General features: G+C 53.1%; 61 protein-coding genes, 4 tRNA genes and 3 pseudogenes (1 of these 68 only partly in view). 27 read left to right on the top strand and 41 right to left on the bottom strand.

The window, feature by feature from the left end; translation table 11 throughout:
- The 7 genes and pseudogenes from HJG40_RS15070 to HJG40_RS07415 all read right to left on the bottom strand — a co-directional run.
- Positions 1-138, bottom strand: a pseudogene (locus HJG40_RS15070) (MotA/TolQ/ExbB proton channel family protein); the annotation flags it as partial.
- 67 nt (positions 139-205) lie between these two features.
- On the bottom strand, positions 206-1,015 hold the full coding sequence (locus tag HJG40_RS07390; RefSeq protein ID WP_226857286.1) for a winged helix-turn-helix domain-containing protein: 810 nt from the start codon (positions 1,013-1,015) through the stop codon (positions 206-208).
- Positions 1,016-1,166: 151 nt separating this feature from the next.
- The gene (locus HJG40_RS07395; RefSeq protein WP_215863594.1) at positions 1,167-2,573 is read right to left on the bottom strand and encodes an MFS transporter; all 1,407 of its coding nucleotides are present in this window, start codon (positions 2,571-2,573) and stop codon (positions 1,167-1,169) included.
- A 101-nt stretch (positions 2,574-2,674) separates the two neighbouring features.
- Positions 2,675-3,190 carry a DUF3568 family protein gene (locus HJG40_RS07400; RefSeq protein ID WP_215863595.1) on the bottom strand — a complete coding sequence of 172 codons (516 nt, stop codon included), beginning with the start codon at positions 3,188-3,190 and terminating at the stop codon, positions 2,675-2,677.
- A gap of 74 nt (positions 3,191-3,264) precedes the next feature.
- Positions 3,265-3,351: transfer RNA gene (locus HJG40_RS07405), tRNA-Leu, on the bottom strand.
- A 255-nt stretch (positions 3,352-3,606) separates the two neighbouring features.
- Positions 3,607-4,902: a sensor histidine kinase gene (locus tag HJG40_RS07410; RefSeq protein ID WP_215863596.1), complete on the bottom strand. Its 1,296-nt coding sequence runs from the start codon at positions 4,900-4,902 to the stop codon at positions 3,607-3,609.
- The gene (locus HJG40_RS07415) at positions 4,899-5,615 is read right to left on the bottom strand and encodes a response regulator (protein WP_368355923.1); all 717 of its coding nucleotides are present in this window, start codon (positions 5,613-5,615) and stop codon (positions 4,899-4,901) included. Before HJG40_RS07415 ends, HJG40_RS07410 begins: the two co-directional genes overlap by 4 nt.
- Before the next feature lie 499 nt (positions 5,616-6,114).
- On the opposite strand from HJG40_RS07415, the gene orn reads away from it, so the two are divergent.
- Positions 6,115-6,678, top strand: coding sequence for an oligoribonuclease (orn, locus tag HJG40_RS07420; protein ID WP_215863597.1), 564 nt, complete (start codon positions 6,115-6,117; stop codon positions 6,676-6,678).
- Between the two features lie 6 nt (positions 6,679-6,684).
- Here orn and HJG40_RS07425 read toward each other — a convergent pair whose 3' ends face one another.
- Positions 6,685-6,933, bottom strand: coding sequence for a hypothetical protein (locus HJG40_RS07425; RefSeq protein WP_215863598.1), 249 nt, complete (start codon positions 6,931-6,933; stop codon positions 6,685-6,687).
- Positions 6,934-6,948: 15 nt separating this feature from the next.
- Between HJG40_RS07425 and HJG40_RS07430 the strand changes: the two genes are divergently transcribed.
- From HJG40_RS07430 to HJG40_RS07460, 7 genes are all read left to right on the top strand, one after another.
- Positions 6,949-8,034: an LLM class flavin-dependent oxidoreductase gene (locus HJG40_RS07430; RefSeq protein WP_215863599.1), complete on the top strand. Its 1,086-nt coding sequence runs from the start codon at positions 6,949-6,951 to the stop codon at positions 8,032-8,034.
- On the top strand, positions 8,034-8,999 hold the full coding sequence (locus HJG40_RS07435) for an NAD-dependent epimerase/dehydratase family protein (protein WP_215863600.1): 966 nt from the start codon (positions 8,034-8,036) through the stop codon (positions 8,997-8,999). Before HJG40_RS07430 ends, HJG40_RS07435 begins: the two co-directional genes overlap by 1 nt.
- 18 nt (positions 9,000-9,017) lie before the next feature.
- Entirely contained in the window at positions 9,018-9,908 is an 891-nt protein-coding gene (locus HJG40_RS07440; RefSeq protein ID WP_215863601.1) for a diiron oxygenase, read from the top strand.
- 30 nt (positions 9,909-9,938) lie between these two features.
- On the top strand, positions 9,939-10,220 hold the full coding sequence (locus tag HJG40_RS07445) for a hypothetical protein (protein WP_215863602.1): 282 nt from the start codon (positions 9,939-9,941) through the stop codon (positions 10,218-10,220).
- A gap of 8 nt (positions 10,221-10,228) precedes the next feature.
- On the top strand, positions 10,229-11,860 hold the full coding sequence (locus HJG40_RS07450) for an alpha-D-glucose phosphate-specific phosphoglucomutase (RefSeq protein ID WP_215863603.1): 1,632 nt from the start codon (positions 10,229-10,231) through the stop codon (positions 11,858-11,860).
- Positions 11,861-11,875: 15 nt separating this feature from the next.
- The gene (locus HJG40_RS07455; protein ID WP_215863604.1) at positions 11,876-12,235 is read left to right on the top strand and encodes a YtxH domain-containing protein; all 360 of its coding nucleotides are present in this window, start codon (positions 11,876-11,878) and stop codon (positions 12,233-12,235) included.
- A 34-nt stretch (positions 12,236-12,269) separates the two neighbouring features.
- Positions 12,270-12,346: transfer RNA gene (locus HJG40_RS07460), tRNA-Pro, on the top strand.
- Positions 12,347-12,712: 366 nt separating this feature from the next.
- Here the strand turns inward: HJG40_RS07460 and HJG40_RS07465 are convergent.
- From HJG40_RS07465 to dapA, 8 genes are all read right to left on the bottom strand, one after another.
- Positions 12,713-13,027 carry a type II toxin-antitoxin system RelB family anti-toxin transcriptional regulator gene (locus HJG40_RS07465; RefSeq protein ID WP_226857287.1) on the bottom strand — a complete coding sequence of 105 codons (315 nt, stop codon included), beginning with the start codon at positions 13,025-13,027 and terminating at the stop codon, positions 12,713-12,715.
- Positions 13,011-13,166 carry a type II toxin-antitoxin system RelE/ParE family toxin gene (locus HJG40_RS07470; protein ID WP_215863605.1) on the bottom strand — a complete coding sequence of 52 codons (156 nt, stop codon included), beginning with the start codon at positions 13,164-13,166 and terminating at the stop codon, positions 13,011-13,013. The genes HJG40_RS07465 and HJG40_RS07470 overlap by 17 nt, the downstream gene beginning before the upstream one ends.
- A 264-nt stretch (positions 13,167-13,430) precedes the next feature.
- Complete coding sequence (locus HJG40_RS07475; RefSeq protein ID WP_215863606.1) at positions 13,431-14,954, bottom strand: SulP family inorganic anion transporter; 1,524 nt, start codon at positions 14,952-14,954, stop codon at positions 13,431-13,433.
- Between the two features lie 157 nt (positions 14,955-15,111).
- Positions 15,112-18,972, bottom strand: coding sequence for a phosphoribosylformylglycinamidine synthase (gene purL / locus HJG40_RS07480; RefSeq protein WP_215863607.1), 3,861 nt, complete (start codon positions 18,970-18,972; stop codon positions 15,112-15,114).
- Positions 18,973-19,018: 46 nt separating this feature from the next.
- Complete coding sequence (gene purC / locus HJG40_RS07485) at positions 19,019-19,729, bottom strand: phosphoribosylaminoimidazolesuccinocarboxamide synthase (protein ID WP_215863608.1); 711 nt, start codon at positions 19,727-19,729, stop codon at positions 19,019-19,021.
- Positions 19,726-21,033, bottom strand: coding sequence for an adenylosuccinate lyase (gene purB / locus HJG40_RS07490; protein WP_215863609.1), 1,308 nt, complete (start codon positions 21,031-21,033; stop codon positions 19,726-19,728). Before purB ends, purC begins: the two co-directional genes overlap by 4 nt.
- Positions 21,030-22,154, bottom strand: a complete 1,125-nt coding sequence (locus HJG40_RS07495; RefSeq protein WP_215863610.1) for an outer membrane protein assembly factor BamC — start codon at positions 22,152-22,154, stop codon at positions 21,030-21,032. The genes purB and HJG40_RS07495 overlap by 4 nt, the downstream gene beginning before the upstream one ends.
- Positions 22,155-22,191: 37 nt before the next feature.
- Entirely contained in the window at positions 22,192-23,067 is an 876-nt protein-coding gene (gene dapA / locus HJG40_RS07500; RefSeq protein WP_215863611.1) for a 4-hydroxy-tetrahydrodipicolinate synthase, read from the bottom strand.
- Positions 23,068-23,543: 476 nt separating this feature from the next.
- Here dapA and HJG40_RS07505 point away from each other — a divergent pair, with 476 nt between their 5' ends.
- Positions 23,544-23,720 carry a hypothetical protein gene (locus HJG40_RS07505; RefSeq protein ID WP_215863612.1) on the top strand — a complete coding sequence of 59 codons (177 nt, stop codon included), beginning with the start codon at positions 23,544-23,546 and terminating at the stop codon, positions 23,718-23,720.
- A 58-nt stretch (positions 23,721-23,778) separates the two neighbouring features.
- On the opposite strand, the gene HJG40_RS07510 is transcribed toward HJG40_RS07505, so the two are convergent.
- Positions 23,779-24,204, bottom strand: a complete 426-nt coding sequence (locus HJG40_RS07510; RefSeq protein ID WP_215863613.1) for a type II toxin-antitoxin system VapC family toxin — start codon at positions 24,202-24,204, stop codon at positions 23,779-23,781.
- Positions 24,201-24,455 (bottom strand): type II toxin-antitoxin system Phd/YefM family antitoxin, encoded by a 255-nt coding sequence (locus HJG40_RS07515; RefSeq protein WP_215863614.1) that lies wholly within the window; start codon positions 24,453-24,455, stop codon positions 24,201-24,203. The genes HJG40_RS07510 and HJG40_RS07515 overlap by 4 nt, the downstream gene beginning before the upstream one ends.
- Positions 24,456-24,724: 269 nt before the next feature.
- On the opposite strand from HJG40_RS07515, the gene HJG40_RS07520 reads away from it, so the two are divergent.
- The 7 genes and pseudogenes from HJG40_RS07520 to HJG40_RS15080 all read left to right on the top strand — a co-directional run bounded on the left by HJG40_RS07520 (position 24,725) and on the right by HJG40_RS15080 (position 29,582).
- On the top strand, positions 24,725-24,877 hold the full coding sequence (locus HJG40_RS07520) for a type II toxin-antitoxin system RelE/ParE family toxin (protein ID WP_368355937.1): 153 nt from the start codon (positions 24,725-24,727) through the stop codon (positions 24,875-24,877).
- An 84-nt stretch (positions 24,878-24,961) separates the two neighbouring features.
- Complete coding sequence (locus HJG40_RS15075) at positions 24,962-25,114, top strand: helix-turn-helix domain-containing protein (RefSeq protein WP_226857288.1); 153 nt, start codon at positions 24,962-24,964, stop codon at positions 25,112-25,114.
- Positions 25,115-25,264: a helix-turn-helix domain-containing protein gene (locus HJG40_RS15385; RefSeq protein WP_368355938.1), complete on the top strand. Its 150-nt coding sequence runs from the start codon at positions 25,115-25,117 to the stop codon at positions 25,262-25,264.
- Positions 25,265-25,342: 78 nt separating this feature from the next.
- On the top strand, positions 25,343-25,570 hold the full coding sequence (locus HJG40_RS07530; RefSeq protein WP_368355927.1) for a BrnT family toxin: 228 nt from the start codon (positions 25,343-25,345) through the stop codon (positions 25,568-25,570).
- Positions 25,567-25,809, top strand: a complete 243-nt coding sequence (locus HJG40_RS07535) for a BrnA antitoxin family protein (RefSeq protein ID WP_215863616.1) — start codon at positions 25,567-25,569, stop codon at positions 25,807-25,809. The genes HJG40_RS07530 and HJG40_RS07535 overlap by 4 nt, the downstream gene beginning before the upstream one ends.
- A 230-nt stretch (positions 25,810-26,039) precedes the next feature.
- Positions 26,040-27,716, top strand: coding sequence for a restriction endonuclease (locus HJG40_RS07540; protein ID WP_215863617.1), 1,677 nt, complete (start codon positions 26,040-26,042; stop codon positions 27,714-27,716).
- Positions 27,717-28,264: 548 nt separating this feature from the next.
- Positions 28,265-29,582 (top strand): annotated as a pseudogene (locus HJG40_RS15080) (IS701 family transposase).
- Between the two features lie 195 nt (positions 29,583-29,777).
- On the opposite strand, the gene HJG40_RS07555 reads toward HJG40_RS15080, so the two are convergent.
- Together HJG40_RS07555 and HJG40_RS07560 are read right to left on the bottom strand one after the other, a co-directional pair.
- Positions 29,778-30,104, bottom strand: coding sequence for a type II toxin-antitoxin system PemK/MazF family toxin (locus HJG40_RS07555; RefSeq protein ID WP_215863618.1), 327 nt, complete (start codon positions 30,102-30,104; stop codon positions 29,778-29,780).
- A complete protein-coding gene (locus tag HJG40_RS07560; RefSeq protein ID WP_215863619.1) occupies positions 30,101-30,325 on the bottom strand; it encodes an antitoxin MazE family protein in 225 nt (74 codons plus the stop codon). The genes HJG40_RS07555 and HJG40_RS07560 overlap by 4 nt, the downstream gene beginning before the upstream one ends.
- Before the next feature lie 308 nt (positions 30,326-30,633).
- Here HJG40_RS07560 and HJG40_RS15390 point away from each other — a divergent pair.
- Positions 30,634-30,732: pseudogene (locus HJG40_RS15390) on the top strand (DUF2442 domain-containing protein); the annotation flags it as partial.
- A gap of 2 nt (positions 30,733-30,734) precedes the next feature.
- Here the strand turns inward: HJG40_RS15390 and HJG40_RS07565 are convergent.
- The 11 genes from HJG40_RS07565 to HJG40_RS07615 form a co-directional block, all read right to left on the bottom strand.
- Positions 30,735-30,810 (bottom strand) — tRNA-Glu (locus HJG40_RS07565).
- 49 nt (positions 30,811-30,859) lie between these two features.
- Positions 30,860-31,519 (bottom strand): PAQR family membrane homeostasis protein TrhA, encoded by a 660-nt coding sequence (gene trhA, locus HJG40_RS07570; protein ID WP_215863620.1) that lies wholly within the window; start codon positions 31,517-31,519, stop codon positions 30,860-30,862.
- Between the two features lie 72 nt (positions 31,520-31,591).
- Complete coding sequence (locus HJG40_RS07575; RefSeq protein ID WP_368355930.1) at positions 31,592-32,578, bottom strand: N-acetylmuramoyl-L-alanine amidase; 987 nt, start codon at positions 32,576-32,578, stop codon at positions 31,592-31,594.
- Positions 32,579-32,692: 114 nt separating this feature from the next.
- The gene (gene trxC, locus HJG40_RS07580; RefSeq protein ID WP_215863621.1) at positions 32,693-33,127 is read right to left on the bottom strand and encodes a thioredoxin TrxC; all 435 of its coding nucleotides are present in this window, start codon (positions 33,125-33,127) and stop codon (positions 32,693-32,695) included.
- A gap of 26 nt (positions 33,128-33,153) precedes the next feature.
- On the bottom strand, positions 33,154-33,432 hold the full coding sequence (gene grxC, locus HJG40_RS07585) for a glutaredoxin 3 (protein ID WP_215863622.1): 279 nt from the start codon (positions 33,430-33,432) through the stop codon (positions 33,154-33,156).
- Positions 33,429-33,854, bottom strand: a complete 426-nt coding sequence (locus HJG40_RS07590) for a rhodanese-like domain-containing protein (protein WP_215863623.1) — start codon at positions 33,852-33,854, stop codon at positions 33,429-33,431. The genes grxC and HJG40_RS07590 overlap by 4 nt, the downstream gene beginning before the upstream one ends.
- Before the next feature lie 3 nt (positions 33,855-33,857).
- Entirely contained in the window at positions 33,858-34,079 is a 222-nt protein-coding gene (locus HJG40_RS07595) for a YgaP family membrane protein (RefSeq protein WP_010637351.1), read from the bottom strand.
- A gap of 6 nt (positions 34,080-34,085) precedes the next feature.
- Positions 34,086-37,388: an efflux RND transporter permease subunit gene (locus HJG40_RS07600; RefSeq protein WP_215863624.1), complete on the bottom strand. Its 3,303-nt coding sequence runs from the start codon at positions 37,386-37,388 to the stop codon at positions 34,086-34,088.
- Positions 37,381-38,460 (bottom strand): efflux RND transporter periplasmic adaptor subunit, encoded by a 1,080-nt coding sequence (locus HJG40_RS07605; protein WP_215863625.1) that lies wholly within the window; start codon positions 38,458-38,460, stop codon positions 37,381-37,383. Before HJG40_RS07605 ends, HJG40_RS07600 begins: the two co-directional genes overlap by 8 nt.
- Positions 38,460-39,887, bottom strand: a complete 1,428-nt coding sequence (locus HJG40_RS07610; RefSeq protein WP_215863626.1) for a TolC family protein — start codon at positions 39,885-39,887, stop codon at positions 38,460-38,462. Before HJG40_RS07610 ends, HJG40_RS07605 begins: the two co-directional genes overlap by 1 nt.
- A gap of 198 nt (positions 39,888-40,085) precedes the next feature.
- Positions 40,086-40,388, bottom strand: coding sequence for an ArsR/SmtB family transcription factor (locus tag HJG40_RS07615; RefSeq protein ID WP_024893036.1), 303 nt, complete (start codon positions 40,386-40,388; stop codon positions 40,086-40,088).
- A 114-nt stretch (positions 40,389-40,502) separates the two neighbouring features.
- Here HJG40_RS07615 and HJG40_RS07620 point away from each other — a divergent pair.
- Positions 40,503-40,576, top strand: a tRNA-Gly gene (locus HJG40_RS07620).
- 58 nt (positions 40,577-40,634) lie between these two features.
- Here the strand turns inward: HJG40_RS07620 and ubiD are convergent.
- The 5 genes from ubiD to HJG40_RS07645 all read right to left on the bottom strand — a co-directional run bounded on the left by ubiD (position 40,635) and on the right by HJG40_RS07645 (position 45,057).
- Complete coding sequence (gene ubiD, locus HJG40_RS07625; RefSeq protein WP_215863627.1) at positions 40,635-42,107, bottom strand: 4-hydroxy-3-polyprenylbenzoate decarboxylase; 1,473 nt, start codon at positions 42,105-42,107, stop codon at positions 40,635-40,637.
- 24 nt (positions 42,108-42,131) lie between these two features.
- Complete coding sequence (locus HJG40_RS07630; RefSeq protein ID WP_215863628.1) at positions 42,132-43,004, bottom strand: phosphate/phosphite/phosphonate ABC transporter substrate-binding protein; 873 nt, start codon at positions 43,002-43,004, stop codon at positions 42,132-42,134.
- A 13-nt stretch (positions 43,005-43,017) separates the two neighbouring features.
- The gene (locus HJG40_RS07635; protein WP_226818872.1) at positions 43,018-43,395 is read right to left on the bottom strand and encodes an SCP2 sterol-binding domain-containing protein; all 378 of its coding nucleotides are present in this window, start codon (positions 43,393-43,395) and stop codon (positions 43,018-43,020) included.
- A 96-nt stretch (positions 43,396-43,491) separates the two neighbouring features.
- On the bottom strand, positions 43,492-44,238 hold the full coding sequence (locus HJG40_RS07640; protein ID WP_215863629.1) for a tRNA threonylcarbamoyladenosine dehydratase: 747 nt from the start codon (positions 44,236-44,238) through the stop codon (positions 43,492-43,494).
- Positions 44,239-45,057: a TatD family hydrolase gene (locus tag HJG40_RS07645; RefSeq protein ID WP_226857290.1), complete on the bottom strand. Its 819-nt coding sequence runs from the start codon at positions 45,055-45,057 to the stop codon at positions 44,239-44,241.
- Between the two features lie 131 nt (positions 45,058-45,188).
- Between HJG40_RS07645 and HJG40_RS07650 the strand changes: the two genes are divergently transcribed.
- The 9 genes from HJG40_RS07650 (at position 45,189) to HJG40_RS07690 (ending at position 52,400) form a co-directional block, all read left to right on the top strand.
- Positions 45,189-46,418, top strand: a complete 1,230-nt coding sequence (locus HJG40_RS07650; protein WP_215863630.1) for an FAD-dependent monooxygenase — start codon at positions 45,189-45,191, stop codon at positions 46,416-46,418.
- Positions 46,408-47,595, top strand: a complete 1,188-nt coding sequence (locus HJG40_RS07655) for an FAD-dependent monooxygenase (RefSeq protein WP_215863631.1) — start codon at positions 46,408-46,410, stop codon at positions 47,593-47,595. Before HJG40_RS07650 ends, HJG40_RS07655 begins: the two co-directional genes overlap by 11 nt.
- Before the next feature lie 10 nt (positions 47,596-47,605).
- Complete coding sequence (locus HJG40_RS07660; RefSeq protein WP_215863632.1) at positions 47,606-47,869, top strand: accessory factor UbiK family protein; 264 nt, start codon at positions 47,606-47,608, stop codon at positions 47,867-47,869.
- A gap of 3 nt (positions 47,870-47,872) precedes the next feature.
- Positions 47,873-49,396 (top strand): YifB family Mg chelatase-like AAA ATPase, encoded by a 1,524-nt coding sequence (locus tag HJG40_RS07665; protein WP_215863633.1) that lies wholly within the window; start codon positions 47,873-47,875, stop codon positions 49,394-49,396.
- A gap of 73 nt (positions 49,397-49,469) precedes the next feature.
- Entirely contained in the window at positions 49,470-49,970 is a 501-nt protein-coding gene (locus HJG40_RS07670; protein WP_215863634.1) for a hypothetical protein, read from the top strand.
- A complete protein-coding gene (locus HJG40_RS07675; protein WP_215863635.1) occupies positions 49,961-50,944 on the top strand; it encodes a type I restriction endonuclease subunit R in 984 nt (327 codons plus the stop codon). Before HJG40_RS07670 ends, HJG40_RS07675 begins: the two co-directional genes overlap by 10 nt.
- An 88-nt stretch (positions 50,945-51,032) precedes the next feature.
- Positions 51,033-51,848, top strand: a complete 816-nt coding sequence (locus HJG40_RS07680) for a KilA-N domain-containing protein (protein ID WP_215863636.1) — start codon at positions 51,033-51,035, stop codon at positions 51,846-51,848.
- Between the two features lie 149 nt (positions 51,849-51,997).
- The gene (locus tag HJG40_RS15395; RefSeq protein WP_368355940.1) at positions 51,998-52,138 is read left to right on the top strand and encodes an N-6 DNA methylase; all 141 of its coding nucleotides are present in this window, start codon (positions 51,998-52,000) and stop codon (positions 52,136-52,138) included.
- Positions 52,074-52,400, top strand: a complete 327-nt coding sequence (locus tag HJG40_RS07690) for a hypothetical protein (protein WP_215863638.1) — start codon at positions 52,074-52,076, stop codon at positions 52,398-52,400. The genes HJG40_RS15395 and HJG40_RS07690 overlap by 65 nt, the downstream gene beginning before the upstream one ends.
- 72 nt (positions 52,401-52,472) lie before the next feature.
- Here the strand turns inward: HJG40_RS07690 and HJG40_RS07695 are convergent, their stop codons facing one another.
- The 5 genes in view from HJG40_RS07695 to tsaB are tightly spaced (at most 27 nt apart) and all read right to left on the bottom strand, a layout consistent with a single transcriptional unit that may run on beyond the window.
- Positions 52,473-52,670 carry a hypothetical protein gene (locus HJG40_RS07695; protein ID WP_215863639.1) on the bottom strand — a complete coding sequence of 66 codons (198 nt, stop codon included), beginning with the start codon at positions 52,668-52,670 and terminating at the stop codon, positions 52,473-52,475.
- Positions 52,667-53,110, bottom strand: coding sequence for an SEL1-like repeat protein (locus tag HJG40_RS07700; RefSeq protein ID WP_215863640.1), 444 nt, complete (start codon positions 53,108-53,110; stop codon positions 52,667-52,669). Before HJG40_RS07700 ends, HJG40_RS07695 begins: the two co-directional genes overlap by 4 nt.
- A 27-nt stretch (positions 53,111-53,137) precedes the next feature.
- Positions 53,138-54,760 (bottom strand): peptide chain release factor 3, encoded by a 1,623-nt coding sequence (locus HJG40_RS07705; RefSeq protein ID WP_215863641.1) that lies wholly within the window; start codon positions 54,758-54,760, stop codon positions 53,138-53,140.
- Positions 54,761-54,768: 8 nt separating this feature from the next.
- Positions 54,769-55,239, bottom strand: a complete 471-nt coding sequence (gene rimI, locus HJG40_RS07710; RefSeq protein WP_031574019.1) for a ribosomal protein S18-alanine N-acetyltransferase — start codon at positions 55,237-55,239, stop codon at positions 54,769-54,771.
- On the bottom strand, positions 55,236-55,722 hold the 3' portion of the coding sequence (tsaB, locus tag HJG40_RS07715) for a tRNA (adenosine(37)-N6)-threonylcarbamoyltransferase complex dimerization subunit type 1 TsaB (RefSeq protein ID WP_215863642.1). Its footprint extends 191 nt past the window's final position; the window shows 487 of its 678 coding nt (coding positions 192-678); the start codon falls outside the window, past its right edge — the gene reads right to left on this strand; its stop codon occupies positions 55,236-55,238. The genes rimI and tsaB overlap by 4 nt, the downstream gene beginning before the upstream one ends.

The raw sequence follows: 55,722 nt of genomic DNA on the forward strand, positions 1-55,722 counted from the left end.
CAGACCGCGCAGAATGGTCCGCCGCAGGTACCAGAAACGATCCACCATCACCGCCAGTTCCACCAGCAGCATCAGGCCCAAAATGTATAGAACCCCGTCCGAGTAGTTGGCGAGGTGAATGAGATATTGCAGGTTCATCAGGAAAGCACCTTGTAACAATGAAGGTGCTACCTTAACAAACTAATGTGACAGTTTTATGAACCTTTTATGACAATTTCACATCAAATGATATTTTCTGAGGTAAAGTCAGCCGATAACCAAAACCATGCACCGTCTCCAGCCATTCCCCAGCACCGGCCACCTCCATGTATTTGCGTAAGCGATGAACCTGGGCTGCAACTGAGTTCTCCTGAATGAATTTTTGACCATCGCTTAGTACATTGGCTATTTCTGAGGCGGTAAATGTTCGATCCGGATGCAGGGCCAGATAGTGCAGAAATCGAAACAGTCTCCGGCTCAGACGGATTTCAAAACCGTTCAAGCGTATTCTACTGCTTTCAGGATTGATCCATATATAAGGGTCCTGACGAACTTCCGTAGACTCCCAATGATGTCCACTTTTTAATAGTGTTCCCACTTGCGCCCGTAAAATAGACTCCGCCACGGTATCCGCTAGATAAGCACTGGCACCGGCATCCAGTGCGGACATGGCATGGGCTTCATCATCGGCACCCAATGCCAATATGGATAAGTGCATGCAAACCGGCAGGGATAATAAATCATTCAGCCATGGCGCCATATCCACAGACCAATCCGTAATAATGAGCAAAACCGGATGCCAGCGTTTAATGAGCGGCAAAACATCGCGTTCCTGACCATTCAGGACTTTGACAAAAGCCCCTGATCGCTGTAACCGTAAAGCCATCTTATCTGCCGGCTTACCTGCAGAAAACACCAGGATTCTGGAACCAACCAGCGTGCTGATGTTTTCCACTTTAGCAGCCGTCATTAATAACAGGGCATCTGTCAGATGCATCGCATGATGAAGCACCCCACCGACCAGGGTATAAAACATATTCGCTCCTGATTTCTATTTTTTCGATTAATAGATGATAAAAACCGCACAATTTCCGGAAAAAAATTTAAGTGTATCATTTTCCGCAAAGAGCATTCATTTATCACATCAGGCAGGTGAAATACCTGCCTGATGGTTCATCAGAAAAACCTCAAGAAGGCGTCATGCCTGCAGGGGTATTTTTGCGTATCGGCACCACAACATCTTCACCACTGGCTTCTTCAAGCGATTTACCAGCAGGCTCCTTGATGCAGAAAGCCGTGAGCAGCAAACCTGCCAGAGCAAAAAAGAAAGTGATCATCAAGGTTCCATGCAAACCATAATCATGCAGCAAAATCGGGAATACCAGAGCGCCCAAAAAAGCACCCACTTTGGCTGTTCCTGCAGACAGGCCATGTCCAGTAGTCCGCAAATTGACCGGGAAAAGCTCTGCCGCCAGAACAAAGGTGGTGGTATTGGGGCCGTATTCCGCAAAAAAGTAGGAAACACCGTAAAGTACCAGAAATACACCCATAGATTGAGTCAGCAACGGGAAAGCACCAATCAGCAGGAACATTAATCCCATCAGAAAAAATCCAAGCATCTGCAGGGTTTTATGACCGACACGATCAATCGTAAACGCCGCCAGAAAATAGCCAGGGACAGCAGCAATAGCAAATACCATCAAACTCAATGCCGTACTGGTCACCACATCGGCATGCGGAGCAATATGGGACATGATCATGGGGGTAGAAATGGTATTTCCATAATAAGCATAGTCAAACATGAACCAGCCACCCGCTGTACCCAACAGTGTCAACCAATAACGGCTCAAAGGCTGCTTGACAATTTTGTCCTGAACCGTAGCCGTTGCCGTTCCCAAGCTGAATGAAGCCAGTTGCTTACCGGCTGCTACGGCATCACCTTTGACCCGGGCCAGCCAGCGCGGAGATTCAGGTAGGGTACGACGAATATAAATGACGGCCGCTGCCGGTAAAGCACCCAGTCCCAGCATCAGACGCCAGGCCAAATCATGATTCACACCCGCTGCCAGAAGCGTTAATGCCACTACCGGACCCGTTACCAAACCAATAGCCTGGGCGGAAAAAACCAGGCTGACCATGCGACCACGGGATTTAACATTCGCATATTCGCTCATCAGTACAGCAGAGAGCGGATAATCTCCACCAATCCCCAAGCCCAAAATAACGCGGGCGATGAGTAGCACTGTCACATCTGGCGCAAAGGCGGACAATAATGCACCGACGGTCATCAACAGTGCCTCAAGACCGTAAATGGCCTTGCGGCCCATGCGATCCGCCAGGGTACCAAATACGTAGGCACCCACAAAAGTGGCGATGAGTGAAATGGAACCAATCAGCCCGACTTCGGCTGCGCCCAGGTGCCACTCACCCTTGATCAGCACCAGGGCGGTACCAATAATGAAAAGATCATAAGCGGAAGTGAAAAAGCCCATTGCGGACGCAAACATGGCTTTAAGATGAAACGGACTGAAACTGGCAGAGTTGAGCGCCTCTGCCACATTGTTTTGGGTTGAACTGCCTTGCGGTGTTGCCATCGTGGTCTCCTTTCTAGTCTGGACCTTACGACAGGCTACACCCCAATTATGACCGTATTGTGAACTTTTTATGACACTTTTATGACAGTTTCCCCAAACCCCTATTGTAGGGGGATGGTTTCCTGGGCTGGTTGCGGCGGTGCCGCTTCTGCAGGAACATCGTTTTGCGCCGGTGGAAGACTCGTAGGTGCTGTCGCGCTGGCAGCCAAACCCAGATGCTGGGAAAGCAGCTTCTGGAAATGCAAAGACATCGGCTTGTTACCCAAGGTACCAATACGAATGTTGGCTTTGGTAACATCCGTGGCCATAGAGGTCAAAGTTACCCGCACCGTATCTCCTTCCGAACTCATCCCTTCTAACAGATATTTGGAGGGGCTTTTGCGGATTTCACCATTATAGCGTATGCCCATGTCTGCAAATGCCGCCTGAGACGCGGCGCTTACCCGATTCATGGAAGCCGGGTAGTAAGCATAAAAATTGGCGACTCCGCCATTTTGCACATAGGCCACCGCCCCGCCACCGGCACCAGCAGCGACGAGGGCAACGCAGCCCCCCAAGGGCAATGCGGAGACCGCAGCAGCTAAGGCCAAAAAGGTAAAACGTTTTTGAATCAACATGTACCCGCTCCTCCATACCACCTGAAAGCCAAATACAGAAAAGCCCGGATCAACCGGGCCGTTCAAATCAAATTTGGTACCGAGAGTCGGACTCGAACCGACACGATGTCACCACCACCGGATTTTGAGTCCGGCGCGTCTACCAGTTCCGCCATCCCGGCAAAATAGCTGATGCAGTATACCCCCTTGCCATTCATGCATCAAGACCAAGACCAAAACCACCCTATGCTCCCTACTCTCTAACCAGTCCTGAAGAGTTCAAACATCTGTTACAAAAGGTTCACAAAACTGTTGAGTCCAAAGGGCGAGTTCTCTCCTGACAGCAGGATGAACCTTAGAACAACAGGCAAGGGACGTTGACGCAAAAAGGCTGCAGGCCCAATGCCGTTGATACGCTCATCCAGAATTTCACAGCTTCAAACGGGCCAGGATAATTCTGCGCACAAGCCGCCCCCGGCCCCATTCATCAAGCGCAAGCGCATGCCTTGTGCTTCGGCCAACTGGCGGGCAATGGCCAGGCCTAATCCACTTCCTTCACCATGCCCTCTGGCATCATCCAGACGAATAAATGGCTCAAAAACCTTTTCCAACTCGATTTCTGGAATCCCCGGTCCGGCATCACAAAGCCGGATCAGAACCTGGTTTGCCATTTTTCTAAACTCGATGCGGACCTCTCCGCCGCCGTAACGTATGGCATTATCCAGCAAGTTGGATAATAAGCGTCGCAAAGCCTCTCGATCACCCCGAAAAGCATAACGGCGAGGTAATTGGGCAAGCCATTGCCCCCCTGCCCGCTCAAAATCGGCACCGACTTCTTGCAATAAAACCATCAAATCGAAATCTGCCACCTTGGCTGCCATACCGCGCCCCAAATCCAGCGATTGTGCAAGCAGCGCGTCCATGCGCTCAATATCCTGCAACATGCCATCGTGCAAATGCCGGGGGGTATTTTCGGGAAGCAGTTCCCAAGCCATGCGTAATCGGGCCAAAGGCGAACGTAAATCATGGGAAATACCCGTCAATAAAAGCGATTGATGATTAATCATTGCCTGCAAACGGGTGCGTAATTCAGCAAAAATATCGAGAATATTCTGAAATTCATAGGCTCCGCTGGGCGGCAAGCTTGGCAATGGTGCCTTGAGCGAGCTTCTGAGTGCTGTCGAAATGACATCCAATGGTTTTAAAACCCTGCGCACCAGAATCATGGTCAAAACCACCAGCGCTAAGGTCGAAAATGCCAAAACAAAAATCATGGCGATGGGCAATGAGGAAGCGAGGCGCCCCCGATCAAAATGCACCCAGACGGTTTGTCCGGAAATGTTTACCGGTACCCAGAAAGTTCGCACCGCACCACCCAACACATCTACGGGAACCGGTTTTCCCAGACGTTTACTTAATGCCTGGCTCAAAAGCCAACCATAAATATGACCATGCGTATGTTTGATTGAGCGGTCGAGTTGCGCTGAGATTTCTACCCCATTATCCGCACGCAGGCTTTCCAGAAAAGCAGGTCGTTTTTCGGGCGAGAGCTCTGTATAGGTTTTGGCGCTGATCACAATCAGACCAGCCAGATCTTCCGCCGATCGTTCTGCTAAAGGATAAAGCACAGTCAGAACAACTATCACCAAGGTAAGAATCTGTAAAATGACAATACCCGGCCCCAGCGTCCAGGCCGTCTGCGAAAATAAATTTCTGCCTCGTCGCAAACTCATGGGCCCGGCACAAAACGATAACCCAAGCCACGCTCCGTCTGCAAAAAACGCGGTTGGCGGGGATTTTCTTCCAGTATTTTTCGTAAGCGGGTTACGCGTACATCAATACTGCGATCAAAGCGTCCATCTTCTTCGCCGCCCAATAGCTGCAACAGCAAATCCCGGCTCAAAATACGTTTTGGTCGTTGTGCGAAAACCAGCAATAAATCCATTTCCGCCGGGTTAATGTCCACTTCAGCATCGCCACGATACAGCCGACGCTCCGAAATTTGCAGATGAAATCCGCCAATCTCTACTTTGTCGGCACCTTCATCCTTACCGCTACGCCGCAGCAGTACGCGCAAGCGCGCCAACAATTCCCTGGCATTAAAAGGCTTGGCCAAATAATCATCAACCCCACTTTCCAGACCAAGAATGCGCTCGTCATCCTCCCCCCGGGCCGAAAGCATCAAAATGGGTGGACCACCGTCCTTACTGCGTAACTCTTTGGCCAGGCTAATACCATCCTGTCCTGGTAACATCCAGTCCAAGACGATGACATCTATTGGCCCGGCAAGCAGGTGTTGGCGCATCTGTTTGCCATTGGCTGCCAGCAACACCGCAAATCCCTGCGCTTCCAGATACTCCCGTAGCATGTCTGCAAGCCTTTGATCATCATCCACTATCAACACCACCGCCATAACCTGCCTCGCTTGTTCTTCCCAGTGAAGCACAGTGCCGCATCAGGAAATATTCCCGAAATATTTACCACTTACTATAACACCATAGGCAGCAGCGGTACCCAAACCAAAAGATAGAGTGGAGCGCGTTTTTCAGCAAGCCGGAAAATGATAAAAACGGTTATGCTTTCAGGTTTGTAGCGGTTGTTTTGCGGCTATTAGACGGATCTTTAGATCCGTCTTTTTTTATGGGTGTCAAGAACGACCAAGCGGCCCTTCAAAAATTTCAAACAGGGTATTTTGCGGAAATATTCCAGAAACAAATCGCCCGTAATATACAGTCCATGGCGAGGGCACAACGTACCCAAACCTCACAGAAAGAGGGAGCGCTTTAAGAATTTTATGCACCGTCGGCCCGAAGGCCGCAGTGCTTTAGGTATGAAACAGTTTTGTAGCGGTTGTTTTGCGGCTATTAGACGGATCTTTGATCCGTCTTTTTTTATATCGTGGTTATCATGCTACACTATTGTTGCTTGTTCAACAAGGATGTCGTATGGACCCCAAAAACCAACGCTTAGTCTGGGTGGATCTTGAAATGACAGGCCTGCATCCCGAGCAGGATGAAATTCTTGAAATCGCCAGTATTGTCACCGACAATCAGCTTCGCATTATTTGCGAAGGGCCGGTGCTGGCCGTGCATCATCCCGACACCGTGCTGGCCAAAATGGACGACTGGAATCAGCGTACCCATGGTCAATCCGGGCTGATTCAGCGGGTGCGAGACAGCCGCCTGGATACCCAGGCCGTGGAAACCCAAACCCTGGATTTTCTCAACGCACATGTCGCTGCCGGTACTTCACCCATTTGCGGGAATAGCGTTTGCCAGGATCGGCGTTTCCTGGCACGACTGATGCCGCGACTGGAACGCTTTTTTCATTATCGGATGATTGATGTCAGTACGCTCAAAGAGCTGACTTCCCGCTGGTATCCCGGCTTCCCGAAATTTCCCAAGGCAGAAAAACATGAGGCCCTGGCGGATATCCGTGAATCCATTGATGAACTGGCTTACTATCGAGAGAAAATCTTTCCACAGCTTCTGGAGCTTCCTGAAAAGTAGATCCCGTTACTTTACTGGGGCGGGAAGGTTCTGGATCAAATCTACCCGTACCCGCACTTCCAGATTTTCTGCCAGAACCCTGCAAAGCAGATAGTCTCCCTCCGAGCTTTCCAGCCATTCCAGTGGCATGACGACTTCCATATAATGGATTCCCGTACTTTCATCCGCCCAGTGCAGGCGCATTTGTTCTGATGTTAGTATGGCAATTTGCAAACGTTCGGCAATCTGGCGCGGAGTAGATGCAATCTGGGTCACGGAGGCTCCTCAATAGTGAAAATTGATCTTTTCTACGAACTTGCTGTTCCCGAACATCAGGGCCGCAGCGAAGCCCAAGTTTATCACGAAACGCTCGACGAACTCAGCCTGGCGGACCAGCTGGGTTTTCATGGCGCCTGGATGGTAGAACATCACTTCATGCGCGAGTATTCGCATTCCAGTGCCCCCGAAATATTTCTGGCCGCCGCCAGTCAGCGCACCAGCAAATTGCGGTTGGGACATGCGGTTGTGGTGCTGCCTTATAATCACATAGTCAGGGTTGCCGAACGGGTTGCCGCCCTGGATATTCTTAGCAACGGCCGCCTGGAGCTCGGCGTTGGTCGCGGCTTTTCTCCCAAGGAATATCAACTTTTTGGTAGTCAAATGGCCGATAGTCGTCAACATATGAAAGAAGGTTTGCAAATTCTTCGCCAGGCTGGAGGACCTGCTTTCAGCCACACGGACAAACTTTATCAGTTTGAAAATCTGGACATATTACCCAAGCCCATCCAGAGGCCTCACCCCCCCCTGTGGACAGCAGCAGTCAGTCCCGCCACCTTTCAGTGGGCCGCACAGGAAGGCATCGGAGTGCTCTCCGGACCGTTCAAGCCCTGGTTCATGATCAAACAGGATTTGCGCGCTTATAAAAAGAGCTGGCAACAGCAACATGGTCAAGGCCCTTTGCAGGCTGGACAAAATAATGGATTTGCCATGACCATTGGTTGCCTTTGCCTGGAAGATGCGGCTGAAGCCAGACGCCTGGCTGAGGGATTTACCTGGTACTATCAACGCTTGCTGGATCAGACTCGTCCGGTTCTCGCGCAGTTGCGGGAAAGCTATGAATATTATCACCGGCTCGGCTTCCTTGAGCCCCTGCTACGGCGCGGCCTGAATTTACGTATTCTCGAAAGTATGGGCATGGTGGTGGTCGGTGATCCTGAAACCTGCCGAAAGAAGCTTTCCAGATATGCACGTGCCGGAGTTGATCGCCTGATTCTGGCCGTCGGCGCGGGCATGGTGCCCAGCGCGGTTACCCGGCGTTCCATGCAACTTCTGGCGGAAGAAGTCATTCCTTTTCTGAACCAGCCGGAAACCCGCTGATGCGGATCATGATTACTGGTGCTGCCGGTCATACGGCGGCAGCCTTACTTCCGGTTCTCGTGCAACGGCCGGATATTCAGCAGGTGATCGCCGTTGATATGCGTCGGCCCGCATTTACCTCTGCCAAAATGCGCTATTTAAGCATGGATATTCGCGACCCGCATTTTGCAAACCAACTGGCGGACATAGACCAGATCATTCACCTGGCTTTTGTGGTTCTCAGCCCCCGTCTGGGGCCGCACAACCGTTGGCGCAGTGAGATGCGCGACATCAACCTACGCGGCAGCCAGTTTCTTTTTCAAGCAGCGGCCAGCGCCGGCGTGCGACATGTCATTTACACCAGCAGTGTTGCCGCTTACGGTGCCTGGCCCGATAATCCTATTCCTCTGGATGAAAATTGGCCCTGCCGACCGGTACCCGGTTTTGCCTATAGTGAAGACAAGGCAGCTCTGGAATCCTGGCTGGACACTTTCTCCGCCCAGGAACCGGCATTGGCAGTTACCCGATTGCGTCTTCATGCCATCATCGGCCCCCATGGGCAAAAACTGGTAAACGCCATTGCAACCAGCCCCTTTAATGTACGCATGAAGAACTCGGATCTACCCATCCAATGTCTGCATGAAGACGATGCGACCCGCGCCATTGTTGCTGCCCTGGATCATGCCCATGGGGGAGTATTTAATATTGCCGCACCAGAACCTGTCCCGTGGTCCAGTATTCCGCGACGCTGGCTTTTACCATTAAGTCCAGAACAATTACATCGCGTCCATAGCAAGTTACGGCCCTTTAATCGGGCTTTGGGAGACCCGGGCTGGCTTCAGGCTCTGGAAAATCCGCTCATTGTGGACACCCACCGCGCTCAAGAGGCGCTGGGCTGGCACGCACGCTATTCCGTCAGCGAAGCGCTGTCTTCTCTGCGTCAGGCCCAGGGTCTCAGCCCGCTTAAAGCTTGGAGGGTCTCCTAGACCGTGGCACAATAGCGTATGACTTTTGCGTCCAATATTCCCGTACAAGCCCGGATCCAGCGCCATCATGATGCACTGGTCAAACGCTTGTCTGCTCATAGCAGTCAATATCGGGATCCAGTCAGCACCATCCCCTGGGAAAGCCTGGATGCTGACAGTGCCTGGCTACCAGAGTCCCTGGTTTCTCTTTATGGATTACCAGAATACGAGCAGCTCAGTGCAGATGAACGCACCCGGCTTTCGCAGGTGGAATTTGTCTCTTTTTGTGAGCTGGGGCTCTGGCTCGAAGCACTGTTCATCCAGCGACTCAGTGCCAATTCCCTGCATGAGATGTATCGCGACCCCCAAGGCTATCATTACCAGCTCCACGAACTGCGTGAAGAAGTCGGGCATAGTCTCATGTTTCTGGAGCTCCAGCAGCGTTCCCATCTGCCGTTTATGACCCCTCTTGGGGAGCGTCCGCCCTTGGCACGTCTGTTTGCCCGCTACGCTCCAGAGGGTTCTGCGGCTTTTTGGGCAACCATTCTCATCGGCGAAGACGTACCCGATCGCATGAATCGCCTGATTTTCGCCCGTAAAGATCTCCCTTCTGCCGTGCTCGCCATTACCCATGTGCACATGCGCGAAGAAGCGCGGCATATGGCTTTTGCCCGGACGACCATCCAGATGCGTAGCCAGGCCATGCATAGCCTGAAAAAAAAGGCCATCAGCCCAGTGTTGCGCGAAGTATTCCGACAGTTTTTACGCACCTGCTTTTTTCCCTCAGAACAAGTATATGCTGCGGCCGGCCTGAGCCATCCCAGGGTCTGGGCGCGTCGCGCCCGTCACAATCCGCACCGGATTGCCTTGATGAACCAGTGTGCAAACCCCAGTCGTGACTTTCTGCGCACCCAAGGCTTTGCCTTGTGATTTTTTTCCTCCTGCTATAATTTGAGAACCATGAAAAAAACCATGCTGTTTGAACTCGGATCCATCTATGTTTCACCGGATGCTCAGGCTATTTTTGAGTCTGGCGAGCTGGACCCACAGGAATTGCTCCGGCGTCATGTTACTGCCGATTGGGACGAAGCCAGTGACCCGGACGTTGTGCGTGCCAGCGAAAAGGCCATCCAGAGTGAAGGGGCTGTAGTCAGTTCCTGGCAGATCAGTGGTTATACGGTATGGATTCGAACCGATTCCAGTAGAAAAACGACCATCATCGACTTACCACTTGAACCCTGAGGTGTACCATGGCGGTACTGACGATTGCTACACAGGCTTTTCCCGATCAACGCCCCGGCACCTCGGGTCTGCGTAAAAAAGTCTCGGTTTTCCAGCAGCCTCATTACCTCGAAAATTTTGTCCAATCCATTTTTGAAGCAATTCCTGACCGCAAGGGCAAAACGCTGGTACTGGGTGGAGATGGACGCTTTTTCAATCGCGAAGCCGTCCAGATCATTTTGCGGATGGCCGCCGCCAACGGCTGGGGCAAAGTCATGGTTGGTCGAGGGGGCCTTTTTTCTACTCCGGCTGTTTCTGCAGTCATTCGCGCCCACCATGCTCATGGCGGCATTATCCTCAGTGCCTCCCACAATCCGGCTGGCCCCCATCATGACTTCGGCATCAAATATAACATCAGCAACGGAGGTCCAGCTCCTGAAAAAATTACGGATGCCATCTGGGCCAGCAGTAAAAGCATCCAGAGCTATCAAATCCTGGATACCGCTGATGTCGATTTGGATCACGATGGGGCTTTTCAACTCGGCGATATGACCGTTGAAATTTGCAATCCGGTCTGGGACTATGCCGAGCTGATGGCCCGCATTTTTGATTTCGAGGCGCTGCGTCGTCTTTTTAATGGCAATTTCCGCATGCGTTTTGACGCCATGCACGCCATCACCGGTCCTTATGCCCTGGAAATTCTTGAAAACCAACTGGGTGCAGCTGCGGGTACGGTCGTCAACGGCATCCCCCTGACTGATTTTGGTGGTGGTCATCCCGATCCTAATCTGGTCTATGCCAAGTCTCTTGCTGATTATCTGTTCGGCGAGGAGGCTCCCGACTTTGGCGCAGCATCCGACGGCGATGGTGACCGCAACATGATTCTGGGTCGCCAGTTTTTTGTCACACCCAGCGACTCTCTGGCGGTATTGGCTGCCAACGCTACGCATATTCCCGGCTACCACGGAGGATTGAAGGGAGTAGCACGCTCCATGCCCACCAGTCAGGCCGTTGATGTGGTAGCACAAAAACTGGGCATACCGCATTATGAAACGCCGACCGGCTGGAAATTTTTCGGAAATCTTCTGGATGCCGGTAAAATTACCTTTTGTGGCGAAGAAAGTTTCGGCACCGGTTCTGATCATGTCCGCGAAAAAGATGGGCTCTGGGCAGTCCTTGCCTGGTTGTCGGTGATCGCCGCGACCGGCAAATCCGTGGCTGAAATCGTGACCCGGCACTGGCAGGAATTTGGCCGCCATTACTACACCCGCCATGACTACGAGGGAATACCTGCCAGCGCCGGTGAAGAAATTATGGCGACACTCACTGCTCAGCTTCCAGTGCTGGCAGGGCAAACCCTGGCGGGAAGAATCGTACAAACCGCTGATGATTTTGCTTATACGGATCCCATAGATGGAAGCATTAGCAGCCATCAGGGATTACGCCTGCTATTCAGCGATGGTGCGCGCCTGGTTTTTCGTCTTTCCGGAACCGGTACCGAGGGTGCCACTCTGCGGATTTATCATGAACATCTGGAGCAGGATGCTGCGCGCCAGCAACTGGATCCACAACGGGTTCTGCGTGAACTGATTGCCTTGGGCAAGGATTTGACCCGTATTGAAAAGCTTACGGGCCGCAAGGCCCCCACTGTCATCACCTGATGAAGGAGTCTGACTATGATGGATTACGACAACGATAGTAATGGTCTTGGATATAGTGCTTTGGGCATTGCCCTGCTGGCAGGTGCCGCTGCCGGTGCAGTAACCGCTTTGCTTTTTGCCCCTCAGACAGGCGATCGCACCCGCGAACAAATCCGCCATCAGGCTAATCGCGCCTGGGATAAAGTGGTCGCATCCCGTGAACGGATGAATGAGCGCGTGGAAGAGTTGCTGGATACCATCGCCATTTACAGTGAAGAGCTGGTCCAAAAAGGTAAAGATCTGAGCGACCGGGAACGGCAACGCCTCAATGATGGCATCGCCCTGGCTCGTAGCGAGCTGGACCGCCTGCGTCGGAAACTGTCCCGTTTAGATTGACCACGGAGCAGCAAGCGGCTATTCTCTGCCGCGACGGGGCGTAGCGCAGCTTGGTAGCGCGCCTGCTTTGGGAGCAGGATGTCGTAGGTTCGAATCCTATCGCCCCGACCAATTAAAACAAAGGCTTGAGCGTTACGCTTGGGTCTTTATTTTTTTTGTCTGATGCTCACCGTGTAGGCGTGGTGTAGGCTATGGTGGGTGCCTGGGTGCGTGCTGGTGGTGCTGCAGATGACGCCAATGGCAACGATGCGCCCACTGCGTGAACTTGATCGGGCTGGCCAGAACAAGATACAGGACAAAAAAATATGCTGACTCAAGACAACCTGTCAGTCTAGATGCCATATTCATTTCTAATCGGCACACTAGTGGTGCCGACATGGGTGTGGAGGGCGCTTCTTTCAATGAATAGGTGTCCATGCCCTAATCCTGAAGGTTTACGGCTTTTCGGGAGCCACTCTAGAGCATGGCGGTATAAGTTCATGCCACCTGTGCCTCCCGGATCACGTCCGGGTGCTTGGCTGCGATGCGTAGTAGCGTCATCGCCGCACCGGACGGATTGCGCCGCCCCTGTTCCCAATCCTGAAGGGTACGAACAGACACCCCCATCAGCGCGGCAAACTGTGACTGTGACAATCCGGCACTGATACGGGCCTGTACTACCTCCGGCACGTCGAGCTTGTGGACAGCGCCTTTTTTCCCGGCCTTCATCTGCCGGACGGATTCCAGAAGTTCCGCGCCAATATCGCGCTTGGCGTCCCGTTCCATGAGTTCCTTTTCAGTCATCGGCATCATCAATCTCCTTGCGTAATTGTTGCAGCACATGCGCCGGTACATTCTCCTGCACGTTCTTGGCGTAGATCAGCAGTAGCCATATCTCGCCGTCCTCATGTTGCAGGTAGTAGATCAGCCGAACGCCACCACGCTTCCCCATCCCGCCCGGCTCCATCGGACTTTCCGGCACCCGCTACTGCGGGGGATCACGTCGCCTGCGTCCGGTTGCCGCGCCAACCATGAACAGAACTGGCCAAGTTCTTCTTCGGTCCAGTAATCCGGCCATAGGCTCGTAAATAGCGGTGTCTCAATCAGGGTAAGCATACAAGCTTATCATACGGCATAGCCGGACTTTTGGAAAGCGTGAAGATGGCCCCGATCAACTTAATGAACTTTGAGAGCGTCAAATTGACCGGTTTGATGATCAGCTCAGCTTGTCGTCCGCAATATGATAATGCGGATCTTCGGTAATATTGAGTTCTACAATATCCTTGGCTTTATCGAGAAGCTCCAGACAATCTGCGCACAAGTGCCTTAAATAGAGCTTTTTACCTCTTTCCGTATAGCGCCCGGCCAGGCTATCTATAGCCTCTACGGCAGAATGATCGACAATGCGTGCACCGGCAAAATCAATCACGACTTGTTCGGGGTCGTCGGCGGGATCAAACAGATTTCGGAATTGCGTTACGGAGGCGAAAAACAGGGTGCCGCGCAATTTATAAATTTTGACGCCCCGTTCATCTACCGTACTGCTCACATCAATCTGCTTGGCATGTTCCCAGGCAAAAACCAGGGCGGCCAAGATAACACCCACCACGACTGCCAAGGTAATGTTGACCATCACAGTTAACACGGCAACCAGAATGCCTATGAAAACATCCGTATGTGGAATTTTCCCGAAAAAGCGAAAGCTACTCCATTCAAAGGTTTTTTCAACGATGACAAACATCACTCCGACCAGCGCAGCAATAGGAACCTGTTGAATATAATGTGAAGCGAGCACAATAAATGATAACAAAAATATGGCCGTCGTAATGCCCGATAATCTTTTAATAGCACCGTTATTGACGTTGATGATACTTTCACCCAGCATCGCACAACCACCCATTGCCCCGAAAAAACCACTCACCACATTGGCGATTCCCTGGGCCATAGATTCACGGTTGGGCTTCCCGCGCGTATCGGTCATTTCATCAATTAAATTAAGCGTCAGCAAAGTTTCTACCAAGCCGTTAGCGGCCATGATCAGCGCATAGGGAAAAATAACTTCCAGGGTATGCCAGTTCCAGGGAACCTGCGGCACATGAAAGCTGGGTAATCCACCGGAAAGCGAAGCAACATCGCCCACGGTCACGGTCGGAATCTGAAATACCATAACCACAATCGTCGTAATTAAAGCGCCAGCCAGCGTCGCAGGAATCGCCTTGGTCAAGCGCGGCATCAGATAAATGGCAACCATGGTTAAGGCCACCAAAGCAATCATGGTGTATAAATCCGTGCCCTGCATCCAGACCAGATGTCCACTGGCATTTTTAATTTTAAAATGGTCCAGCTGGGCCAGAAAAATGACCACCGCCAGGCCATTGATAAAGCCCAGCATGACGGTGTGGGGAATCAAGCGCACGAATTTGCTAAGGCGTGCTGCAGCAAAAATAAGTTGCAACAATCCCATCAGTACGACTGCAGCAAAAAGGTATTCCACACCATGGGAAACAACCAGGCCGAGCATGACCACTGCTGTAGCCCCACTGGCACCGGAGACCATGCCGGGCCGCCCACCCCAGGCGGAGGTTATAAACACCAGAATCACGGCGGCATATAATCCGGTCAGTGGCGAAACGTGGGCCACAAAGGCAAAGGCAATAGCTTCGGGAACCAATGCCAGAGCCACAGTAATTCCACTCAGAATATTGAGCTTTTTCTCCTGAAAGGAGGAGATTGCTTCCATAAGTAACTCCGGGAAATATTGAGCATCCTGAGCCACAGAATGCCAGATTTGAAAAGAAAATAAATTTACAAGTTACTGAAACGACAAGCGCATCGAAAATCATCCAGGAAAGATGATCTCGCCCGACACGAATCAGATTGGCGGCAATATATTTACATCAGGATCCCAGCACGTTGCGGGCATTGGTGAATATCTGCATCCATGGGGTCAATTCGTCCCAATCTGCCGGAGCCCAGCTCATTTGCAGGCTACGCACGACCCGCTCGGGATGCGGCATCAAGATAGAAACCCGACCATCTTCATTGCAGAGCCCGGTGATCCCTTCCGGCGATCCGTTGGGGTTGGCCGGATAATGGCGTGCCACTTGCCCCATGGCGTCTACGTAGCGCATGGTGACCGGTGCAGGAGACCCTTCGGTGGTACTGTCAAAGTGGGCACGGCCTTCGCCATGGGCGATGACAATCGGTGCATAAGTTCCGGCCATCCCGCTAAACCACAGAGAAGGAGAGTCCAGCACTTCCACCATGGCCAGGCGGGCTTCAAATTGCTCAGAGCGATTGCGGGTAAATAATGGCCAATGCCCGGCACCGGGAATGATTTCCCGCAATTCAGCCATCATCTGACAGCCATTGCAGACACCCAGGGCCAGACGCGATTCATCTGCAAAAAACGCCGCAAACTGGTCCAGTAATGCCGAATGAAAAAGGATGGACTTAGCCCAGCCAGCCCCGGCACCCAACACATCACCATAGGAAAAGCCACCACAGGCGGCCAATGCCTGAAAATCTTTGAGGTGATAACGTCCGTTAGCCAGATCACTCATGTGGACATCCACAGCCGTGAATCCGGCACGGTGAAAAGCTGCCGCCATCTCGGTCTGACCATTGACGCCCTGCTCCCGCAAAATGGCCACTTTGGGCTGCACACCCTGCTGAATCATAGGAGTCTGCGGGCGAAAAGGAACGCGGGCGAAAAGCGGTGCTTCCGTTGCGGTCGACACTGCGAATGCTTCTTTTGCACATTGCGGATCGTCACGCAACGCCGCCATCTGATAACTATTTTCAGTCCACGCCTGCAGCAATTCCGCAACGGGTTCGTCCAGTAAAACCTGTTCACCCTGCAGTACCCGCAACTGCCAATGCCCGACATGCACAGCACCAAAACACTGAGCCTGAGTGTCCAGACCCTCTTCCTCAAAAATACCACGCACGGTTTCCCGATCTTGGGCTGCCACCTGAAGCACTGCGCCCGGCTCCTCCGCAAACAGGAAAGACCAGACATCAGCCCCGGCAGGCAGCACAATATCCGCCCCGCAACGACTCGCAAACGACATTTCACAGAGCGTCGCCCACAATCCGCCATCAGCACGGTCATGATAGGCGAGCACGAGTTCCTGTTCACGCAATCTGCACAGCGCCGCAAAAAGTTTACGCAACCGTTCGGGCTGATCCATATCCGGCGTTTCCGCGCCCATTTGCCCCATTGTCTGAGCAAGGATAGAAGCCCCCAGCCGACCTTGCCCTAAATCGACCAACCATAAATCCGTCTCTTCCTGAGCCGCCCACTGCGGCGTCCAGGTCTTGCGCAGATCCTGCACTGGCGCAAAAGCCGTAATAATCAGGGAAAGAGGCGAGACGACCGCTTTTTCGTGCCCTTCGTCTTGCCAGAGCGTGCGCATGGACAAGGAGTCTTTTCCTACTGGAATGGCCAGATCCAGGGCAGGACAGACCTCCAGAGCTGCCGCCTTGACGGCATCAAAGAGGGCGGCATCTTCGCCGGGATGATCCACTGCAGCCATCCAGTTGGCCGAGAGCTTGATGTTATCCAGAGCCCGCACATCTGCCGCCCAAAGATTGGTCAGTGCTTCAGCAATGGCGAGGCGCGCACTGGCTACAGGGTTCAGAACCGCCACTGGTGCCCTTTCGCCAATTGCCATCGCCTCACCGTGGGTATTCCAGAAATCCGCTGCAGTCACCCCACAGTCAGCAACCGGCACCTGCCAGGGACCTACCATCTGATCGCGGTGAATCAGGCCGCCCACGCTCCGATCACCAATGGTAATCAGAAATTCCTTACTGGCTACTGAGGGATGACGGAGCACCGCATAGGCAGCATCGCGCAGAACGGCTCCAGACAGGTCCAGAGATTGGGTCTGAACCTTCTGATGCTGGCTATTTCTTTCCATTCGCGGTGGGCAACCCAACAGCGCGCTGAGTGCCATCTCTACAGGGGTATCCTGCAGGAGTGCATCTTCGACCAGAAGGATATCTGCTTCTACGGCCTCACCCAGTACAGCGTAGGGGCAACGCTCACGCTGACAAATGGCCTCGAAGCGCGGCAAATCCTCTGGACTAACCGCCAACACATAGCGTTCCTGCGCTTCATTACTCCAGATTTGCATGGGCGACATGGCGGGTTCTTCATTCGGTATTGTGCGCAACTGCAGGCGCCCGCCCCGCCCCCCATCGTGAAGCAACTCGGGAACGGCGTTGGATAATCCGCCAGCACCCACATCATGAATGGAGAGGATGGGGGAATCCTGGCCCAGAGCCACACAGCGTTCAATCACTTCCTGAGCCCGTCGTTGCATTTCGGGATTGCCTCGCTGCACTGAGGCAAAATCCAGTTGTTCATCGCCCGATCCGCTGGCCACACTGGAGGCAGCACCACCACCCAGACCGATGAGCATGGCCGGGCCACCAATCACCAACACTTTCGCGCCTACCGGCAAAGGCTGTTTTTCTACCATCTGCGGGCGGATTTGCCCCAACCCGCCAGCCAGCATGATGGGCTTGTGGTAACCACGATGCACCCCATTATGATCACATTCAAAAACCCGGAAGTAGCCGGCAATGGCTGGCCGTCCAAATTCATTGTTGAAAGCAGCCGCACCCAGCGGCCCATCGCGCATGATTTCCAGAGCGGAACGAATACGCGCTGGCTTGCCATAAAAAGATTGTTCCCAGGACTGGGTATAACCCGGAATACGCAGATGAGATACTGAGAACCCCGTCAGACCTGCCTTGGGCTTTCCGCCCCGCCCTGTGGCTCCTTCATCCCGAATTTCTCCACCACTGCCCGTGGCCGCGCCCGGGAAAGGAGAAATGGCCGTTGGATGATTATGGGTTTCGACCTTCATCAAAATGGCGGTATTTTCTTCCGTTAGCCGATATTGACCATCGGCGGCCACGGCTAAGGGCTGACTGGCCATGATACTCGCCATGACTGCTGCATTGTCCTTGTAGGCAGATAAAGTGCCTTGCGGATTCAGGCGATGGGTCTCACGAATCATGCCAAATAGGCTCTGGGACTGATTTTCGCCATCCAGACGGTAGTGAGCGTTAAATACCTTATGTCGACAATGCTCGGAATTCGCCTGGGCAAACATCATCAGTTCAGCATCACTGGGATCTCTGCCCAGATCTGAAAAATAATCCTTTAAGTAATCCAGTTCAGCGGGAGACAAAGCCAGTCCCATGCTGCGATTGGCTTCAGTCAAGGCCGTCATGCCCTCTGCCTGCAAAGACACCCGTCGCAAATGCGCAGGCTCGGGGTGCTTGAAAATAGCCTCGGCTGCATCCCAGTCAGAAAGCACAGATTCGGTCATGGGATCATGAAGCTGTCGGCGGATTTGCGCTATTTCTGTCGCACTGAAAGTACCCGCTCCTGCCCGCATCAGCGTGTAGGACACGCCCCGCTCAACCCTGCGGACATTGCCAAGACCACAATGCCGGAAAATTTCACTGGCTTTGCTCGACCAGGGGGAAATGGTACCCATGCGGGGCAACACACAAATCTCCTGAATTCCATCTTGGGGTTCTTCGGTAAATGGCGTTCCATAATGCAGCAGGGCGGTGACAACACTCATTTGCTCGGCGTTGAGGGCTTCACTCAAGTCAAGAAGATGTACAAAGCGCGCATTCAGATAAGTAACCGGAATGCCTGCTTCTTGCAGGAGTTTCAGCAGACGTTGCAAACGAAAGGCAGATAGGGCCGCAGAGCCGCGCAGCAGCAGCATGAAGTGTTTCCTCGCTCAAAAATCAGACCTGGAACTGATAATAAACTTAAAGGGGCACACCCAGACGTTGTGCTACTTCCAGATAGGCTTCCACCACCCCGCCGAGATTACGCCGGAAGCGATCTTTATCCATTTTTTCCAGACTTTGGGCATCCCACAGGCGACAACCGTCGGGGCTGAATTCATCACCCAAATATAATTCGCCGTGGTAACGTCCAAATTCCAGTTTGAAATCCACCAGAATCAGGTTGGCCTTGGCAAACACAGCCTTCAACAGCGTATTGACGCGCATGGTCCAACGCCGCATGGCTTCCACCTCTTCTGCACTGGCCCAGCCAAAGGTACGAATATGTGAGGTGTTGATCATGGGATCATGCAAGGCATCATTTTTCAGGAAAAATTCCAGGGTCGGGGGCTCCAGTATCCGCCCTTCCTCAATACCCAGTCGCTTCGTTAAAGAGCCTGCGGCACGATTGCGAACCACGCATTCTACCGGAATCATTTCCAGACGACGCACCAGACTTTCGCGTGCATCCAGACGCCGAATAAAATGGGTCGGTACGCCCTCGGATTGCAGATACTCCATGATGAACGCATTGAAAGCATTGTTGACTTCGCCCTTGCGGGCAAGCTGCTCCACTTTTTCACCATCAAAAGCCGAAGTGTCATCCTTGAAGTGCAAGATCAGCTCATCTTCCGCGCTACTGGCATAAACAATTTTAGCCTTGCCTTCGTACAATGCCTGACGTTCACTCATTGCGGCTGTCCCTTCGGGAAGACCCGCGCAAAGATGCGATCTATGTTGCGGGTGTGGTAAGCAAGATCAAACAATTCCGCCAGATCCTTTTCCTGCAGATACTGCGAAACATCTGGATCGGCAGCCAGCAGCGCCTTGAAATCCGCATTATTTTCCCAAACCTGCATGGCATTGCGCTGAACGACACGGTAAGCGTTTTCCCGCAACATGCCCTTGGCCGTCAAAGCCAACAATACGCGTTGAGAGAAAATCAGACCATGCATTTTATTCAGGTTATCCATCATATGCTGAGGATAAACCACCAGTTTTTCGAGCAAGCCACTGACCCGATGAAACATAAAATCCATGACAATGCAGGCATCCGGGCCAATAACCCGCTCCACGCTCGAATGGGAAATATCGCGCTCATGCCAGAGGGCAATGTCTTCCAGCGCCATGCTGGCATAGCCGCGCAACAATCGCGCCAAGCCGGTCAGATTTTCGGAAAGAATGGGATTGCGCTTGTGCGGCATGGCAGAACTACCCTTCTGCCCTGCCGTAAACGGTTCTTCTGCTTCGAGCACTTCCGTACGCTGCAGATGCCGAATTTCTACTGCGATTTTCTCGATAGAACCGGCAATGATGGCGAGCGTATTGAAAAACTCGGCATGACGATCACGGGAAATTACCTGGGTGCTGGCCAGCTCTGGATGAAGGCCCAACTCATGACAGACGGCCTCTTCAATATCCGGATCAATATTGGCAAAAGTACCCACCGCCCCGGACAGCATCCCCGCAGAAACTGCCGTAATGGCATGTTGCAGACGCTGATGATTACGCTGCGCCTCGGCATACCAGACCGCCACTTTCAAACCAAAAGTAATGGGTTCAGCATGAATGCCGTGAGAACGGCCCATCATAACCGTATCCTTGTGTTTCCAGGCCAGTTGCTCCAGCGCGATACACACTCGATCCATGCCTTTCAGGAGCAATTCACCGGAGCGTTTGAGCTGCAAACCGAACCCAGTATCCACCACATCCGAAGAAGTAAGTCCCACGTGAATAAAGCGGCTGGAAGGCCCGACAAATTCTGCCACGGATGTCAAAAATGCAATGACATCATGTTTTACTTCCAGCTCGATTTCGGCAATACGGTCACTGTCAAAAGCTGCCTTTGCTTCAATTTCCGCCAAGGCCTCCGCCGGAATCTCGCCACGCGCCGCCAAAGCGCGGCAGGCGGCCAACTCGACATCTAACCACGCCTGATATTTAGCATCCTGAGTCCATAAGGCACCCATTTCCGGGCGCGTATAACGCTCAATCATGCATTACCCCCGGATTGCGGGGTCAGAGCCGTCTGCAACTTGTTGAGCACTTCTACCGACCACTTGGGTGCAGTTTTACCCACTCCCGGCTCGGTTTCCAGAACGCTACCGGAGTTGTCTTTCATGGCCAGCAGACGGACCCGCACCGAAACCGGCTCCTGATCTTTCGGGCTGCTCCAGATAGCCTTGATGCTGTCCCAGGTACGATTCAGAATTCCGCCTACAAAACCCTGCTTTTGCCGGGCCTGCTTACCGCCTTCATGAATCATCACCGACCAATCACCCATTCCTTCGCTGCGAACTGGATAACCCAGGCCTTGCAGTGCCACCTCAACGGCTGGTTGGGCTTTTGCAGGAACCGCATTCAGAACCAGATAAGGACCACCATCATCCCGATAGCGCGTCACCTTGATTTTAGGCATTTCTGCCAGCAGCACCGATTGGCTCAGACGCTTCTGAACAGCCTGCAGCAAGTCGCGATTATGATCAGCATCGGCGGGGACTTTTTTCCATTCCACCGAACTGCCCTGGGGGTTATTCCAGTAACGCTCCTGCTGGATACTTAAAACCTGATTGCCATCGGCGGCAGTCTGCAAATGAAAAGCGTAGCGTTCACGATGCGAAGGCGCCAGAGTATTGCCGAAAAAGGCCGAAATACCGGTGCGGAAATTGTGCCAGCCAGTAACCAGCTCACCCTGCTCCGGCGCAAATTTTTCGATAGGCGTCTTGCTGGCTGTCAGCGTTTCCTTGACAGCAGCCCATATCTGCTCAGGTTTGGCCTGCGTCGTCAGGCTCAGATCAGCACCGCTACCAACAATTTGTGAACTAACCCCGGCCAGAGGTTTTTCTTCTATGGGCTTTTGACCGGGCGCTTCGCGCGGCTGGAAAACGCCGTACCCGCCCATGGTGCTATTCGACACAGTAGCCGGATTCACGGGACCACCCGGAATAGTCACCCCCGGCGCTGGCACCTGGGCCAGCAGATCCGGCGGAACAGCAAGGGGTTTCATCACCTGCGAATCTTCGTACTTTGGACCCGTACTTGTATGCAGGAAAGGAATATACGAACACCCTCCCAAACCCAGACTGGCAACCACGGCAAGAGCAACATAACGGCGCATGCAAAACCCCACTAAACGCGACAGAGCGCGAAGAAAATCAAAGACAATGCGCTGCTCGCAAACTGCTGCGCAGACGCTCGTGATACATTTCGGACAATGGGGTCAAGGGCAATCGCAACGCAGGCCCCATTCGTCCCATTTCCTGCAACGCCCATTTCACCGGAATGGGGTTGGACTCTACAAACAAGTCACGGTGTAGACCCACCAACTGGGCGTTGACCGCTCTGGCGGCCACAAAATCTCCCGCCAGGGCCAAATGACACAGTTCGGCCATCAGGCGCGGGGCTACATTGGCGGTTACGGAAATGACCCCTCTGGCGCCCAAAGACATGGCCGCCAAGGCCGCCGCATCATCTCCGGTATATACTTCAACCTGGTCGCCACACTGATGGAGAATTTCTGCTACCCGCTCGACTTTACCACTGGCTTCCTTAATGCCCACCACACAGGCGCGCGGGGCCAGGCGAGCCACAGTTTCCGGCAGAATATCCCCCGCCGTACGGCCGGGCACGTTATAAAGTATCATGGGAAAATGGCAGGCCTCGGCAATGGCCGTATAATGCTGAAAAAGCCCTTCCTGAGTCGGTTTGTTATAGTAAGGAGAAACCAGAAGAGCCGCATCTGCCTTGGCTTCCATGGCCGCTTTGGTCAGGCTGATGGCTTCATGAGTGGCATTAGCACCGGTTCCGGCAATGACAGGTATCCGCCCTTTGACCTGCTCAACGACACTACGAATCACCGTAACATGTTCTTTCATTTCGAGAGTGGCCGATTCGCCGGTGGTACCCACAGCTACCAGCGCATGCGTGCCTTCACTGATATGCCACTCTACTAAATCCCGCAACGCCTTATCGTCCACGGCGCCATCTGCGCGCATGGGCGTCACCAAAGCTACCATACTGCCGTGAAACATGATTTTTATGCTCCCGCTCTTACGCGTTCCATTTCTGCATGGGATGGTACTTGCCCGACAGAGGGCTGGCAAGGTAACAAGATCAATTGGTGGAATGATCCAGTGCCATACCCAACTCCATCACACTCTATTCCAGGCAGTCTTGATGCATCTGTACACGGGAAAAGCGGAGTTGTTGAGATGCTGGTGCTCGAACCGATCCATTCGATTGCGGCGAAGCCAGGCTGAATGAATACCTGCAATGTTACGCCAGCCAGGATATTAAACGGGGCATAGCACGGGCATTCATCGCCTCTCCTGCCGACGAATTAGAGCGGATTTCCGGGTTTTATACATTAAGTGCGGCCAGCATTGCAGCACAAACGCTACCCGATAAATTCAAAAAAAAATGGCCCCATTACCCCATCCCGGTGGCCTTACTGGGCCGTTTGGCCGTGAATCAGGCATGCTAGGGGCAAGGACTAGGCACCATCCTGGTGGCGGACGCCTGCAAGCGCGTTGCCGCCGCCAGTGAAACACTCGCGGTAGCGGCTATCATTGTGGATGCGAAAACCATCCAGGCAGCCGCGTTCTATCAGCATTTGGGTTTCATTGCGCTAAATGACCCAAATAATCGCCTGTGGTTGCTACGCTCTGCCTGGTCTGGGCTGTAACAAAAAAGACAAATAAGGATAATTTCGTGCTACCAGTTTTCAAGAATGGATGAACGAATTAAATCTCAGCCCACGGATTGATGAGGGGCACTCCCGTAGACTTGAAATCCGCGACGTTGCGCGTGACTATCGTCATACCGTGCACCAGGGCGGTTGCTGCGATAAGTGCATCGCGCTCGCCGCGCTTGTCGGGTACATGCAGCCTGGCGCAGCATTGTGCCACGGCGGTATCGACTGGCAACGTGCGTCCGGAGAACTCAGGCAATACGTGCTGCTCCAGCCACGCGCGCAACAAGGCCCCCTGCGTAGCGTCCTTTCGCTCAATCGACAGTACGCCAAGTTCCAGTTCCATGATGGTGATGGCCGACACAAATAAGTCGGTGGCATCCACGCTTTCCGCCCAAGCTGCCACATGCTTATCGGCCTTCCCAAGCCGCACTTTGCGCAGTTCAGATATCACGTTGGTATCGAGAACCAACATCATGAGAAATCAGCCGGACGCGCTTCAATAGTCACTTGTGGCGGCTCGAACGCGATGTCGGCAATACCCGGCATTGCCAGCGCATCAGCAATGTTGCGGCGCTGCTTGGTGAGCCGCTGATAGTCCTCAAAGCTCATCAGCACATGGGCCGGGCGGCCCCGATCGGTGATGAACACCGGCCCGTTGTTGGCGGCACGTTTGGCCTCACTCGCCCTTTGGTTGAATACGCGGCTGGATAAGGTCGTAATGGTCATGATGCTGCCCCCGCATGCTGGATGGATGTAGTTATGTTGCTACACCGATCCAGAAGGTGCAAGCGTTTTCAGCGGGGGCAAATTGGGGTTCATTCAGAAAACGGAATTTAAAGCACGTTAAGGCCACTGCATAGCCCGTATTTGCTAGTTTTTGCAGGGCAACTTGCAAAACCTGACCGTTTGAAATAGCACTGCGCCCGTCCCCATGACCCGCGATCAAATCGACGTAGAATATTGACAAGTGTCGCGTTGCGGTTTACGTGTTGACCGTGATTACAACATTCCGCCACAAAGGCCTCGAAGTTTATTACCGCACGGGCAGCAAAGCGGGCATCCAGCCGGTACATGCTGCCAAGTTGCGGGTGCTTCTCACGGCATTGGATGCGGCAGAGGCCCCAGAGCAAATGAATGCGCCGGGATAGCGACTACACAAACTGGCCGGCGATCTGGAGGGATTCTGGTCGGTGAACGTGAATGGAAACTGGCGGAAGAATGGTATACACCCGATGGCTGAGAAATTAACGACTTATGATCCAGCAGCCGCACTCATCGACGACGAAGAAATCATGGTGTTCATGGCCGACGCCTTTGAAACCGGCGATGCCGGCTACATTGCACACGCGCTTGGTATCCTCGCGCGGGCTAAGGGCATGACATAAATTGCACGCGATACCGATCTTTCACGCGAACAGCTCTACCGTTCATTCAGTGAAGCCGGCAATCCGACACTGAAAACGACGCTGGCCGTCATGAAAGCCCTGGGGATCGATTTGACAGCGAAGCCCCGCAGTGAACACGTAGCGGCCTGATGAAGAACGCCCTCACCAGTCGTAGAATCGAGGCCTGTCGCACGACAAAAAGCGGCAAATCAACCGCGCGATCATCATGTGGACTTTGCTGATGCCGTCGGGGTCTTTTTCGATGACCGCGCCATGACTACGGAAGACGTAGATGCCGAAGGCGAGCAGCGTCTGGTGACGATGGGGCGAGACTTCCTGGATCGAGTACTGATTGTGGTGTACACCGAGCGTGGTGAAGATGAAATACGCCTCATATCCGCCCGTAAAGCCAGTCCAGGAGAACGTAAAACTTATGCAGGAGGTGTGACACCATGAAAGCAGAGTATGATTTCAGTCAGGCCCGGCGGGGGGCCATCGCCATAGAGCCGGGAAAGACCCGCGTGACTATCCGGTTGGATAACGACGTGTTGGACTGGTACAGAAAGCAGGCACAGGAACATGGCGGTAATTATCAGACCGCGATCAACGCCACTTTACGGGAACTGATGACCGCGCAGGATGGGGCACTGGAACGGGTGTTGCGGCGGGTAATTCGTAAAGAAATGCTGGCCTGATCGTAATGTCTCCTGATACCCGGTTTTTCGGCTTGCCGGGTATGAGGAGAATCAGTACATTAGCGACAGAGAGAAAAACGCCCACGAGACAGAATGACGCATTCGGTCTGATCAACAACCCACAGGAGACTCCTCCCATGATAGACAGCATACCCTCGTGTTACACGGCACCGAGCGTGCCGTCGAACTTACGTTGGATGGATTAAAATATTAGTCATCGGAGGATAACTATGGCTAGAGGAAGTTCTTGGGTAAATGCAACGATTAGAATTGCAAAAGCAATTGAATCAGATTCACGAAGAGCAACAAATGCTGCAATTAGGCAACACAATGCTCAAATACGATATCAGCAAAGATTACTACGTGAACAGGAAAGATTACTACGTGAACAGGAGAGAGCGAATAAGCAAGCACTAATGGAAAAATTCTTAGAAGAAAAGGAAGATGCAATACAATATGCAGCTGATAAAACTATAGAAAGTGAAAATCAAAGGAATATTCTTTTGGCTCTTCTTAAAAATGCAGAAACAACAAAAATATCATTTTCTTGGAATCAATTTAAACAAGATGACAAATTTTCAGATACAAAACCGACTCAACCAAAATTTAAAGATTATCCAAGAGAAATAAATCTTGAGGAATACGAACCGAAGTTAGGCTTATTAGATAAACTATCCAAAAAAAGAGGAAACAAAAAGATTCAAATTGCACATGAAACGCTACAAAAAGATAAAGATTTTCGTGAAAATGAAGTGTTAAAAATCAATGCTCAAAACGACATAATAACAAGAGAATACAAAATTAAATATGACTCCTGGAATGCAAAAAAAAATGAATTTGAACAAAAACAGAAAGATTATAATGAGAGTATTGATAAACAGGAAGAATTGTTTAATAAGAATGAACAGAAATACATTGAAGTTTATTTCGATGCAATCATTAATTCATTAAGATTACCAGAAGAATTAATTACAAGTTGGATTGTTTCTTATGATAAACCCTCGAAAATATTAGTCATTGATTATGATTTACCTGATCGAGAAGTAATACCGACTCTAAAATCAATGAAATATATTTCTACTCGTAAAGAGTTTACAGAAACAGTATTAAAGGAAAAAGAAATCGATGGTTTTTATGATAAAATGAATTACCAATTATGTCTCCGTATTTCACATGATTTGTATCTGTCAGATATTAATGATCAATTAATCGCTATAATCTTTAATGGAATATATTATGGAATAAATAAGGGTACTGGAATAGAAGAAACGAAATGTATAATGTCACTGCAGACTAAGAAAGCAGAATTCGTAGAAATAAATATACAGAATGTTGATGCAAAAACATGTTTCCTAAAGTTTAAAGGCATATCGGGGGCAAAACTGTTTGAATATGTACCTGTGGCACCGATACTACAATTTAATAAAGAAGATGATAGATTTGTTGAAGGTAAAAGCATTAAAGGTATGATTAATGGAACAAATATCGCATCAATGGATTGGGAAGATTTCGAACATTTAATACGGGAAGTATTTGAGAAAGAATTTGCAGTTAATGGTTCTGAAATCAAAATTACCCAAGCAAGTCGCGATGGTGGAGTAGATGCAGTAATGTTTGATCCTGACCCTATTAGGGGAGGGAAGTATATAATTCAAGCTAAACGCTATACAAATGTCGTTGGTGTTTCAGCTGTTAGAGATCTTTATGGTACATTAATGAATGAAGGTGCAGTAAAAGGAATACTTGTTACTACTGCAAATTATGGAGCTGATTCTTATGAGTTTGCAAAAGATAAACCAATAACATTGATTAATGGTAGCAATTTACTTCATATGCTTCAAAATCATGGATATAATGCAAGAATTGATATTGAAGAGGCAAAAAAAACATTATCTGAAATAAATTAAGAAACCATCCAACAACTGCTTCAACCTGATAATTCCTTTTGTCATAAAAATTGCAGTCGTCGCTACGCTCCTTTGTAGCAATTTTCACGCCAACCCCTTCGGGCTGGAATTACAGGTTAAGCAAATGTTAGGCCTAACAAAAGCTGGCGTTAGGGAAGCAAGTTGCCTAGCCCGTGAAACACGACGAACACGGCCAGACGGAGAGTGCATGGGACTGTTACGGTAACGCCACATCTTCGGACCATGTGATTGTCAATCAGCGCGTCTGTACCCAGCAATCACCAGCAAAACCAGTCATTACAGCCCATAATGTGCCGCGAATATCGGCGTTTTGCCCAAATTTTGCCCAAGTTCACTCTGAAAATCGCCTTATTTGTGACCGGTCACGTAATTATCTCTAGTTTAGACATTCAGCCCGGCTCCGCCGGGTTTTTATTTTCTATTTTTGCTACGAAAGTGCTTGACACGGAGATAGTGCCGCGCGGCCGACCCTTTGGAAAAAAGGGTCGGCCAATGAGAAGCGTTTTAGGCTTCTCGGAATCACTGCCATGTCCTTTCAGCGTCTCGTTACCCTCCGCCTTTCAGGGTGGATTTCCTACTTTCTCGCCGCCGTGCCGCCGCGCTCGCGGCGCAGCTTCATCGAACTGCTGTGCGGGTGCCTGATCTCCCCTGATGGCTGGGTTACCCGCGCCCTCAGCCATATTTCACTGCGCTGCCATTGGACCACTTATTACAAACTCCTGGAGCGTGAATCCTTGCGGACCCAAGCTCTGGCCATCACCCAGGTACGCTGGCTTCTGTCCGTTTTGCCGCCACTGCCGATCGTCGAGTTGATCATCGACGATACGCTCGTCCTGCGCCACTCTACCAAGGCTCCAGGCGCGACCATCCACTTCGATCACAGCCATAAGCACAACCGCCCCCGTTATGTCCTCGCCCAGAACTGGGTAGGGCTGGCGTTGACCCTGCGGAGCCGCTCCGGCAAAGCCCTTTCCTTTCCCATTCGCTTGCGCCTCGTGCCCCGCACCGGTAATACCCACAAGCTGAAAATCGCCGGGGCATTACTGCGGGCCTTTATACCCCACATCCCCGTACCCGTCCGCTTGCTCACCGATGCCTGGTTCATGCGCCGCCGCCTGCTCTTGCCCCTGCTGCGTCAGCGTGGCCAGTTCATCGGCCAGGTGCGCCATGATACCGCACTGTATCGGCAACCCCCGCCCAAACCCGCCAAAGCGCAGCGGGGTCGGCCCCGGAAATATGGAGACAAACTGACCCCGGAAGCCATTGCCACACTCCCCACAGAGATCCTCACCCTGTTTGTCTATGGGAAATGGCAGAAAGTCCGTCTTCAATCCATCGTCGCCCAGGCACGCTTCCTCAACGGCCATCCCGTCCGAGCAGTCTGGAGCGCTATCGACGATGCAAAACACCATCGATGGTCGCCCACACGCCTTTATCTCGCTTCCGAAACCGATCTGACCGCCTCTGAAATCATCACCCTCTATGGCAACCGTTGGCAGATCGAACCCCTCTTCCATAACCTGAAACGCTGGTGGGACATCAATAACCTCTGGCAGCAAAGGCGCGCTGTTCTCGAACGCTGGATGCAAATTCGTTGCATTGCCTGGTCCATGGTGCAGCTCCTCGCGGAAACAGTCGCCGAGGACTTTCCTATGACCGCCGTAGCGCCTTGGCGTATCGCTACGCCCGTCACTGCAGGACTCATGGCTCAATGGATGGCTCCATCTGCATTTTCTGCGGGTTCCTTTCTGGAGGGGCTATGACCCAAAGTCCGGGAAATTCCAGTGCCCCAATTCCGACTTTTGGGCCGATACCGATGACCCACCCCGCAAAAAGGCTGCCTGACACGCTTCTACCCCAAATTTACTGCATCATATCGCCACCCACTGGGACAGGCGGGGAAGCTGAATGTCTAAACTTCAGGTAATTATGTTACGCAGCAACACCGCTAATCACCGCCCCATTCCCGACCCTAGAGGGGTAGGGGCTTGAAGTCCAACGGAACGAAAACGCACGCTAAGCTTTTAACCAGTTGCGTTTTCATTTAGCAATCCCCAAGAACACGGCCAAGCAGCGCTCAATCTCCACCAGTGCATCCGCGTCGATGTGTCCGAAGGATGGCCCTACTTTGTCGCGCTTCACCGTCATGACCTTGTCCACCATCACCTGCGATGGTTTCTTCAAGCAGTTCTCTGCGTTCGGCTGAACCGTGATACGCAGCAATGGCGCGACAACAAGCGTGCTGGTGATGAGCAGCACGCTTGTGCTGCTGTGCTCGCTGAACGGGTTGGCTTGAATCACCAGCGCAGACAATGGCTTGCCAAAGTCGCCCTGCATGGCGATAGTCACAAGGTCGCCGCGCATCATCCCGTCCAGCCGTCCACATCTGCCAAGGCTTCATCCATGAACTGCTGCATGGCCGTGTCGGCACTGTCGGTTTGAGCCACAAGCAGGCATTGGCGTCGGCACGCCTCCGCGAAGCCGGGGCGGCGCGTGTCCGGCACCCAGATTTGAACCGGACGAAGCCCCGCCATGCGGAGTGAATCGCGGTGCTTCTGAACCCGCTGATTAACGTGTGCTGTTGCCATTTCCAAGCCTCCGATTAAGTTACATGCAACATTATACGCGCAGTACAAGTTACATGCAACGAGTCTTTAAAGGCTTATCCCCGCGAGTTGCCGCGCTAGATCTTGGGGTTCGGGGAGCAATGATACTATTCTGTCCGCTAACAATAGTTTCATATTGTCTATCTCTGCGTATGCCGCCATCATAGCACGACGCGCCCAAGAGCTTGTTCCCGGCTGAACAGATCTACATCAACAGGAGCTACTGGAAGATTGGGCCTTGCGTCAGGTAAAACAGCAACCCAACCCGATAGCACCGTCACGTTAAAAGGACCAATCACGGCGCTTTAACGTGGCCAGGTGACGTAGATCTTGCTCCGGATGCCATGTATGACGCTATCAAGTCGCATGGGGAATGGGTACTCCGCTAAAATGGTGCTCCCAAGGGGGTTCGAACCCCTGTTACCGACGTGAGAGGCCAGTGTCCTAGACCGCTAGACGATGGGAGCAGGGCAACAGATTATAAGGATCCAATGAATAATAGCAAGTATAATCAGGTTAACCCGCAAACTGTAGGATAGCCCAGAATTGCAGAGCCGTACCGGCAATGACAAAAATATGCCAGATCGAATGGAAGTATTTGCGCTGATCTAACAGAAAGAAAACGACTCCCAGCGTATAGGCGACACCACCACCCAGTAACAGCCACAAAAACCAGCCGGGAGAGGCGCGATATAAAGGCAGCACCGCAAACACCGCCATCCAGCCCATCAGCAAATAGAGCATTAACGACAGGGTATAAAAGCGCTTTCCGGTGAACACCAACAGCAAAATGCCCAGCAAAGCCAGCAACCACTCCAGCACCAAAAGGATTATTCCCCAGGTATCATGCAGTACCATCAGGGTTACGGGCGTATAAGTGCCAGCAATCAACAAATAAATAGCCGAACGATCCACCCATTGAAAAAACAATTTGGCAGACCCCTGTGGCAGCAAATGATAGATGGTGGATGCCGCATATAAAATCAGGATGGTAGCCACAAATACCGAAACGCTGACAATAGCCAGCGCTTTACTGTGCAGCGCCGCTCCCAGCAACCAGATAATAAATATGAGCAAAGCACCTATAGCCCCGGCGCCATGTAAGAGACCGTTAATCCACTCTTCGAGCCGTGTCTGATTTCTTTCTGTTCGGGGTTCTGCCTGAGAATACCGCAATGTCCACCTATGGTTCTGTCAGCCAACTGTTTAGTTATATCACTTACCCGTAAAACTGCACAGAAGCTGATCTCAGGCACCCATGATCGGAACACGCAGATGGGTGCCTGCCGGCTCTTCACCATGGGGAAGGTTATTGGCGAGGCGGAGCGCTTCAACACTGAGACCATAACGTCGCGCGACTTCCGAGAGTGTTTCATGATGGCCCAGAATATGATTGGCCGATGACCAACGGCTATCAGTGGGTGGGGCCTTCACAAAGTGGGCAACAATGGCATCGTGCATACTGCGTGCAAGAGTCTGACGAAATTCCGGGTCTCGCAGTCGCTGTTCTTCCCGCAGGTTGGAAATAAAGGCAGTCTCGACCAACATGGAGGGGACATCGGGTGCTCGCAACACCACAAAATTCGCATGTTGCACGGCCGCATTATGTAGTCCTTCCACCCCCACCAGCCCGCGAATCATCACATCTGCTGCCGCTGCCGCTGCATTCATGGCGGCCGTCTGGGTCATATTGATCAATACCTCGTTGAGCATGGGATTCGGGCTGCCTGCAGGCAACTTGCGCAGTAAGGGGTCTGCAGCATTTTGGGTTTTCGCCAGCCAGCGCGCTGCGGCATTACTGGCGCCCTTATTTGACAATGCCCAGACCGTTGAGCCCCGCACGTCGGGGTCAGGGAAAGCATCCGCATGAATGGAAACAAACAAATCAGCCCGATGTTGCGAACCCAGATGCATACGCGACAATAGCGGAATATATTGATCCGTATGCCGGGTCATGACGACCTGTATTCCCGGGGTTTCACGCAAACGTTGGGCCAGAGTAAGGCCGACGTCAAGCACCACGTCTTTTTCCCGGGTGCCACGCGAACCAACCGCGCCAGGGTCGTGGCCGCCATGACCAGGATCCAGGCAAACTACGATGGGACGTTCTTTGGATCGACTGAGCAGGAAATTACTCGCATCGGCCATTTTCCAGGTTCCGAGTAGAGCCCCACTTAGGGCTAACTGCTGAAGAAATTGACGCCGATTGGAATAAGCTCCGGATGAATCACACACAACACGCCCCCAACTTATTTTAAAATCTCAAGTTATAGAGCTAATTTAGTGTTTATTCGAAAGAAGTCAAGATAGATGGATGATGGCTTGCACTTTTACGGGATGAATTATGATCTAGACGCCCTGAGCAGCAAGCCAGCGCTGAATATCCGCAGCACTCATGGCACCACTGACCCGTGCGTGTTCCTTGCCATTTTTGAAAAGGACCATGCTGGGAATAGAGCGGATCTGAAAACGCGCCCCCAAGGACTGTTCTTCTTCCGTATTCACCTTGGCAAAAAGCACGCGGCCACGCAAAGCTCGTCCAGCCTGCTCAAACTGCGGGGCCATACTGCGGCATGGACCACACCAGGGAGCCCAAAAGTCGACCAATACGGGTAATTCATTTTTCTGGATGTACGTATTGAAGCGTGCGGCAGCCAGATTAACCGGGTGGTCGGGCAAAATTTCAGCATGACACTTGCCGCATTTGGCCTTATCACCCAAACGCTCCTGCGGTACCCGATTCAGGCTTCCACAGGAAGGACAAACCACCATCAAGCCCGTCATTTTCTCCTCCCAATCCGTCTTGCCGGTTATTCCTGGGGTGCAGCCTGCAGGAGAGCGTCCAGGGCCCCACGATGATTCAGAGCCGCTAGGTCATCAGAACCACCCACATGCTGACCATTGATGAAAATTTGCGGTACGGTGTGCCTTCCGTGGGCTCGCTGCTGCATCTCCCGACGTAAGGCCGGGTTATGATCCACCCGAATAATTTGGGGATTGACGCCCTTACTACGCAGCAAGGCTTCCGCGCGATGGCAATAAGGGCAGGTTCCCGTAGCATACACCAACACTTCGGCAGCCACTTTCATTTTTCGACCGGTAATCCAGCACCCCGCCAGGCGCCAATACCACCCTTGAGGCTGTAGATTTTATCAAAGCCCGCTTTTTTCAGGCTCGCAGCAGCCCGCGCCGAACGCATTCCGCTGGCACACTGGCAAATGACATGATGACCACGATGCTTTTCCAGATCTTTCATGTACTTGGGAAGATCTCCGAGGGGAATATGACGGGCACCAGGAAGATGCCCCTGTGCCCATTCATTTTGTTCGCGCACATCAATGACCACCGCTTCTTCATGGTTAATCAACTGAACCGCCGTTTTCGCATCCACCTCACTGATGCCTGCTGCCTTGCGCGTCAGTGGGCCTTTAAAAATCATGATGATCAAGGCTACTGCTGCCAGTAAAAGCGGCCATTGCGCCTGGACAAAGGTGAGAATTTTAGCTTCCATGAATTATCTCCCGCAGGACCCAGAACCCGGTACGCCCAGCTTCAGTAAAATTTTGTCCAGAGGGCAGAAACAAGTGAAACCGCTCTGCAACAAATTGAAACCGACAAAGAGCGTAAATGCCAGGAACCACTCACTGACAAAAATCGGGCTGGCGGGCGCACCCAAAACCACACTCACCAGTACAAAAAAACCAGCCACTACACGTACCCAACGTTCTGTATTCATTTCCTGTTAAATCCTCTGCGTCTGCTTTTCAAGGCGCCGCTCCCACAAAAAGTATAAAAGCGGAATCACCACTAACGTCAGCAGTGTGGAGGCGAAGGTACCAAAAATCAAGGAAACTGCCAGACCACCAAATACCGGATCGGTCACCATAATGGCCGAGCCGAACATGATAGCCAGAGCCGTCAGCAAAATCGGGCGAAACCGTACGGCTCCCGCCTGCAACACAGCCTCTTCAAGCGCGTAACCCTGACGCCGGTAATCAATAATAAAATCAATCAATAACAATGAATTACGCACCACCACACCGGCCAGCGCAATGACACCAATCATGGAAGTTGCGTTAAAGGGTGTATTTAACAACCAGTGTCCGGGAAACACCCCAATCAGGGTCATAGGAATAGCCCCCATGACAATGACCGGCATCATAAAAGACTGATAATAAGCCACTAACATCAGATAGATGAACACCAGGGCCACAATGAAAGCCGCACCCAGATCACGAAACACATCCAGAGTCAGGCGCATATCCCCGCCCCAGAGAATCTGGTAGTGGGTAATATCATTAGGCTGGGCAGGCGTGAAGCCCAAATTGCCGGTGCTCAGATGGACGCCGTCAATGTGCTGATCATCCAGCCAGTGATTCAGGCTCAGGACGGCATACACCGGGCTTGAACCAATCAGATCACCGGTCACATAGACCACCGGATGTTGATCCCGATCATAAATTGGTTTGGCCAGAGTGGTTTTCTGGATCTGGACAATACTGGACAAGGCCACCTCTTGCCCCTGACTGTTGCGAACATGCAGATCGAGAATCTGCTGACGCCAGGCACGATCCTGGGGGGGAACCCGCAAAATGATGTCTACCGGTTCCCGCGCTGAAGGATCATGTAAGGCCCCGAGCTTGGTGCCCGCAACATAATCATGTACCAGCTCAGCCACTTGTGCCGGCGCCACTCCTGCGAGCATGGCCTTTTGCCGATCTACATGGATCCGGTATTCGGGCACACTCGCCGTGACCGAATCATCCACGTTAATCATGTCGTACACTTTCCGGAAGTGCTGCTCTACCGTCCCGGCCAACTCCCGCAACTTTTGGTAATTCGGGCCGTAAAGCTCTGCCACCACCTGGGCACGCACAGGGGGGCCCGGCGGAACCTCAAAAATCTTGATAACAGACTGGGGGTAACGACTGCGCACGCTCTGCAGGGCTTTATACACCTCCACCGCCACCGTATGAGACATCGGGCGTTCATCACGCGGTACCAGATTGATTTGTATCTGGGCGTAATTACTGCCTTCGCGCATCATGTCACCACGTACCAATCCCGCAAAATCCACCGGAGCAGAACGTCCCAAATACGTCTGGAAGTTTTCTATGTAATGATTTTGACTGAGGACATCACCAACTGCTTGTGTCACCTGACCGGTGGCATCCAATGCAGTACCCGCAGGTGTATCCACCTGAATCATGAAATCACTGACATTTCCTTCCGGGAGCATCTTCAAATTGACACCCAGGGCACTGAGGGGGCCATTCATACCCTGAGGACGGACAAACTGCCATAGGGGCATTAACATGGCCAGCAACAGCAACACCACGACAATCAGGAAGAATATATTGCGTCTTCCAGAAGACTCGAGCAATGGCGTTACTACGCGCAAATAGCCCCTTTGTAAGGCATCTTGGGGAGCTTGGGTGCCCTCTTCATGCTCTGTTTCATGTTCCGCCTGGGAATGGGTATCTGCCGCCTTGGCGGCCTTCTTGCGCAGAAAACGGTACGCACCCCAGGGAACCACCGTATAAGCCAACAACACCGAAGCAATCATGGCAATGGGCACAAAAATTGGGATCGGCAACATGAAAGGACCCATCATGCCGGTTACAAAAGCCATCGGCACAAAAGCCAGAATGACCGCTAACGTAGCAATGTTGGTGGGATTGCCAATTTCATTGGTCGCATGAATCACGCAGTTGGCAAAACCACCTTTGGCACACCCATGCAAATGACGGTGAATATTTTCAATGACTACAATTCCGCCGTCTACCAATAATCCCAACGATAAAATCAGGGCAAAGAGGGTAATCCGGTTAATAGTCTGGCCCAGCAACCAGCCAATGCCCAGTACCGCCCCCAAAGTCAGGGGCACCGTCAAAATAACAATACCGGCTTCCCGCCAACCCAGGAAAATCATCAAGATGATGGCCACCACGCCGACAGCAATGCTGAGATGTTCAAACAAGGTACTGACAGCATCATCAGCCCGGGCGCCGTAGTCCCGGGTAATGGTGACATGCACGCCCTGGGGCAAAGCCTCCTGTTCGAGGCGGCCCAGCTTGGCCTTGATGGCATCAGCGACAGTGACGGCATTGGTTCCTGGGCGCTTGGCCAGGGTAATGGTCACTGCCGGCATATTTGTTCCGGCCGGCAGCTGCATGCGGTTCGCCAACCCGGCGGTATTAATGGTAGCGGTGTGGCGCTCCGCCGCACCCTCCTCAATACGTGCCACATTTTTCAGAAAAATGGGTTGACCATCATGGCTGCCAATAATCACATTGCCGACATCTTGTGCAGAACCCAGAGCGCCGTTGATACGCAGTGGAATATCGTGATTGTCATTGACCAGATTGCCGCCCGGCAAAATTACGTTGTTGCCCTGCAGGGATTGCTCAATATTTTTCAGGCTGAGACCGGCACTCGCGAGTTTGGCCGGGTTGAGCCAGACATTGACCGCCTGCCTGCCTCCACCAATGAGGGTAGCATTAGCCACATCGGGTACATTCTGCAATTGATCCATCAAGCGGGTGCCCACTTGACGCAAGGCCACCGGCGTCAGCTGTGATGTACTTAAAGTCACCGTCATAATGGGAACATCATTGATCCCTATGGACTTGACCAAAGGCTGCTCCGTCCCCGGCGGCATTTTATCCATATTACGGCTGAGCTGGTTGTACACCTCCAGCAGGCTTTTTTCTTCATTGGCCCCCACCTGAAATTCCACGGTGACAATACCCATGTCATTTACGGAGTAACCAAAGGTATGATGCACTCCCGGTAGGGAAGCCATCAGCGCTTCCAATGGACGGATGACTAAATTGTGGATTTCCTCACTGTTGGAACCGGGACGCATGACGAAAATTTCTGCTGCCGGAACCACAATCTCGGGATTGTAAAGACGCGGGGTCACCGTAATCGCCAGAAGCCCGAACAGGGCAATGGCAATCATGATGAGCACCGTAATTTTGGATTGGTAAAAAGACTGAGCCAGCCGCCCGGCCAAATTCATTTTTTGCTGCTGATCAGCCATGGGCTGCTCCAGCCTTGATCTGATCGCCATTATTGACGGCCGCAAGATTTCCCGTCACTACGGTTTCACCAGCACTCAGGCCGGCTAGAATTTCTACCCCATCGGGTGTTTGCGGACCGGGACGAACCATACGGTAATGCGCAATCCCCTGCGCATCTACCACAAATACCCCCGGAATACCCGCACGATCCAGCAAAGCGTTGGCAGGCACTGCAATAACCTGACGGGCTGCCAGCGGGGCCGCAACGGTCACATAATCTCCTGCCTGGAGATGACTATCGGCTGGCAGACTCAGCTTGACGGTGTGGGCATGGGTCATGGCATCTGCCGCGTTGACCATATCCAGCACCGTCGCGGGTATCCGATGGCCGTCCGCAAGCACGCTAAGCGTCTGACCCATTTTCAGGCTGCGGTATAAAGCACTGCCGGCGGCAAAGCGCACTTCCAGTTGACTGGTATTGGCCAAAGTAAGCACCGGCTGACCCGGCGAGGCCATATCGCCATTTTGGGCCTGTTTGTTGATAATGGTTCCGGAAAACGGTGCCGTTACCCGAGCGTAACGCATCTGGGCCTCAGCACTGGCAATGCCCGCACGCGCAGCAGCAACACGCGCCTGGGCCATCGCATAGGCCGACTTCACCTGATCCCACTGCTTTTCAGGAATCGCCTGCTGGGCATACAGGGCCTTGAAGCGAGCATAGTTGGAACGAGCATCGCTAAGATTGGATTGCGCCTCGGCAAGACCCGCCTGGGCCTGCTGTACCTGGGCCTGCACATCGGTTGGATCAACCTCAAAAAGGAGCTGCCCGGCTTTGACTGTCTGACCTTCGCGCAGATCCAGATGACGAATATAACCACTGAGACGCGAGCTGATTTGCACCTGCTGGGCAGCAGTCACCGTGCCCGGCACCTGACTATAGGCGGCCATATTCTTCCCCCCGATCTGCATGACCGGAGCACTCACGCGGTGATGCACAGCCGGGGTCTGAGGAGGGGATTTACTGCAGGCAGCCAAGCCGGCACTGGCCAAAACAATGGCGGATACCATGACGGTGCGTTTCAAGTTCAACATCAGGAAGCTCCTTCCACGACGGACACCGGGGCCACGTCGACGATTTCTTGCGGATTCAGTTTACCAATGGCCAGCAGCAGTGCAGCACGCTGGACAGCCTCGGCATAATCGGCCGATACCAGTTCAGCCCGGGATTGATCCAGCTCGGCTTGCCCATGTAACAAGCCGGTAATGGTTTCAACCCCATTTTCATAACGCAGCCGCACCAGACGCTGGGATTCTTCCATTTGCTGAACAGCCAGACGGCGCATTTTGACGCGCAGCGCCGCCTCACGCGCACTGCGCCAGATTTCTGCCACCTGCAAGCGCAGCTTGTCCTGCGCTTCCTGCAAGGCGGCCATGGCCTGCTCACGTTCGGCCTGCGCCCGATCCATGCCCCCGCCTCGGGAAAAATCCAGTACATTCCAGGTGACTTCGCCGCCGACGGTATAGGAGGGAGCCGCATTACCCAGCGAGCTGCCATTCCATTCCTGATTGGCCATGGCGTTCACATGGGGCAGATAGGCTGCACGAGCGACCTGAATGCCATCCTGAGCGGCTTTCAGTTTGTGGCGTAGCGCGACAATGCCGGCATTTTCTGTCATCGCCTGGCGCTGCAAATTCAGAAGGGAGTGATCAGGTAAGGCCGGTTGCACGGGTTTACCCACGGATAATGTTTTTTCTTCCGGCCAGCCAATCAGAATAGACAGACTTTCCAGAGCATTCGCATGGTCATTTTCTGCGGTCTGCACTGCCAACTGCGTTTTTTCCAGATTTACCTCAGCAGCCAGCCAGTCGCTTTTGACCAGCACCCCTTTATTCAGAAGTAATTTGCTGGTTTTGACGTAGGATTCAGCGGCCTTTTGAGCTTTCTGGGCAACCTGAATGGCACTTTCAGCTGCAATGACACTGTCATAGGCCTGCAAAACCGCAAAAGTCAACTTTTGGCGGGCCATGACATTTCCGCTTTGGGCGGCTTCCAGCATGGCGTGGGCCTGACTCAGGCGTCCCCAGACTTCACCGCCATTCCAGATCGGAATTTCCAACTGGAGTTTGGTACCGTAGTTATGATAACTACCCGGCAAATTAAGACCAGCTGGTGCCACATTGAGGCTGTCGGGATTACTGGGATTAAACTGACTCGCTCCAAAATCATTAAAAGTGGCCTGGCGTTGAGACAACTTCATTCCGAAAACGGTCAAGGCATTATTGGACTGGCTGGCAGAAAACGAAGCATTCAATTTCGGCAACAGGTGACCACGCACCTGAGACACCGCCCCCTTGGCTTCTGCCTGCTCTGCTTTAGCCGCCAGAATCTGTGGATTCTGTTTGAGCGCCATGGCCACACACTGGTTAAAATCCACTGCCTGAGCAGATAGGGCAAAAAAAGTTCCTGAGACAGCTATTGCAGCAAGCACCAGTGATTTTTTATAGGGACTGTAATACATTGATTTCTCCGCCAAACAAAGCCGCCAAAAATCAGGTCACGCAGCCATTACCAATTGCTTTTCTTTGCGTTTTCTGAAAACCAGCAGGCACAGGCGGCGGAGTATATCAGAATATCATCATATTCCACAAATGCGTATCGGGCACCAGTTCTCGCCGGCATGGCATTCGCTAGCCACTGATTCAGATTTTCCAGCGTTTCAGTGAATACTACAGAACACATCACTCATCATGGAAATCAGGCGCAAAGTGCGCGGATCACCCACCCGATAATAAACCTTGTTGGCGTCCTTGCGAGCGCGGAGGATATCTTTTTCCCGCAAAATGGCGAGATGCTGAGAAATATTACTCTGCGTGGTACCCACTGCGGAGACGATGTCCTGAACACTCATTTCTTCTGAACCCAAAACACAAAGCACCTTAAGGCGCAGTGGGTGGGCCATGGCTTTCAGAGAACGCGAAGCCTGCTCGATATCCTCTTCCCGGGTTGGTAACTCTTCCATATTCTTGCCTCTTGGTCTATTAACCATCTTATTGACTTTAATTGAAAATTCTTACATCGAAACTTGTTTTGCTGCCTTGCGTTTTCACCCGCATGCGCTTAGAATCCAGCGCATGCGGGTGTAGTTCAATGGTAGAACCTGAGCTTCCCAAGCTCATGGCGTGGGTTCGATTCCCATCACCCGCTCCACCATCAGCGAATGAGAATAACCCCATACAACAATTTTAGAAACCCCAACCCTACCCGATTAGAAAAGCGGGCGCTCCAGACTACTTAGTATAGCATCCACGCTATCCCGCACGGCGCTGGTCATCTGGATGGGACGTCCCCATTCCCGGCTGGTTTCTCCCGGCATCTTGTTGGTGGCATCAAAACCCGTTTTACCGCCCAGACCGGCGACCGGTGAAGCAAAATCAAGGTAATCGATGGGCGTATTGTCTATCAGCGTGATGTCCCGTACTGGGTCCATGCGCGTTGTCATCGCCCAGATGACATCCTCCCAACTGCGTACATTAATGTCGTCGTCCACGACAATAATAAATTTGGTATACATGAACTGACGCAAAAAACCCCAGATACCAAACATGACGCGTTTGGCATGTCCTGGATATCCCTTGCGAATACTAACTACAGCCAGGCGATAGGAGCAGCCTTCAGGGGGCAGATAAAAATCAACAATTTCCGGAAACTGCTTTTGCAGGAGCGGCACAAAAACCTCGTTCAGAGCCGCACCAAGAATGGCTGGCTCATCCGGAGGACGTCCGGTATAGGTACTATGATAAATGGGGTTTTCGCGGTGGGTGACGGCCTCGACCGTAAAAACGGGAAATTTCTGGGTTTCGTTATAATACCCGGTGTGATCCCCAAAAGGACCCTCTTCAGCCATATCATCCGGATAGATGTGTCCTTCCAGGACTATTTCCGCACGCGCCGGAACTTGCAGGGGTACGGTCAGTGCTTTAGCCAGCTCTGTCCGTCCGCCCCGTAATAATCCCGCAAACTGATGTTCGGAAACCGTATCGGGAATGGGAATAACGGCGGCGAGAATGGTGGCCGGGTCAGCCCCATAGGCCACGGCAACCGGGAAAGCTTCACCCGGATGTAATTTTTGAAATTCCCGTAAATCCTGCGCTCCACCCCGGTGCGCCAGCCAACGCATGATCACCCGATTACGACCAATGACCTGTTGTCGGTAAATACCCATATTGGCACGCCGCTTGTGCGGACCTTTGGTAATGGTCAGCCCCCAGGTCATGAGCGGCGCAGCATCATCAGGCCAACAGGTCTGCACCGGCAAGGTGGATAAATCCACGGCGTCGCCGCGCATGATCACTTCCTGACAAACCGGGCGCGCAATATTTGTCGGAGCCATATACAGCACCTTGCGCAAAGTCGGTAATTTGCTCCACAGGTCCTTCAGCCCCCGGGGAGGATCCGGCTCCTTGAGATAGGACAGCAATTGACCAATCTGACGCAGATCAGCCAGCGACTCGGCGCCCATGCCCAGAGCGACTCTTTCCGTGGTTCCAAAAAGATTGCCCAGCACCGGTATTTCGAACCCGCTGGGGTTTTTGAATAAAACAGCAGGGCCACCTGCCCGCAGGGTACGGTCACAAATTTCCGTCATCTCCAGCTGCGGAGAAACAGGTACATTCAGGGTACGCAGCAGGTCACGTTTTTCAAGGTCGGCAATAAAGGCACGCAGGTCACGATAGCTCATAGGTGCATTGTAACCGCAGCCCGGCTAATTTGTCCCGCCTTCGGGATCTTCGCGGGCCACGACAAAGGCGCTGTCTTCCACTGCCAGGCTGGAGGTTGCACGAATATCAATGGCTTCGTGACCGCTGATATATTCATCAGCAAGGCTGGCAAGGCAGGCAATTTCATCTTCCGTAACCGCCTCAAACCCGGAAAAGCCCAAATCTTCCAACAGATTTTTACCACGAGGCTCCTGATCCATACCTGTCAACAAGTCCGTCAATAATTCCCGTTGTGGCAGTAACCGTGGACCCACGCAAAAAGCATGAAAAGCAAAGGCATCATCGGACTGATCAATCACTCGTAAACGTTCACGGATCAGCTTACTGGCACTGTTGTAGACTTCGTTAAAAAGAAAACCCAAATCAGCCTGGCCCTGCAATAACGCCTTGAGAACCCCTTGATAGCTACCGGTAAACACAAAATCCAGGCGCGCTCGATCAATATCCGCCTTATCCATGAGGAATAGCCCTACCATATGGACCAGAGTTGAGGGATGCGCCGAAGCAATCCGGATACGCTCCGGAAAATCCTCCGCATGTTGAATAGTGCCTGCCGCTGGTGCGCACAAGTACACTTCATCAAAATGGTTTTGCGGCTTGACGATGGGCAGAAAACCCAGCTTTTGCTGATACTGCACCCAATCAAAGGGATTGGCATAGACCAAATCATAATTTCCGGACAACACCGCCGCCCGGCCACTGTCAAAATCATCCTGCGGCTGAAAATGCATTACCTGACCCAGATGGCGCTGCAAGAAAGTATTCATCAAAAACCAGCCTGGCAGATTTTTCCCTGAATAATTCGGGTCAACGGTAAAGTTTAGCGTAGTGTTGGAAGGAGAAACTTTTTCTGTCATCAAAGCATCCGTCCTAAATATCAAAATCGACGGGTATTTCACCCAGAATACTCAAATGAATATTGAATGGGGTCATATATTTCATGGCGGTCATCATGGACCCTTTAAATTTCAGCTTGCGCGTCATCAGCGCGGCTTTTCCGGACAGTTCGCCGGAAAGAATTTTTTTCCAGTTGTCCATAGAGGTCCACATGATGAAATCACGGCGACGACCATCGGAAGGGCCCGCATAGATGACTTTCCCGGCTTTGCAGAAAAGCATGACATGGGGTATATCGGGACGATCCTCAATATAGTATTCCCAGGTCGCATTAAAATTTTTCAGATCTTTCTGAATTTCCGGATGCGTATCCCATTGTTTACCCACCAGACGAATCCACTCCGTACTCATGAATTTTGCCATAACTTAAAGCGCCCCAACGCTACCAAACCCAATAACATAATAATCTGGTTATATGCTTTTGAACTTCTCAGTATAAACGTATAGTTAGTTGCATTTTTTATTTTCGCCAGCTGCAAGAAAATATTGCACAATCATTCCGGCAAGCAACACACCAAATATCGCGGGCATATAGGAAATAGTTCCATTGACCGTTTTGGGCCGCCCTAGCGGGCCACTAACCGGCTCCTGGGGAGCGGCAGGTCGCGGCGTTTCATCGGAAAATACGGTTAGAAAATCGAGGCTAGCGCCGTTTTTGCGGAGCAACGCCCGGACTTCACGGGCCAGCGGACAGGTCGCCGTCTGATTCAATTTAGCCACTCGCACCCGCCGGGGGTCCAGACGATTCCCGGCGCCCATACTCGAAAACACTTCTAAACCCAAGTGCTGGGCGGATTGAATAAGCACCGCTTTCCAGGCAATGGCATCAATACAATCCGCTACTACTTCCGCGCCACTTTCGCGAAGGATCTGCTCGGCATTGTCAACAGTAATAAACGCCTCACGGGCGACCACTTCACAATCTGGAGAAATATCCTGAATACGTGCTGTCATCACTGCCACCTTGGGCTCGCCCAGCGTCGAGTGCAAAGCCACCAACTGGCGGTTAATATTCGACGAGGAAACCACGTCGTGATCAACCAGGGTGATTTTACCGACCCCCGCCCGGGCCAGGTTTTCTGCCACATATCCACCCACGCCCCCCACCCCGGCAATAAGTACATGACGGTGCCGCAAATCGGCCACTGCCGAAGCACCCAAAAGAATTTCACTACGAATAAAGGAATCTTGCATTTATAATTTTTCCTGAAAAAGAGCCAGAGTATTATGGGTGAGCTGCTCTGCCAACGCTTGCGGCGACATCTGGAGCAGACGCGCAAGCGCATGGACGGTTTCCAGCAGAAAGGCGGGTTCGTTGCGCTGCCCCCGGTAACTTTCGGCAGATTGCCAGGGAGCGTCCGTTTCAACCAGAATCTGCTCCAGGGGCAGGGACTGGATAGTGGCCCGCAGGCGCAGGGCCCGCGCATGGGTAAAAGCCCCTCCTAAACCCAGATAAAATCCTCTGTCCACCAGTCGTTGTGCCTGTACCAGGCTCCCGGAAAAACTATGCACCACCCCGCGCAGCCCCGGAAAATCGCGTAAAATCTGTGACAGTGCTTCCAAAGTTCGACGCGCGTGGAGAATCACGGGCAAATTCAGCTCTTGGGCCAGATGCAACTGCATTTTCAGGCAGGCCACTTGCGACCCATAATCAGGCGCATTTTCCGAAAGATCGAGTCCAATTTCGCCAACCGCCACCGCCTGATCCAGCAGGCCTCGCAGTTGCTCAAGCCAGTCGGAAGCACACGCATTGATATATAAAGGGTGCACGCCGTAAGCCGGATAAAGCATGGGCTGTTGTGCGCAGAGATGGTGCAGACGCGGCCACAATGCCGGACTGTAAGCAGGTACCAGAATTTTATCGATGCCAGCATTTTTGGCCCTTTGTATGACGGCGCTACGGTCTGGAGCAAAGGCCTCGTCATCCAGATGACAATGACTGTCAATCAAACCCCGCAGAAAAGGGTTTTGCGACGTACCACCTGAACTGCCGCCATGGTTCACTGTGCTCATATCCATCCCGCTATTCTAGGACTTTCTGTTGGCTTGTGTCCGCATGCATCGCCGGATTTGACGCTTCATGACTTGCTGCAAGCGGCATCTTGGTCTTAAATGGCAGGATATGCTCAAGTACCGGAGAAATTATGCGTAGCCTGACCGCCGATATTACCATCCTCGGCAATGGGCCTGTGGCGCACAGTCTGGTGCTGGCCCTGCAACAGACCTCCCTCAACGTACTCATGGTGGATACCTTTCCGCTGCAGCAGTCACGCCCTGTGCATAGTGAGCGGACGGTTGCCCTGGCACTGGGGAGTCGTCGTCTTCTCAGCCATCTCGGCGTCCAAATGCCTCTGCATGATGCTGCCGCCATTGAAACCGTCCAGATCACCCAACAGGGACTCAGCGGTCGGGTCCGCCTGGAGCAGCAGCTTTTGGAAGCGCCGGAACAACGTTTGGGAGAAGTCGCCGGACTGAATACCTTGCAATCAGCGCTGGCACTGCCGCTGGCGCAATGTACTACGCTACAACAGGAAGCGATGGGGCCTCTGGAAGGTATGCAGTGGTTTCCCGATCGTCTCCAGCTTGATTGGCCGGACCTTCGCGTAGACACGGCATTGGCTGTCGTGGCCGACGGGGGACATGGGGGCCTTGCCCGTCTGGCGGCTTTGCAGCGCACGGGTTGGGATCATAACCGGCATGCCATTGTCACCACGGTAACACCGCGTGAAGCCTTACCGGGCATTGCCTTTGAACATTTTCAGGAGAGCGGGCCACTGGCTTTTCTGCCTATTGGTCAGCAGCAATTTTCCATTGTCTGGAGCTTGCGTCCCAGTGCCGCCAGCCAGATGCTGGATTTAAGTGATTTCGCTTTTCTGGAAGCCCTGAACCGCCAACGGCCACCCCATCTTCCCCCGCTGACCAGCACCGGCCCGCGCAGTGTTTATCCTTTGTTTTTTCAGCAATTATGGGCCCAGCCCAGTCAACGTCTGGCACTGGTGGGAAATGCGGCCCAAACGCTCCATCCCCTGGCTGGCCAAGGTTACAATCTGGGCTTACGCGATGTCATCACCCTGGCCGCCCTGCTTCGGGAGGCGGCCGCTGCCGGGCATGATCCAGGAGCCAAGCGCTTGCTGGAAGATTACAGCCGGATTCGCCGCCGGGACCGCCTGGAAACCATCGCCTTCACCGAAGCCATGAACCGCCTGTTCAGCAGTCCGCGCCTGCCATTGCGTTTCGCCCGTGCCGCAGCCCTGGCCCTGCTCGAACAAAGCACGCTGGGGAAACGCGAACTCGCTGCCCGCCTGGCGGGCATTCGTCTGCCTGTCGGGAGCAGCATCCCGGACCTGATGAGGGAGTCTGTCCATGTCTACTGACGCACATTACGACCTGATCATTTCCGGGGCAGGCATGGTCGGTGCCAGTCTGGCACTGGCTGCCCGGCAAAGCGGTCTCCGGGTCGCACTTTTTGAAAAACGTCCGCAACCGGTCTGCGCCCTGACCGATCCCTTGGAACGAGCAAGTCTGGTGGCCAATGGTTCTCAGCGTTTTTTACAGGAACTGGGTATCGACCTGACCACTCTCGGCAGCAAAGTCGAGAGGATGCGGGTCTGGGATGCTGAAAATTCCGGCAGCATTCATCTGGACGCCGAAGAAGCCGGCGAAACCTTTCTCGGTCATATTGTTGAAAACCGGCGTTTGGAGCAGCAGCTCCATGCCGCTCTGGCTGAGGCGGGAGTCACTGTGCTTTACGCTCAGGAAATTGCTCAGGCCTGGGCTGATCAGCAACACATGCAACTCAGCACAGCAGACGGAACTGAATATAAAACCACCCTCCTGGCCATTGCCGAAGGCCGCCAATCCACCCTGCGCAAACAACTTATTCAGGCACCGGTTTTTCATGAAAACTACGGCCAGGATGCCATCACCGCCACCGTATGGATGGAAAAACCCCATCGCGGGATCGCCTATCAGCGTTTTCTGGCTACGGGTCCCCTGGCCGTCCTGCCCTTCAGCGCTGACGCCGAAAATCATCCCCGTGCATCCATCGTCTGGAGTGCCAAACACGCCGTGGCGCGGCGTTTGATGGCCATGGATGACAGCGCATTTTTAGCGGCCCTTCACCTGGCATTCGGGCCGCAACTGGGGCATTTCCTGCGTATTGGCCAGCGCAGCAGTTACCCACTTTCCGGTCTGCACAGCAGCCGTTATGTGGGTGACCGCTGTGTGGTTCTGGGAGATAGTGCGCATGGTGTGCACCCCTTGGCCGGACTGGGGGTCAATCTGGGCTTCCGCGATGTTCAGGCATTAATGACCACCATTCGCGATGCCCGAGCCCAACATGAGGACTGGGGAGATAATTCTGCACTGCGCCGCTATCAAAGAGCGCGACGCCCTGATAATCTCCTCAACGTAATGACCTGCGGGGCACTGAGCCATCTGTTTTCCAATCGCAGTCGTGGTCTTGCCCACCTGCGCGATATTGGCATGCTGGGAACGGCAATGCTTCCACCGGTTAAACGCTTTCTGATTCGTCAGGCCATGGGCCTTTAAGGAGACCACCATGCAACACCGTATTGCTGATGATATTGCTGCCACTCTTGGTGACGCATTTGCGCGCCTGGGCACCGTCAAAGAAGATGTGGACAAACAGGTCAAGGCCATTCTCTCCAACGCTTTGGATCGCCTGGATCTGGTTACCCGCGACGAATTTGATGTCCAGCAGGATCTGGTATCCCGACTGGCCTCACGCGTGGTAGCCCTGGAAGCACGCCTGGACGCCCTGGCTCCCAAAGCAGCCCTCGACGAAAATACCGACAAGGACTGAACTTTGCCTCTGGCGATTGTCCAGAGTCGTGCGCTCACGGGGGTGCATGCTGCTGCAGTCGCCGTAGAATGCGATCTGGGGCCGGGCCTGCCCACTTTTGCGGTGGTAGGATTAGCCGAGACTGCTGTCAAGGAATCCCGAGATCGCGTCCGCTCTGCCATTCAGAACAGTGGATTCGAGTTTCCGGCCCGACGTATGGTCGTCAATCTGGCACCTGCCGATCTTCCCAAGGATGGGGGACGTTTTGACCTGCCCATTGCCATTGGCATTCTCGCCGCCAGCGGTCAGATCCCTCTGAAAGCCTTGGAAAATCTGGAACTGATCGGCGAACTGGCGCTGGATGGCAGCTTGCGCCCGGTGACTGGAGCCCTCTCCAGCAGTCTGGCCGCTGGTCAGGCAGGTCATGCTTTACTGCTCCCGGAGGGCAATGCCGTGGAAGCCGCTTTGGCCCGCACTGCACCCGTATTGGCCTGCCGTCATCTCGCAGAAGCAGTGGCCCACCTGCGCGGCACCCAACAACTGCCTGAAACACCCCCCCATGAGGAGATCGGCAAAAACGCCATCCCCTATCCGGACTTGCGGGATGTGCGCGGTCAGGAAACCGTCAAACGGGCACTGATTATTGCGGCCGTTGGAGGTCATCATATTCTTCTGTCCGGGCCTCCGGGGACCGGGAAAAGCATGCTGGCCGCGCGGTTGCCCGGATTGCTTCCGCCTCTGCGCCGCAACGAAGCCCTGGAAGTGGCCGCTATCCATAGCCTGCAAAGCGGTGGATTTGATGTGCAACGCTGGGGACAACGCCCCTTTCGTTCCCCCCATCACAGTGCCTCTTCGGCAGCGCTGGTGGGTGGGGGATCGCGCCCGCGTCCCGGAGAAATCAGTCTTGCCCATCATGGCATTCTTTTTCTGGATGAAATGCCGGAATTCTCGCGAAGTGTGCTTGAAGTGCTTCGGGAACCTCTGGAGTCCGGCGAAATCCATATTTCCAGAGCCGCCCAGCAAAGCACCTTTCCAGCGCGTTTTCAGCTGATTGCTGCCATGAACCCCTGCCCCTGCGGCAATCTCGGTAATCCACACCGGGCCTGTGTGTGCACCCCAACCCAAATTTCCCAGTATCGTGGCCGTCTTTCCGGCCCTCTGCTGGATCGTATGGACATTCAAATAGAAGTTCCGGCTCTTCCGGTAGAACTCCTGCAAAAAGCGCCAGAGGGCGAAAGTTCTGCCTACTGGCGCGAGCGGATCAGCGCGGCCATAAACTTACAGTGGCAACGACAGTCCTGCCGTAATGCCCAACTTCAGGGCGAAGCATTGGACCAGTATTGTGCGCTACAGCCCGAGGGCGCCCGCTTACTGACTCGCGCCGCTGACACCCTGCATCTTTCCGCCCGTGGCTATCACCGCATTTTGCGTCTGGCCCGCAGCATTGCCGATCTGGAAGAAAGCGCCACGATCAGCCTGCAGCATCTGGCCGAGGCCATCCAGTATCGGCGTCTGGCGCAAAGCTTTACTACTTTGAGGCAGCCATGAGCGTCAATGCCGTGAGTACTGCACCTTGGTTTACAACAATCGATGTTGCTCGGTATTGGGAGAGCGGTAACTCATGACCAAATCCGAGGCGCAAACCCGGTCAGAGCTCATTGACCGACAACTTGCACAAGCTAGCTGGAATGTCAAAGACCCCACGCAGGTCGTCGAGGAGTTCGACATCCTCACCGCCTTGCCCGAAGGTGTCGCCGAAGCGCGTACCCCCTATGAGGGCCACCAATTCAGTGACTATGTCCTGTTGGGTAAAGACCGCAAGCCGATGGCGGTGATCGAAGCCAAAAAGACCAGCCGCGATGCCGCTGAAGAGGCCGTGAACAACGTGCCGCCCTACCTCTGCAATTTCCAGGTCATGAAAATTCAGACCAAGTTCCAGATGGAAGGCATCAGCAAGCGCACCATTTCGCTGGAAGACCAGAAAATGCTTATCCTGCAGGATAAAGAGGTCGAGGAGATCAACTTTGAGGGCACCCAACTCGAAAAGCAGGCAATCAACAAGGGCACCAACACCCTGATCGTGCGCGAGTACATGGGTGCTTGGAGAAAGATATGTTCCTGATCCTCGACTGCTGGGATAACTTTGAATACTTCAAGCTCAACCCCAAGGGCAAGAAACTCAAGCCACAGTTGTCACTGCCGGTGCGGCTGGTGGGGCTACGGCTCGACAAAATTGAAAAGGCCAACGACAGCGGCCATGCTGAAGTCGCTGCGCGGGAAATTGCTAAACTCCGCCGGCAGATTGCCGCACTCCCGAAAGTATCGGTGGTGATCAAGGAAGGCATCGTCGAACAGATCAGCGAACTGCCGCTTTCAGTCGGTTTCGTGAAGCAGGAAGAAACCCTGATTCGCGCCGCCCAGAGCAACCACTACTGGGATAAAACGGATACCTGCGAGATGGAAGATGCCCTTGACGAGCTGACCATACACCTGGGTCCGTTGATGAAATTCCGTGAGCAGCAGACCGGTCCAGGACCAACGCAGCTCGACCTGAAAGATGAAATCCACCGCAAAGAAATGGTCGAGTTCGGCCCTCAGCACGAAGCGGTCAGCATCAGCCGCTACCGCGAGATGGTCGAAGCCATGATCGCGGAGCTGACCGCGCACAATCCCATCCTGCAAAAACTCAAGAACGGTCAGAATGTCTCGGCTGAAGAGGCTCTTGAACTGACTGAACTGCTCCATGCCGAACACCCCCACATCACCGAAAATCTGCTGCGCCAAGCCTACCAGAACCATAAGGCCCGCTTCATCCAGTTCATCCTCCACATCCTTGGCATCGAGACCCTGAAGAGCTTCCCTGAAACAATTAGTGAAGCCTTCGACCAGTTTATCCGGCAGCACACCAACCTCTCCAGCCGTCAACTGGAGTTCCTGAACCTGCTCAAGGGCGTCATCATTGAGCGCGAGAAGGTCGAGAAGAAAGATCTCATTAACGCACCGTTCACAGTCATCCACCCACAGGGGATTCGCGGCGTGTTCAGCCCGGCCGAGATCAACGAAATTTTACAGCTTACGAAACAGTTGGCTGCTTGATGAATTGGCACCAAAACGAATCCGCAGATTGCGCAGATGGTCGCAGATTATTTCCGTGTCGACTTCGAGACGGTTGCATGGAGAGGCCATGAAGCAGAACTCTAAAATATCGGTAAAAGGCACAGAGATAACGGTTTATTCGAATGGCGATCTTGATTTCATTTCCCTGACCGACATGCTCCGTGCCAAGGAAGGAGATTTCTTTATCTCGGACTGGTTGCGGAACCGGAACACCGTCGAGTTCCTCGGCATCTGGGAACAGGTGCATAACCCTGCGTTTAATTATGGCGAATTCGCCACAATTAAAAGTCAAGCCGGTCTGAACAGCTACAAAATCAGCGTCAAGGAGTGGGTGGCCAAAACCAATGCCATCGGTTTGGTTGCCAAAGCAGGCCGCTACGGAGGCACCTACGCCCACAAAGATATTGCTTTCGAATTCGGCATGTGGATCAGCGCCGAGTTCAAAATTTACCTGATCAAGGAGTTTCAGCGCCTCAAAGAACATGAACTCCAACAGCTCGGCTGGGACATCCGCCGCAACCTGACCAAAATCAATTACCGCATCCACACAGACGCAATCAAGATGAACCTGATTCCGCCCGAGCTGTCACCCCAACAGATCAATTTCATCTATGCCAGCGAGGCGGATCTGCTGAACATGGCCTTGTTCGGTAAAACCGCGAAGCAGTGGCGAGACGAGAACCCGAACCTGAAAGGCAATATCCGCGACGAAGCCAATGTCTCCCAGCTGGTCTGTCTGGCCAACCTTGAGACCCTGAACGCCCATTTCATCCATCAGGGGCTGCCGCAGCCTGAGCGGCTGAAAATCCTGAACCAGACCGCCATTCACCAGATGAAACTCCTGCTTGCCGACAGAAACGTCAAGCAGTTGGAGGAAAAATAACCATGCTATGGAGCGCGATTCCCGCGAGAACGGCCAAGCCTTTCAGGACATCCAGGGCGATGTCTATGAAATGCTGCTATCCAAAATCGCCACCGCCGGCCCCCGGCAAGAACGATCAATTCCGCACCCCGCGCCACATCATCAAGCTGATGGCCGATCTGGTGCAGCCGCATTTGGGCCACAAGATCGCCGACCCAGCCTGCGGCTCTGGCGGCTTCCTGCTCGGTGCCTACCAAGTACATCGTCACACAACTGGCCATCAAGGCTGGTCCCAAAGACCTCACACCTGATGAAGACGGCTTCGTGCGCACTCCGGTCGCTGCTGCGCTCACCGAAGAATCCGAACACGACATTGTCATGGCCAACCCGCCCTTTACCGGCAGCATCGACAAGGGTGACATCAACGAAAACCTGCAGCTGGCCACCACCAAGACCAAACTGCTATTCGTCGAGAACATTTTCCGCCTGCGTGATCGTCCCACAGGGTGTGCTGTTCGGCTCCGGCGGCACATTGAAGGATTTTACCGTTTACATACTGCCTGCTGTATTTGAAATCGGGATCGGTGTTCAGCATTAGGAGATTTTGCTCTGGTTTATATCCAGATTATTCTTAGGACAAATCTATCATGCAGCCCTGCCGGGCCGTGGCTGCTGTTTAACACTTCGACTTTGAGGAGCAATCATGTACGGTGCCAGTCCCTTCGCAGGTTTAAGCAATCCATTAATATTACTGGCTTTATCAGGAGGCTTGGTATTTTTCGGGATAGTGGTTTTCTTGTTGACGCGCAAATAAGCGATACGACCGGTCACAACAACCATCAATCCTGCCGCGCCGACTCCTGCGGGTTTGCGGGAAGCTGAGCAGAGGCTGGCAGGGCTGTTTCAAGCTGGGCAATATGAGCCATGCGCGTAAAATAGGTCTTGGCCTGTTGCGGATTTTTGCCCACACCCAGGCCTTCTTCGTAAGCAAGACCCAGGTCAAAATCAGCACGGGCCAGACCCAATCCTGCAGCTTTACGGTACCAATGGAGGGTTTCTGGCCAGCCTTTATGGACGGTAACTTCCTTGCGGGTGATCAGCGGTGAATACAGGGTCCCCAGATAAAACGCCGCCTTGGCATCATGCCCACGGGCAAGCGCCTGCAACTGTGCTAAAGCGGCCGGATCAGACTCGGCCTGATTGCGCAATGACTCCAGGTCCTGGGCGGCCGCTGCCAGGGGACAAATCAGCAGTATCAGGACCATCAGGGTGGATTTTTTCATCCGTGCAAACTCCTATTGTCTACAAGCTCAGGTATCCGCATGCTCCCGGGTGGCATGGAAGATGACCTGCGGCCAGCGTTCCATGGTCAAATCCAGATTCACCCGCGAGGGGGCCAGATAGGCAAGGCGCCTCCCCGCATCTTCAGCCAGATGATCTTCATGCTTACGGGTGAATTCTGCCAGGATTTTGGCATCCTCACATTGAATCCAGCGCGCCGTCTGGACGGTAACCGGATCAAAAATGGCTTCCACCGCATATTCAGTTTTCAAGCGTTCTGCCACCACATCAAATTGCAGCACGCCCACCGCCCCCAGAATCATATCACCACCCTGCAGTGGCTTGAAAACCTGGGTCGCACCCTCCTCTGCCAACTGCTGCAGGCCTTTTTGCAACTGCTTGGCCTTGAGCGGATTGCGCAGACGCACCCGCCGAAACAATTCCGGCGCAAAATAGGGTATTCCTGTAAATTGCAGCGCTTCGCCCTGACTGAAGCTGTCACCAATCTGAATGCTGCCATGGTTATGCAGGCCGATGATGTCCCCTGCATAGGCGTCTTCCACCAGCTCTCTTTCCTGCGCCAGAAACGTGATGGGATTATGCACCTGAATATCACGCCCTATACGCAGATGTTTGATTTTCATGCCGCGCTGAAAATGACCGGAACAAACCCGCAAAAACGCCACCCGATCGCGATGCTGGGGATCCATATTGGCCTGTATTTTGAAAACAAAGCCGCTGAAAGTCTGTTCATCGGGTTGTACCGCACGGCCAGTGGTTGGTCGTGGGCGCGGCGAGGGTGCCCAGTCAATCAGGGCTCCGAGTAATTCCCGGACTCCGAAATTGTTGATGGCGGAGCCGAAAAATACCGGGGTCTGCTGTCCCGCCAGAAAATCTTCGAGTGAAAACGGATTGGAAGCTGCGCGCAACAGTTCCACTTGTTCTCGCAACTCGGGCATCTCTTCGGGAAAGCGCCGGTCCAGCTCAGGGTTATCAAGGCCGGCTATACATTCCAGCTGATGCTCACGGGTTTCCTCACCGGGGGCGAACACCAGCACCTCATCCCGCAACAGGTGGTAGACCCCTCGAAAACGCTTACCCATACCAATCGGCCAGGTGACGGGGGCACATTGAATGCCCAGTACCGACTCCACTTCGTCCATCAGCTCCGTAGGATCCCGGCTTTCACGGTCAAACTTGTTCATGAAGGTGATGATGGGCGTATCGCGCAACCGACAGACTTCCAGCAATTTGATGGTCTGGGCTTCCACACCATTACCGCCGTCAATGACCATCAAGGCCGAGTCCACGGCCGTCAGCACCCGATAAGTATCTTCTGAGAAGTCCTGGTGACCGGGCGTATCCAGCAGGTTGATCACGTGATCCGCATATTCAAACTGCATCACCGAACTCGCCACGGAAATGCCGCGATTTTTTTCAATAGCCATCCAGTCACTGGTAGCATGGCGGCTACTTTTACGCGCCTTGACGGTCCCCGCTAGTTGAATAGCCCCGCCAAACAACAACAGTTTTTCCGTCAGGGTGGTTTTACCCGCATCAGGATGGGAAATAATGGCAAAAGTCCGGCGCCGTTGAATAGCCTCCAGAAAGGCATCCACTGACGGAACCAGTGCTTCAGGTGAGGAAGACATAAGTTTTTTTAACCTTCTTTGAAAAAATGCACATCACGAACCAAAGACATGGACAAAACCAGAGCGTCTTCGCGACCCTCGGTATTGCGATAATAATTCAAGCGCACCCCGATTTCATGAAAACCCGCCGAGCGGTACAACTGCTGGGCTGCCGTATTGGATACCCGGACCTCCAGAAAGGCGCGTTCCGCACCCAATTGCCCGGCGCGCGACAAGAGATGCATGAGCATTTTACGCCCATAACCGCGACGGCGCTGTGCCGGACTCACCCCCAGATTCAGCACATGCGCTTCAGATGCTCCGGTAGACAAGACACCAAAAGCCGTCAGGAGATCCGTTTCATCTTTCAGCACCCAGGCATCATATCCGGCCTGCATACAATCCCGGAATATGCCCCGCGTCCAGGGCCCTGGGGAAATGTGGGACTCCAGCGCCGCCACCGCATCCAGATCTTCCGCCTGCATCGGTCGCAACTTCATTTTTGTTGATCCTGGGGCAGAAAGGGCCGGATGTAATGGGGTTCGAGCTGGTCAGGACGACAACCGTCATCGCCCTGGAGATGACGGGCCAGCGCCAGACGCAGAACCGCTTCTGCCTGCGGATAGGCGTCGTCCGTCCACCCCAGGACGTTATCCTGCTGCCATTCAGAATGATACAGGGGCCACCCGCTACCCAGCCCCCAATACCCGCCCTCTTGGGGCCAGGCCACTGCCCCGGGCGGGCAAACGCGCTCTTCGCCCTGCAATACGGGCAGCCCGGTAAGCTTATCCTGCACATAGATGGCGGCATAAACCTCACCTTTACGCGCATCCAGGGCCGTCAAAACCGATGGCTGGACGGTCGCTGCCGCCAACGCCTGCAAACTGGAAACCGGATATACGGGCAACCCCCGCGCCATCGCCAGAGCCTGCGCGGTACTGACCCCAATACGGACACCGGTAAAGCCGCCGGGTCCCACCCCG

Source organism: Acidithiobacillus concretivorus (genome assembly GCF_018853445.1).
Classification (GTDB): domain Bacteria; phylum Pseudomonadota; class Gammaproteobacteria; order Acidithiobacillales; family Acidithiobacillaceae; genus Acidithiobacillus; species Acidithiobacillus concretivorus.

Bases quoted from the DNA above. Each gene is read 5' to 3' on its own strand.
- HJG40_RS07390 (WP_226857286.1), bottom strand. From the start codon at position 1,015: ATGTTTTATACCCTGGTCGGTGGGGTGCTTCATCATGCGATGCATCTG.
- dapA (WP_215863611.1), bottom strand. From the start codon at position 23,067: ATGTTTCACGGCAGTATGGTAGCTTTGGTGACGCCCATGCGCGCAGAT.
- ubiD (WP_215863627.1), bottom strand. From the start codon at position 42,107: ATGAGCTATCGTGACCTGCGTGCCTTTATTGCCGACCTTGAAAAACGT.
- HJG40_RS07455 (WP_215863604.1), top strand. From the start codon at position 11,876: ATGATGGATTACGACAACGATAGTAATGGTCTTGGATATAGTGCTTTG.
- HJG40_RS07655 (WP_215863631.1), top strand. From the start codon at position 46,408: ATGTCTACTGACGCACATTACGACCTGATCATTTCCGGGGCAGGCATG.
- HJG40_RS07650 (WP_215863630.1), top strand. From the start codon at position 45,189: ATGCGTAGCCTGACCGCCGATATTACCATCCTCGGCAATGGGCCTGTG.
- orn (WP_215863597.1), top strand. From the start codon at position 6,115: ATGGACCCCAAAAACCAACGCTTAGTCTGGGTGGATCTTGAAATGACA.
- HJG40_RS07465 (WP_226857287.1), bottom strand. From the start codon at position 13,027: ATGATGCCGATGACTGAAAAGGAACTCATGGAACGGGACGCCAAGCGC.
- HJG40_RS07395 (WP_215863594.1), bottom strand. From the start codon at position 2,573: ATGGCAACACCGCAAGGCAGTTCAACCCAAAACAATGTGGCAGAGGCG.
- HJG40_RS07645 (WP_226857290.1), bottom strand. From the start codon at position 45,057: ATGAGCACAGTGAACCATGGCGGCAGTTCAGGTGGTACGTCGCAAAAC.
- HJG40_RS07600 (WP_215863624.1), bottom strand. From the start codon at position 37,388: ATGGCTGATCAGCAGCAAAAAATGAATTTGGCCGGGCGGCTGGCTCAG.
- HJG40_RS07515 (WP_215863614.1), bottom strand. From the start codon at position 24,455: ATGACCATTACGACCTTATCCAGCCGCGTATTCAACCAAAGGGCGAGT.
- HJG40_RS07670 (WP_215863634.1), top strand. From the start codon at position 49,470: ATGACCAAATCCGAGGCGCAAACCCGGTCAGAGCTCATTGACCGACAA.
- HJG40_RS15075 (WP_226857288.1), top strand. From the start codon at position 24,962: ATGGCTGAGAAATTAACGACTTATGATCCAGCAGCCGCACTCATCGAC.
- purC (WP_215863608.1), bottom strand. From the start codon at position 19,729: ATGAGTGAACGTCAGGCATTGTACGAAGGCAAGGCTAAAATTGTTTAT.
- purB (WP_215863609.1), bottom strand. From the start codon at position 21,033: ATGATTGAGCGTTATACGCGCCCGGAAATGGGTGCCTTATGGACTCAG.
- trxC (WP_215863621.1), bottom strand. From the start codon at position 33,127: ATGACGGGCTTGATGGTGGTTTGTCCTTCCTGTGGAAGCCTGAATCGG.
- HJG40_RS07470 (WP_215863605.1), bottom strand. From the start codon at position 13,166: ATGGGGAAGCGTGGTGGCGTTCGGCTGATCTACTACCTGCAACATGAG.
- HJG40_RS15395 (WP_368355940.1), top strand. From the start codon at position 51,998: ATGGCCGATCTGGTGCAGCCGCATTTGGGCCACAAGATCGCCGACCCA.
- HJG40_RS07535 (WP_215863616.1), top strand. From the start codon at position 25,567: ATGAAAGCAGAGTATGATTTCAGTCAGGCCCGGCGGGGGGCCATCGCC.
- HJG40_RS07595 (WP_010637351.1), bottom strand. From the start codon at position 34,079: ATGAATACAGAACGTTGGGTACGTGTAGTGGCTGGTTTTTTTGTACTG.
- HJG40_RS07680 (WP_215863636.1), top strand. From the start codon at position 51,033: ATGAAGCAGAACTCTAAAATATCGGTAAAAGGCACAGAGATAACGGTT.
- HJG40_RS07555 (WP_215863618.1), bottom strand. From the start codon at position 30,104: ATGATGCGCGGCGACCTTGTGACTATCGCCATGCAGGGCGACTTTGGC.
- HJG40_RS07610 (WP_215863626.1), bottom strand. From the start codon at position 39,887: ATGTATTACAGTCCCTATAAAAAATCACTGGTGCTTGCTGCAATAGCT.
- HJG40_RS07410 (WP_215863596.1), bottom strand. From the start codon at position 4,902: ATGAGTTTGCGACGAGGCAGAAATTTATTTTCGCAGACGGCCTGGACG.
- HJG40_RS07590 (WP_215863623.1), bottom strand. From the start codon at position 33,854: ATGGAAGCTAAAATTCTCACCTTTGTCCAGGCGCAATGGCCGCTTTTA.
- HJG40_RS07605 (WP_215863625.1), bottom strand. From the start codon at position 38,460: ATGTTGAACTTGAAACGCACCGTCATGGTATCCGCCATTGTTTTGGCC.
- HJG40_RS07635 (WP_226818872.1), bottom strand. From the start codon at position 43,395: ATGAGTACGGAGTGGATTCGTCTGGTGGGTAAACAATGGGATACGCAT.
- HJG40_RS07445 (WP_215863602.1), top strand. From the start codon at position 9,939: ATGAAAAAAACCATGCTGTTTGAACTCGGATCCATCTATGTTTCACCG.
- HJG40_RS07675 (WP_215863635.1), top strand. From the start codon at position 49,961: ATGTTCCTGATCCTCGACTGCTGGGATAACTTTGAATACTTCAAGCTC.
- HJG40_RS07450 (WP_215863603.1), top strand. From the start codon at position 10,229: ATGGCGGTACTGACGATTGCTACACAGGCTTTTCCCGATCAACGCCCC.
- HJG40_RS07495 (WP_215863610.1), bottom strand. From the start codon at position 22,154: ATGCGCCGTTATGTTGCTCTTGCCGTGGTTGCCAGTCTGGGTTTGGGA.
- HJG40_RS07640 (WP_215863629.1), bottom strand. From the start codon at position 44,238: ATGCAAGATTCCTTTATTCGTAGTGAAATTCTTTTGGGTGCTTCGGCA.
- HJG40_RS07510 (WP_215863613.1), bottom strand. From the start codon at position 24,204: ATGATGTTGGTTCTCGATACCAACGTGATATCTGAACTGCGCAAAGTG.
- grxC (WP_215863622.1), bottom strand. From the start codon at position 33,432: ATGAAAGTGGCTGCCGAAGTGTTGGTGTATGCTACGGGAACCTGCCCT.
- purL (WP_215863607.1), bottom strand. From the start codon at position 18,972: ATGCTGCTGCTGCGCGGCTCTGCGGCCCTATCTGCCTTTCGTTTGCAA.
- HJG40_RS07475 (WP_215863606.1), bottom strand. From the start codon at position 14,954: ATGGAAGCAATCTCCTCCTTTCAGGAGAAAAAGCTCAATATTCTGAGT.
- HJG40_RS07705 (WP_215863641.1), bottom strand. From the start codon at position 54,760: ATGTCTTCCTCACCTGAAGCACTGGTTCCGTCAGTGGATGCCTTTCTG.
- HJG40_RS07630 (WP_215863628.1), bottom strand. From the start codon at position 43,004: ATGACAGAAAAAGTTTCTCCTTCCAACACTACGCTAAACTTTACCGTT.
- HJG40_RS07400 (WP_215863595.1), bottom strand. From the start codon at position 3,190: ATGTTGATTCAAAAACGTTTTACCTTTTTGGCCTTAGCTGCTGCGGTC.
- rimI (WP_031574019.1), bottom strand. From the start codon at position 55,239: ATGAAGTTGCGACCGATGCAGGCGGAAGATCTGGATGCGGTGGCGGCG.
- HJG40_RS07440 (WP_215863601.1), top strand. From the start codon at position 9,018: ATGACTTTTGCGTCCAATATTCCCGTACAAGCCCGGATCCAGCGCCAT.
- HJG40_RS07615 (WP_024893036.1), bottom strand. From the start codon at position 40,388: ATGGAAGAGTTACCAACCCGGGAAGAGGATATCGAGCAGGCTTCGCGT.
- HJG40_RS07660 (WP_215863632.1), top strand. From the start codon at position 47,606: ATGCAACACCGTATTGCTGATGATATTGCTGCCACTCTTGGTGACGCA.
- HJG40_RS07560 (WP_215863619.1), bottom strand. From the start codon at position 30,325: ATGGCAACAGCACACGTTAATCAGCGGGTTCAGAAGCACCGCGATTCA.
- HJG40_RS07435 (WP_215863600.1), top strand. From the start codon at position 8,034: ATGCGGATCATGATTACTGGTGCTGCCGGTCATACGGCGGCAGCCTTA.
- HJG40_RS07700 (WP_215863640.1), bottom strand. From the start codon at position 53,110: ATGAAAAAATCCACCCTGATGGTCCTGATACTGCTGATTTGTCCCCTG.
- HJG40_RS07540 (WP_215863617.1), top strand. From the start codon at position 26,040: ATGGCTAGAGGAAGTTCTTGGGTAAATGCAACGATTAGAATTGCAAAA.